At 43.3% G+C, this 57671-nt stretch carries 53 protein-coding genes and 1 pseudogene (1 of these 54 cut by a window edge); 18 read left to right on the top strand and 36 right to left on the bottom strand.

The genetic code is table 11. The features are described from left to right. Window positions 1–119, top strand: partial view of a hypothetical protein gene (locus L0992_17025; GenBank protein XGB69745.1) — the 3' portion only. It extends 106 nt beyond the left edge of the window; 119 of the gene's 225 nt are visible here — the last part of the coding sequence; its start codon lies beyond the left edge, outside the window; its stop codon occupies window positions 117–119. Here the strand turns inward: L0992_17025 and L0992_17020 are convergent. From L0992_17020 to L0992_16980, 9 genes are all read right to left on the bottom strand, one after another. Next, window positions 106–1473, bottom strand: coding sequence for a toxin (locus tag L0992_17020; protein XGB69744.1), 1368 nt, complete (start codon window positions 1471–1473; stop codon window positions 106–108). The two genes, L0992_17025 and L0992_17020, sit on opposite strands and share 14 nt — an antisense overlap. Continuing rightward, on the bottom strand, window positions 1473–1814 hold the full coding sequence (locus L0992_17015; GenBank protein XGB69743.1) for a DUF2523 domain-containing protein: 342 nt from the start codon (window positions 1812–1814) through the stop codon (window positions 1473–1475). Before L0992_17015 ends, L0992_17020 begins: the two co-directional genes overlap by 1 nt. Before the next feature lie 2 nt (window positions 1815–1816). Beyond that, window positions 1817–3589 (bottom strand): hypothetical protein, encoded by a 1773-nt coding sequence (locus L0992_17010; GenBank protein XGB69742.1) that lies wholly within the window; start codon window positions 3587–3589, stop codon window positions 1817–1819. 130 nt (window positions 3590–3719) lie between these two features. Further along, window positions 3720–3920, bottom strand: coding sequence for a hypothetical protein (locus tag L0992_17005; GenBank protein ID XGB69741.1), 201 nt, complete (start codon window positions 3918–3920; stop codon window positions 3720–3722). A 41-nt stretch (window positions 3921–3961) separates the two neighbouring features. Next, window positions 3962–4186 carry a hypothetical protein gene (locus L0992_17000; GenBank protein XGB69740.1) on the bottom strand — a complete coding sequence of 75 codons (225 nt, stop codon included), beginning with the start codon at window positions 4184–4186 and terminating at the stop codon, window positions 3962–3964. Between the two features lie 3 nt (window positions 4187–4189). Beyond that, window positions 4190–4537, bottom strand: coding sequence for a DUF1293 family protein (locus L0992_16995; GenBank protein XGB69739.1), 348 nt, complete (start codon window positions 4535–4537; stop codon window positions 4190–4192). Further along, window positions 4525–5637, bottom strand: coding sequence for a replication initiation factor domain-containing protein (locus L0992_16990; GenBank protein ID XGB69738.1), 1113 nt, complete (start codon window positions 5635–5637; stop codon window positions 4525–4527). Before L0992_16990 ends, L0992_16995 begins: the two co-directional genes overlap by 13 nt. Beyond that, window positions 5627–5827 (bottom strand): hypothetical protein, encoded by a 201-nt coding sequence (locus tag L0992_16985; protein ID XGB69737.1) that lies wholly within the window; start codon window positions 5825–5827, stop codon window positions 5627–5629. The genes L0992_16990 and L0992_16985 overlap by 11 nt, the downstream gene beginning before the upstream one ends. 2 nt (window positions 5828–5829) lie before the next feature. After that, window positions 5830–6126, bottom strand: coding sequence for a hypothetical protein (locus L0992_16980; GenBank protein ID XGB69736.1), 297 nt, complete (start codon window positions 6124–6126; stop codon window positions 5830–5832). Between the two features lie 130 nt (window positions 6127–6256). On the opposite strand from L0992_16980, the gene L0992_16975 reads away from it, so the two are divergent. Then, window positions 6257–6625 carry a DUF3693 domain-containing protein gene (locus L0992_16975; protein ID XGB69735.1) on the top strand — a complete coding sequence of 123 codons (369 nt, stop codon included), beginning with the start codon at window positions 6257–6259 and terminating at the stop codon, window positions 6623–6625. A 170-nt stretch (window positions 6626–6795) separates the two neighbouring features. Here L0992_16975 and yciH read toward each other — a convergent pair whose 3' ends face one another. Both yciH and L0992_16965 read right to left on the bottom strand, forming a co-directional pair. Next, window positions 6796–7107 (bottom strand): stress response translation initiation inhibitor YciH, encoded by a 312-nt coding sequence (gene yciH / locus L0992_16970; protein XGB69734.1) that lies wholly within the window; start codon window positions 7105–7107, stop codon window positions 6796–6798. A 3-nt stretch (window positions 7108–7110) separates the two neighbouring features. Then, window positions 7111–7479, bottom strand: a complete 369-nt coding sequence (locus tag L0992_16965; GenBank protein XGB69733.1) for a DUF3319 domain-containing protein — start codon at window positions 7477–7479, stop codon at window positions 7111–7113. A 100-nt stretch (window positions 7480–7579) separates the two neighbouring features. On the opposite strand from L0992_16965, the gene L0992_16960 reads away from it, so the two are divergent. Then, complete coding sequence (locus tag L0992_16960) at window positions 7580–8548, top strand: tyrosine-type recombinase/integrase (protein XGB69732.1); 969 nt, start codon at window positions 7580–7582, stop codon at window positions 8546–8548. Window positions 8549–8699: 151 nt separating this feature from the next. Here L0992_16960 and L0992_16955 read toward each other — a convergent pair whose 3' ends face one another. Both L0992_16955 and L0992_16950 read right to left on the bottom strand, forming a co-directional pair. After that, on the bottom strand, window positions 8700–9695 hold the full coding sequence (locus L0992_16955) for a D-alanine--D-alanine ligase (GenBank protein ID XGB69731.1): 996 nt from the start codon (window positions 9693–9695) through the stop codon (window positions 8700–8702). 180 nt (window positions 9696–9875) lie between these two features. Continuing rightward, window positions 9876–10439, bottom strand: coding sequence for an SPOR domain-containing protein (locus tag L0992_16950; protein ID XGB69730.1), 564 nt, complete (start codon window positions 10437–10439; stop codon window positions 9876–9878). A 216-nt stretch (window positions 10440–10655) separates the two neighbouring features. On the opposite strand from L0992_16950, the gene L0992_16945 reads away from it, so the two are divergent. Beyond that, window positions 10656–13340: a bifunctional acetate--CoA ligase family protein/GNAT family N-acetyltransferase gene (locus L0992_16945; GenBank protein ID XGB69729.1), complete on the top strand. Its 2685-nt coding sequence runs from the start codon at window positions 10656–10658 to the stop codon at window positions 13338–13340. On the opposite strand, the gene L0992_16940 is transcribed toward L0992_16945, so the two are convergent. Beyond that, entirely contained in the window at window positions 13329–14216 is an 888-nt protein-coding gene (locus tag L0992_16940; protein XGB69728.1) for a LysR family transcriptional regulator, read from the bottom strand. The genes L0992_16945 and L0992_16940 overlap by 12 nt on opposite strands. 226 nt (window positions 14217–14442) lie before the next feature. Here L0992_16940 and L0992_16935 point away from each other — a divergent pair, with 226 nt between their 5' ends. Beyond that, window positions 14443–16575 carry a TonB-dependent hemoglobin/transferrin/lactoferrin family receptor gene (locus L0992_16935; GenBank protein ID XGB69727.1) on the top strand — a complete coding sequence of 711 codons (2133 nt, stop codon included), beginning with the start codon at window positions 14443–14445 and terminating at the stop codon, window positions 16573–16575. A 340-nt stretch (window positions 16576–16915) separates the two neighbouring features. On the opposite strand, the gene galE is transcribed toward L0992_16935, so the two are convergent. From galE to L0992_16910, 5 genes and pseudogenes are all read right to left on the bottom strand, one after another. Beyond that, on the bottom strand, window positions 16916–17929 hold the full coding sequence (gene galE, locus L0992_16930; GenBank protein XGB69726.1) for a UDP-glucose 4-epimerase GalE: 1014 nt from the start codon (window positions 17927–17929) through the stop codon (window positions 16916–16918). An 81-nt stretch (window positions 17930–18010) separates the two neighbouring features. Next, window positions 18011–19987, bottom strand: a pseudogene (locus L0992_16925) (diguanylate cyclase). Next, window positions 19987–20514, bottom strand: coding sequence for a YfiR family protein (locus L0992_16920; GenBank protein XGB69725.1), 528 nt, complete (start codon window positions 20512–20514; stop codon window positions 19987–19989). The pseudogene L0992_16925 and the gene L0992_16920 overlap by 1 nt, the downstream one beginning before the upstream one ends. Continuing rightward, entirely contained in the window at window positions 20504–21088 is a 585-nt protein-coding gene (locus L0992_16915) for a hypothetical protein (GenBank protein ID XGB69724.1), read from the bottom strand. Before L0992_16915 ends, L0992_16920 begins: the two co-directional genes overlap by 11 nt. 102 nt (window positions 21089–21190) lie before the next feature. Further along, the gene (locus L0992_16910; GenBank protein XGB70427.1) at window positions 21191–21376 is read right to left on the bottom strand and encodes a hypothetical protein; all 186 of its coding nucleotides are present in this window, start codon (window positions 21374–21376) and stop codon (window positions 21191–21193) included. Here L0992_16910 and L0992_16905 point away from each other — a divergent pair. The 3 genes from L0992_16905 (at window position 21287) to L0992_16895 (ending at window position 23813) form a co-directional block, all read left to right on the top strand. Continuing rightward, window positions 21287–22000 carry a LamB/YcsF family protein gene (locus tag L0992_16905; protein ID XGB69723.1) on the top strand — a complete coding sequence of 238 codons (714 nt, stop codon included), beginning with the start codon at window positions 21287–21289 and terminating at the stop codon, window positions 21998–22000. The genes L0992_16910 and L0992_16905 overlap by 90 nt on opposite strands. Window positions 22001–22108: 108 nt before the next feature. Continuing rightward, entirely contained in the window at window positions 22109–22870 is a 762-nt protein-coding gene (locus L0992_16900) for an allophanate hydrolase subunit 1 (GenBank protein XGB69722.1), read from the top strand. Further along, window positions 22863–23813 carry a biotin-dependent carboxyltransferase family protein gene (locus tag L0992_16895; protein ID XGB69721.1) on the top strand — a complete coding sequence of 317 codons (951 nt, stop codon included), beginning with the start codon at window positions 22863–22865 and terminating at the stop codon, window positions 23811–23813. The genes L0992_16900 and L0992_16895 overlap by 8 nt, the downstream gene beginning before the upstream one ends. Before the next feature lie 145 nt (window positions 23814–23958). Here L0992_16895 and L0992_16890 read toward each other — a convergent pair whose 3' ends face one another. The 3 genes from L0992_16890 to L0992_16880 all read right to left on the bottom strand — a co-directional run bounded on the left by L0992_16890 (window position 23959) and on the right by L0992_16880 (window position 29061). Then, window positions 23959–25413 (bottom strand): FAD-binding oxidoreductase, encoded by a 1455-nt coding sequence (locus L0992_16890; GenBank protein ID XGB69720.1) that lies wholly within the window; start codon window positions 25411–25413, stop codon window positions 23959–23961. Window positions 25414–25946: 533 nt separating this feature from the next. Further along, entirely contained in the window at window positions 25947–28385 is a 2439-nt protein-coding gene (locus L0992_16885; GenBank protein ID XGB69719.1) for an ABC transporter permease, read from the bottom strand. 1 nt (window position 28386) lies between these two features. After that, entirely contained in the window at window positions 28387–29061 is a 675-nt protein-coding gene (locus L0992_16880) for an ABC transporter ATP-binding protein (protein ID XGB69718.1), read from the bottom strand. On the opposite strand from L0992_16880, the gene L0992_16875 reads away from it, so the two are divergent. The 5 genes from L0992_16875 (at window position 29060) to mrdA (ending at window position 37032) form a co-directional block, all read left to right on the top strand. Continuing rightward, window positions 29060–29683: an arylesterase gene (locus L0992_16875; GenBank protein ID XGB69717.1), complete on the top strand. Its 624-nt coding sequence runs from the start codon at window positions 29060–29062 to the stop codon at window positions 29681–29683. The two genes, L0992_16880 and L0992_16875, sit on opposite strands and share 2 nt — an antisense overlap. An 81-nt stretch (window positions 29684–29764) precedes the next feature. Then, a complete protein-coding gene (locus tag L0992_16870) occupies window positions 29765–30964 on the top strand; it encodes a trans-2-enoyl-CoA reductase family protein (protein XGB69716.1) in 1200 nt (399 codons plus the stop codon). A gap of 179 nt (window positions 30965–31143) precedes the next feature. Then, window positions 31144–33051, top strand: a complete 1908-nt coding sequence (locus tag L0992_16865) for a GGDEF and EAL domain-containing protein (protein XGB69715.1) — start codon at window positions 31144–31146, stop codon at window positions 33049–33051. Window positions 33052–33171: 120 nt separating this feature from the next. Continuing rightward, a complete protein-coding gene (locus tag L0992_16860; GenBank protein ID XGB69714.1) occupies window positions 33172–34827 on the top strand; it encodes an ABC-ATPase domain-containing protein in 1656 nt (551 codons plus the stop codon). A 306-nt stretch (window positions 34828–35133) separates the two neighbouring features. Continuing rightward, the gene (gene mrdA, locus L0992_16855; protein XGB69713.1) at window positions 35134–37032 is read left to right on the top strand and encodes a penicillin-binding protein 2; all 1899 of its coding nucleotides are present in this window, start codon (window positions 35134–35136) and stop codon (window positions 37030–37032) included. 122 nt (window positions 37033–37154) lie between these two features. Here mrdA and L0992_16850 read toward each other — a convergent pair whose 3' ends face one another. Together L0992_16850 and L0992_16845 are read right to left on the bottom strand one after the other, a co-directional pair. After that, complete coding sequence (locus tag L0992_16850; GenBank protein ID XGB69712.1) at window positions 37155–37790, bottom strand: DnaJ domain-containing protein; 636 nt, start codon at window positions 37788–37790, stop codon at window positions 37155–37157. Window positions 37791–37954: 164 nt separating this feature from the next. Next, window positions 37955–38794 (bottom strand): isopenicillin N synthase family oxygenase, encoded by an 840-nt coding sequence (locus L0992_16845; GenBank protein ID XGB69711.1) that lies wholly within the window; start codon window positions 38792–38794, stop codon window positions 37955–37957. Between the two features lie 199 nt (window positions 38795–38993). On the opposite strand from L0992_16845, the gene L0992_16840 reads away from it, so the two are divergent. Then, window positions 38994–39602 (top strand): DUF2238 domain-containing protein, encoded by a 609-nt coding sequence (locus L0992_16840; GenBank protein XGB69710.1) that lies wholly within the window; start codon window positions 38994–38996, stop codon window positions 39600–39602. 88 nt (window positions 39603–39690) lie between these two features. On the opposite strand, the gene L0992_16835 is transcribed toward L0992_16840, so the two are convergent. The 5 genes from L0992_16835 to L0992_16815 form a co-directional block, all read right to left on the bottom strand. Continuing rightward, window positions 39691–39942 carry a hypothetical protein gene (locus L0992_16835; GenBank protein XGB69709.1) on the bottom strand — a complete coding sequence of 84 codons (252 nt, stop codon included), beginning with the start codon at window positions 39940–39942 and terminating at the stop codon, window positions 39691–39693. Window positions 39943–39963: 21 nt separating this feature from the next. After that, window positions 39964–40872 (bottom strand): DMT family transporter, encoded by a 909-nt coding sequence (locus L0992_16830; GenBank protein XGB69708.1) that lies wholly within the window; start codon window positions 40870–40872, stop codon window positions 39964–39966. Window positions 40873–40902: 30 nt separating this feature from the next. Further along, the gene (locus L0992_16825; GenBank protein XGB69707.1) at window positions 40903–42597 is read right to left on the bottom strand and encodes an SgrR family transcriptional regulator; all 1695 of its coding nucleotides are present in this window, start codon (window positions 42595–42597) and stop codon (window positions 40903–40905) included. 164 nt (window positions 42598–42761) lie between these two features. Beyond that, entirely contained in the window at window positions 42762–42995 is a 234-nt protein-coding gene (locus tag L0992_16820) for a DUF3389 domain-containing protein (GenBank protein ID XGB69706.1), read from the bottom strand. A gap of 89 nt (window positions 42996–43084) precedes the next feature. Then, complete coding sequence (locus L0992_16815; GenBank protein ID XGB69705.1) at window positions 43085–43510, bottom strand: hotdog fold thioesterase; 426 nt, start codon at window positions 43508–43510, stop codon at window positions 43085–43087. A 139-nt stretch (window positions 43511–43649) separates the two neighbouring features. On the opposite strand from L0992_16815, the gene L0992_16810 reads away from it, so the two are divergent. After that, window positions 43650–44438: a M48 family metallopeptidase gene (locus L0992_16810; GenBank protein ID XGB69704.1), complete on the top strand. Its 789-nt coding sequence runs from the start codon at window positions 43650–43652 to the stop codon at window positions 44436–44438. A gap of 129 nt (window positions 44439–44567) precedes the next feature. Here the strand turns inward: L0992_16810 and L0992_16805 are convergent, their stop codons facing one another. After that, window positions 44568–45650, bottom strand: coding sequence for a site-2 protease family protein (locus tag L0992_16805; GenBank protein XGB69703.1), 1083 nt, complete (start codon window positions 45648–45650; stop codon window positions 44568–44570). Window positions 45651–46008: 358 nt separating this feature from the next. Between L0992_16805 and L0992_16800 the strand changes: the two genes are divergently transcribed. The 3 genes from L0992_16800 (at window position 46009) to L0992_16790 (ending at window position 50497) form a co-directional block, all read left to right on the top strand. Beyond that, window positions 46009–47268, top strand: coding sequence for an outer membrane protein transport protein (locus L0992_16800; protein XGB69702.1), 1260 nt, complete (start codon window positions 46009–46011; stop codon window positions 47266–47268). A gap of 13 nt (window positions 47269–47281) precedes the next feature. Further along, window positions 47282–49714 carry a lipase gene (locus L0992_16795; GenBank protein ID XGB69701.1) on the top strand — a complete coding sequence of 811 codons (2433 nt, stop codon included), beginning with the start codon at window positions 47282–47284 and terminating at the stop codon, window positions 49712–49714. Window positions 49715–49939: 225 nt separating this feature from the next. Further along, on the top strand, window positions 49940–50497 hold the full coding sequence (locus L0992_16790; GenBank protein ID XGB69700.1) for a PhnA domain-containing protein: 558 nt from the start codon (window positions 49940–49942) through the stop codon (window positions 50495–50497). Window positions 50498–50579: 82 nt separating this feature from the next. Here the strand turns inward: L0992_16790 and L0992_16785 are convergent, their stop codons facing one another. The 6 genes from L0992_16785 to L0992_16760 form a co-directional block, all read right to left on the bottom strand. Continuing rightward, the gene (locus L0992_16785; protein XGB69699.1) at window positions 50580–51731 is read right to left on the bottom strand and encodes a BamA/TamA family outer membrane protein; all 1152 of its coding nucleotides are present in this window, start codon (window positions 51729–51731) and stop codon (window positions 50580–50582) included. Between the two features lie 330 nt (window positions 51732–52061). After that, entirely contained in the window at window positions 52062–52976 is a 915-nt protein-coding gene (locus L0992_16780; GenBank protein XGB69698.1) for a LysR family transcriptional regulator, read from the bottom strand. A 158-nt stretch (window positions 52977–53134) separates the two neighbouring features. Continuing rightward, window positions 53135–53560, bottom strand: coding sequence for a hypothetical protein (locus L0992_16775; GenBank protein ID XGB69697.1), 426 nt, complete (start codon window positions 53558–53560; stop codon window positions 53135–53137). 16 nt (window positions 53561–53576) lie between these two features. Further along, a complete protein-coding gene (locus L0992_16770) occupies window positions 53577–54749 on the bottom strand; it encodes a patatin-like phospholipase family protein (GenBank protein XGB70367.1) in 1173 nt (390 codons plus the stop codon). A 225-nt stretch (window positions 54750–54974) separates the two neighbouring features. Beyond that, entirely contained in the window at window positions 54975–55832 is an 858-nt protein-coding gene (gene pdxY / locus L0992_16765) for a pyridoxal kinase PdxY (protein ID XGB69696.1), read from the bottom strand. 201 nt (window positions 55833–56033) lie between these two features. Further along, on the bottom strand, window positions 56034–57632 hold the full coding sequence (locus tag L0992_16760) for a bifunctional aspartate transaminase/aspartate 4-decarboxylase (GenBank protein XGB69695.1): 1599 nt from the start codon (window positions 57630–57632) through the stop codon (window positions 56034–56036). Window positions 57633–57671: the final 39 nt, after the last annotated feature.

Below are 57671 nucleotides of genomic sequence, written 5' to 3'. Positions count from 1 at the left end.
GGCAGTTAGAAACACTCACCAGTCGAGACATACGGACTAATAACCTCTACGGTGTGGCTCGGTGCCTCGTTCGCGCTTCGCACTCTCTTATCCCTGCGGGGCTAGTTAAAACAGACTGACATCTGCTCGACTCACTTCTGGCAAAGAGGCCGCCGCAGCTGCGTAGGGTTTGCATGTTATCAACTTTGACAGCTGGCCTCTGTTCAGCTTCAACAAGCAATCATCAATTCGGTCGTACGTAATGTCGTAAGCTTTTAGGAAGTTTTCGTTTACAGAATAGAAACCATCGAGCGCTTCCACCTCGATGCTAACTTGTCGCTCTATAGTGCCGTTTTTGATAGCGAAGTTCACACCCGTAACAAACGCTTTCTTGATTCCTTCAAAGGGAAGTACCTCAGCTATAGGAACATGAGAAAGGCTATCTTCGTCAGTGCTTTTACTGCTATCCCCACTAGAAGATACATCCCCAGAAGTTTCACTATTTTTGCTAGGTAGTGTTTCATTTTGCTTAGGAACGGGAGCTGAAGGCGTTGCTTGTCCCGCTTCCTCCACCGTCTCAGTAGTTTCAAAATAACGATTGGATAAGTCATAGATTATGTACCCGAAACAGAATATGGATAAAAGGAAAACCAAAATAGCTTTAGGGTTACGAAAAAGCGTATTCATGGCGAGTTGTTGTTTGGCGCTGCCTGTCCCCGTAGATTTGTAGAGCAGGAAAGAGTCTAAAGGGATTTTTTGATTGGTTAAGTTGACGTCCTTTTTCTTAGGAATGGCTGGCGTTGTTACTGCTTTGTCATGCTTCCATATATAAGGATTTCGCTTTGTCCAAAAGAACTGGTCACGCCCTTTATGAAAGAAGTTCTGGTTAGCACATGCCTTGATTCCTGAATCGATTTGCTTCCAATCTGGTGAAAGCAATTCGATATCCCAATCATACTTTCGGTGCCTCATGAATCCTTCATTAAAGCTATGAGGATAGATAATTCTTCCTTCAGAATCGTACTCAGCGATTCCACGATCATCTATCTCTGAATCTTGTAATGCGTCCATGTTCGCAGGTGTGTAACGAGAGTTGAAAAAGCGCTCATAATCTTTCGGCAATAAACCGTCTTGTGGTGATTGCGTGATGAAGTCAGAGAGCGGTTTATACTTAACTTTGCGTATATCAAAACCCACGTTTTTAGAGAATATGTCCTGACACTCATCGATTACAATTAGCGCACCAATAGGGCACCAACAGAAAAAGTGAGTCCAAAGGTGAACGCCTGATTCATCCCTAGAGCTAACGCGGAAGAGTTTAGCGGTACTAGGAAACTTAATATCAAACCGTTCTTCAATGACGGATAAAGGCTGCATACCTTCGATGTTAGTCACAACTGTTCTACCTGCCTTTAAAGCTTGGTAGATAGAAAAGTAAGCCGTATATGCTGACTTGTAAGAGCCGTTAGCGCCTGTTCTTATAGTGATAGCCATTATCTAGATAACCTCATCACTAAAGCGGTCGTGAAGAAGTTAGCCCAGACAGCAAGGCCTTGAGGGACGCCAAACTTAAACGCATAAAACCTCAACTCGTCAGGCAAAGCATTAAAAGCTTTAGACAGAATGTCGTTAAAGCCGATCTCTTTTAAGAGGATTTGAGCCGAGTTATAAGAGAGCTTGATAAACTCCAATTCAGCTTTCAATTTCATCTTAATCATGAAAATCTGAATGTATGAAAAGAGGTCTAGCGTCATTTGGGGAATAGCTTTAAAGAAGTCAGTAATGAATGACATCTGTAAGCTAATCCAATCAATAAAAGAGTAGATGTAATCCATAACTAATCCTTACCTAACATTCTGATTCCAGACAAAACAAACAAGAACATCACAACGGCTGAGATGAGCGTGGCGTTATCGAGTAGGGCAGAGAGCACGCCCGATTTGAAAGAGCGTTCAGCGTGGTTAACGTTTAGATTTAAGGAGTGCTCTTTATAGGTGCCGTTATTGAAAGAGCTGGTATCGATAGAGAATAACGCTTTGAACTTCTCGAATTCATCGGTCATTTCTTGTTTGATTTCTATGACTTCGTTTTGAACTTGAGCGATATCAGTTGGAGTGACAATAAACCCTTCACCATTAAAAATAGAGCTAGGCTCAACGAAGTTATTGTTGTTAGTGATGCCGTTGATTAGTTCGTCAATCTTACCTTCAACCCCAGACATATCAGTCGTTTCAAGGCCGTCGATTTTGTCTGATAGGCCAGAAATACTGGACTCAACTCCAGATAAATCAGGAGAGCCCAAGGAATCTATTTTTGAATTAACATCTTCAAATTCGTAGTAAAGGCCGTCAATCATAGCGTTGTTGCTTGAAACCTTTTCTTCGATATTTGAAAGGCGGGCAACATCAGAGGACATGGCCTTTAAGAGTTTATTGTTAAGGTTTGCTTTTGCTGCGTTTCTTAGTTGAGTTTTTTGTTGGTCAGTAAGGCCACCGCCAGAAACCTCCAAAGCTTGAATTTTACTAACTAAATCACGATTCAAAGTGACCATCAAATCACGCTCGGTTTCCTGTCCGGCAATGAGTTGGTCATTTTTAGTCATATTGCTCACACTGTTTCGAACAGAGTCTAAGAGCCAATTACTTTGAGCATCAGTGAGAGCACCGCCACCGCCAGCAGGAAAATCAGAAATAGAATGGATTATGGATTGAGTGTTGCGTTTAACAATCGCGACTTCCTCATCTAGATCATCGAACCTATTAAAAGTTTGATTGTAACGGTCGTCCAAACGATTTTTTATATCTTGCCTTGCTGCCCAAACACTGTCTCTAACGGTGTTTTCCAAACCACCTTGAGCAGCAGTCAAAGAATCTATTTTGTGAGCAAAAGATAAGTCGTTAGTCTTTTGAGTATTAATCAACTCGGCAACCGCTTGATTAAAAGCATCTTTAGTTAAGTTCTGTTTACTTAAATCAGAAATGATATGAATTAACTTACTATTGTTAGTATTCAGTTTATTCATAATGTATCGGTAATTGGCGCAGTCCTCAGATTCAACATTACAATTTAGAATTTCTTTAGATTCGGCTAACCAATCGTAGTATTCATCGAGGTTGTCGGGAACGTTGTTACCATCAGCGTCCGTAACCTGGTTGTCATTGCTATAAGGGTTTGGGTCTTCACCGTTTTTAATGCCATCACCATCCCAATCTTCTAAATCATCTTGAACGCCATTTTGGTTAACATCACCCTCAAATGGAAAGAGCTCAGGAACGTCACCTGAATAGCGGTTGATTTGGTCAAAGCTACAAGTAGAGCCCGTATAATAAAACTTGTTAGTCCAGCGTCCCGCCTCAACAGAAATCGAAACGGAACTAGGCTCCATGTTACAAGCAGCGCCAGTAGAACGATCGCCTATACAGTAAGAGCGAGGATTATCACCCCAAACGTAAGAGTCCCACGTTAAGTTTTTTCCGCTTCCCTTAAGTATCTTACAAGAACTAACGCAAACGCCATCAACCTCGACTTCACCCGCGCCGCACTGCAAAGCATGGGAATTGAACGCGACAAGAACTAAAGGAAGTGCGAGGTATTTTTGATATCGTTTCACTGTAAAACCCCAGATAAGAAAACGCCTCCAAACTAGGAGGCATTGATACCCGTATATACGCCATATACGAATGACATAGCCATAACCACCCCAAACAGGACGGTTACGACTTGAGAGACAATGTCTCCCATTAGTTCCCCATAGAGTTCATGATGGCGCGAAGACCAAAGCCAATCGCAGCAAGACCGATGAGACCAACCACAACCAAACCATAGTTAGATTGACCAGTCGTCACAGCTTCGTTGATAGCCGTTGTGATTGCAGTGTTATCAGCGAATGAAGAAGCCGATACAAATGCAGTAGAACCTAGAACCAATAGACGTTTTTTCATGATATTTCCTTTTTTAAGAGTGTGTTACTAAAAGTTGACCCTTAGCCTTTGCCAAGAGTTTTTAAGATTCGTCCTAGCACATGGCCAGAAACGAAAGATAATAAAATCCAACCTGAAACAGCGGTATAGAGTTCACTGTCGATGTTCAAAGACTGAGACGCAGTGACTAAATTGTTGTATTCAGTATCAGTGAGCATTACGAGCTGACAATCAAAGTCAGTTGACGTTCTCAAGTAACCTTGTTGAGTGGTCGTAATGCAGTTCATTGATTAAGCCTTGTTAGCTTTCATAAAGTTATCGAAGTGCTTTTTAATTTCTTCATCGACAGGAACAAGCTTGTTTACCAAGATATCGAGTGGATCATTTGGGTTAGCACCAAAGCTCAGTTCGTATTCGCGGTTAGCAACAAAAGCACGGGTTTGGATAAGCTGACGAGCGTAGGCCACATCAATTTTCAGAGCTTGCTTGTTGTAAGGGATGTCAGTTGAGAAACCGATACCCGTTTGTTGAAACTTCTCGTTATCGACTTCTTCAACAGCACGTAGGACAGACAGCTCCGCGAACTCCATATTAGATTTCGGGAAACGCTTGATAGAGATACCAGTTATTGTAGGCATATTCTTGACTCCAAAATTTCGATTTTCTGTTTAGTGTATTCGTCAGGAATGCCTAACGAGGTTTCAAAGTTTGCGCGTCTATGGTGCGTAGGAATGAGCAATCCGAATGCTTCACCCAAGTCACCCTCAGTCATTGCAACAACTTCAGAAAGTGCTTTACCACATTGGCGGCGAACCCAAGCAATACGAGCAAAGAACTCAAGACCGGCTTTCTTTTTGTTAAGCTCAATCTTCATCGGTTCAGCAGGGTCGATACTTGCTGAGAAGTCACACAGACCAGCAAAGGCCGAAGCAGGCGAGGCGAGTAATGCCAAATCACACTTCTTCAATTCCACTTCATTGCGGTACCAAATTACTTCAGGGTCAGCGATGTTTTGCTCGAACTTCTTGTTGTACACACGCCAGTAAATTGCAGAGGTACGAGAGCCAACAAGAACGGCTTCCTCTGATAATTCACCGGATTGTGAAACGCGCTTATGAGGAACCATTGTCGGACCACGACCACGAGAAGCAGTGCGAAATGCTCCCTCATAAAAACATTTCTCAGCATACTTACAGTCAAAGATTCCGGTGTAGTCATCCACGCAGAGATCTAAACGGGCTAGGCGAGTGATACCCAAAAGTGACAACCACCAATGCACCTTTTTGTGTGTGGTGAAGTCGAACAACTTAGCGCAACCCGTACCATTGATTTGTACGTAGACCGTATCGTTGTTACCACCAACACCCACCAAACCGCATTCCACCGTTCCTGTAGAATCGTAAATCACCATTGAATCTTCATAGCCATGCAAACCACGGCCACGCATAGGAGACAGACGGAAGTTAAAGACTTTAAACATGAACTCATCAAATCTATCGCCTAAAACCTTACGGCACTTGTTACGGTGTAACTCGATTGATTTCTCTATCGCTTCTGGTGAGTTAAAGCGACCTTTAACGCTTTGCTTTTTAAACTCAGGAAACTGCATGTTGATAAAGTCTTGCTCGTTCGAGTTATCCAAGTGTCTAAGCGAACCGTACGAAAACGAAAAGGCTAGGTGATCCACTTGAACCGGACGAATTTCATCATGGAACTTATGAGGCTTTTTAGATGGCATGGAACACACCCTTAACCAAAAGCTCTTGGTAGTTCTCATCGGTGATTTCAACAACCTGAAAAGAAACCATGCCGTAGTGAGCTTCCATGAATTGGAAGAACTCGCGCGGAGTCTTAAAGAAATTATGACCCCAAGGAAAATAGGCGTTGATACCGTGATTGGGTTCGTTGTCGAAGTAGATTGAGTCCATGATTAACGTTCCAAACCGTAGAACGCGCAGAACTGTTCAAGCTCTTGGTCGTTATCAAACGTAAAAGTGAAAGAGTCTTCAGAGTTATAAAGCGGATTCTTATAGCTAACAGTGTGAAAAAGTTCTTCACCAATTGTGCGCTTGCCAAACTCAAGTTCGCTAACAAGGAACTCAAAGCAGATTTCTAGTGGCGAGTTATGAAGAGACACGGATGCGTGTGTAAAATCTGGGTAGCTAGAGAAGCTAACGTGTTCAGATTTCAAAACAGAGCCGTATTGAATAGATTCAATTTGGAACATAGAAGCCACCAGAAGTAGTAAGTACGATGATTTCCGTACAGTAAATACGATAAATCTCGTAGTGGCAATACGATAAAATTCGTGTTTATGAGCTAGAATCGAGCTAGAGGAAACAAACGAGGTTTTCAAAATGTACACAAAGAAACTCATAGATGCTTATAAAGAGCACATGAACTATGTCCAATATAAGCAAGTCGCATCTGATTTAGGTATTAGCACTCAAATGCTAACGGATATTCGAAAAGACCGAGCGTTTTTAAAAGAGAATCAAGTACTTATGCTTGCTGACATTGTTGGTGAGGATAAAGAAAAGGCATTGGTTGGTCTTGCGTTAGATAAAGCAAAAACGTACGAAGCACAGACGCTGTGGAACAGCATTGCAAAAAAGTATAACGGGCTTGGTTTAAGAAGCATTTCAATGGCTTGCGGTGGATTAGCACTGATGGTTGCTACCCCAAATGAAGCCCTAGCTCAGTGCGTATTATGTACGTTATGTTAAATTGCTTTTGGTGTTTATAAGGCAGGTATCTTTATGTGATGCCCTGCCTCTGTTTGTGGTCGATATTCTCTGATTTATACTGTGTATTTAACCATAATGGTTATTTACCATAAAATACCTAATATCCAGTGATAATAATCTTCGATTTTAACCCTGGTATTAGTTAGAGATTAACCGCCAGCGAATTTAACTTTGTAGCCTTTCTTTTCAAGATGCGCTTTGATCTTGTCGCGCGCGTCGCCTTGAATTTCGATGTTGCCATCTTTTACTGAGCCACCACAGCCGCAAACTTTCTTAAGTTCTGCTGCCATGAGTTTTAATGGTGCGTCATCTAGGTCTAAGCCAGTTACGACAGAAACGCCTTTGCCTTTACGGCCTTTGGTTTCTTTTTGGATTCGAACAATCCCATCGCCTTTAGGACGTTGGACTTTCTCTTCTTCAGGCTTAATACGACCTGTTTCTGTTGAATATACTAGGCTCATAATTTACTTCTTTTGTTGCTCTGCTTTTTGTTTTGCGAGTAAGTAAGCTTCTATATGACGTTGGATAGCAGTCTTGCCGCCTTTAATTAGGCGACCGTTAAACATACAATACCACGCATTGGGCTCACCGGTGTCATTCTTGATTTGGTAGCCGTTGAAGTTTTCCGTCGAACCACCAGTTCCTCTCGACTTATTTAACGCAGTGAATTCTTTTGGATCAATAATAGATGCGGTTTCAATCCACCAATCAATACTCTTCTTAACGGCAGCTAGGTTGCCTTGAATAACATTATTTTTTAACTTCGCACGCCAAACTGTGTTAGTGGCATCCGTCGATTGAAGATGGATGCTTCGGTAAATTGAATTAGCCATATCTATTAATCATCTTTTTGTTTTCGCTGCATTAATCATAAGTATACTTTTAATGATATCAAGCATAATATGGCAAAAACACCTGCTAAGGTACGGTAATTTGAGAAAAAAAGTCCCTATTTTATCTGACTCTGTGATAATTAATTCATTTGTTGAAAAATTGAACAGTACTGCGTCAATTGAAATTATAGATGAGTTAACAGGATACCAGTATTCTCGCAATTCACTGTTAGGCATCTACAGTGATTGGAATCGCTACCACGCGTTCTGTCATAAAAACCGTATCAATACGCTCCCTGCATCTGTGACCGCTATCCGTCGTTTCCTAGAAACTGAATCCAATGACAGAAAATATGCATCGCTAAAACGTTACACTGCAACGCTTAGCTTGTTACACACTGTGCTTGGCTTCGCTAATCCTATCAAACATCGACAAGTTCGCTTTACCCTACTTCACTTGCAAGCTCGAATGGCGGGTGATTCAAAACAAACTAACGCTATGACATCTTCACATCTCACTGAGTTGAACACATTGCTCTCGCATGACAAGGCCAACTTAAAAGAGATTCGTGACATCGCTATTTACAATGTGATGTTCGAGTGTGCTCTGAAGCGTTCAGAACTTAAGTTGTTATCGACGAACGACATCGAGAGTACTGATAGCGATTACCAAATCACAATTAAGGATTCTGTGTATGAGCTTTCGCAAGTGGCGAGTTTCGCTCTAGGTCGTTGGCTTTCGTTTATTGGAACGCAAGAGGATTTGCCCGTGTTCCGTGCAATAGATAAGCATGAAAACATCGGGCTTCAACCTTTGGACGATTCGTCTATCTATCGAATTTTACGCAGAGCGAGTGATTTACTTCAGCTTGCAGAAAACCACCATTTCTCAGGTAACTCGATTCGGGTTGGTGCTGCACAAGAGCTTTCGAAACAAGGTCTTAAGGTAAAAGAAATTCAGGATTTTGGTCGTTGGCTCAGCCCTGCTATGCCAGCTCAATATGTGGGTTATTCTGGGACTGCTGAGAATGAGAAAATGAAATTCAAAGCGCTAATACCTTGGCAATAAGCTTTGGTCGTCAGGTCACTAAACTCCTCAAGGAAATTACTAATATCATCATCGGCGTTAAAAATTGGCCTCTAAAAACGAATAATGCCTTGGCGGAAAGCTCAAGGCATTATGTTGTTTGGTTCAGATGAACAAAGATTTGTTAGATGAACTAAGTAAGGCTCGTTCTAACGCAGTTCTCTAGGAACTGGCTGAACTTATGACCATCATGTTCCACCATTTTAGGGAACATAGAAATTGGCGTCATACCTGGGAAGGTGTTTACTTCGTTTAGGTAGATCTCGTTGTCTTGTGTTAAGAAGAAGTCGATACGAGATAGATGACGAAGCTTCATCTGTGTAAAAACTTTACGCGCGCTGTCTGCGATCAAATCACGCTGTTCGTCAGTCAGGTTACTTGCTTCAACTTCAGTGATTGAGTGGCTGTCTGCACTGTACTTCTCTTCATAAGAGTAAAACGCGCCATTCGGTGCAATCACCTCGCCCGGCTTACTAATGTGTAGCTCGCCGTCGATTTCATATGCTGCGACTTCTAGCTCTCTTGGTACTACTGATTTCTCAACAAGTACTTGATCTGAGAAGGTAAATGCTTTGTTGATCGCTTCGCTTAAATCTTCGATTTTGTTGACTTGATAACAACCAACAGAAGAACCTTGACGTGCAGCTTTTACAAACACTTTCCCCCAAGTTTCAAAAGCTTGAGTTGTTTGTGAGTGAGCTTGTTCCGTGTTGTCTGATAAGAACAGGTATGGTGTGTTTGGAATGCCTAGTGCGTCATACCAAAGCTTTGATGTGATTTTATTGAAGCTGTTGTTGCTCGCCTCAGAACCACAGCCTAGGTATGGAATCTTAGCCATTTCGAATAGTGATTGGATATCACCCGTTTCACCTGGGAAACCGTGAATACAAGGTACGATGAAATCGACTTTCGATTCTAGATTGTCGCCACGTAGGGTTTGATCGTTAATATCAAGGTAAACCAATTCACCTGAATCAAGACACCAGCCTTCGTTCTTTATCTCAACTCTCACAACGTTGAAATCGGCAACGCTATTGAGTTGTTCAAAAAGGTAATTGGCTGAAACTAAAGACACTTCATGCTCTGAAGATCCACCGCCGCAAAGTAGAAGAATGTTTGTGGTGTTCATGGGTAAAATCGGTCCTTGAAACTAGGAATACTGACTTCAATGATAAACAAAAGTCGAGATAGGTACAGTGTTTTGATTGTCAAAATTGCGTTCGAAAGATTGAGCGATTAACTATTAAACAAAAAAACGAGTCTTAAAACAAAAGAAGGAGCATTTGCTCCCTCTTTTATGAATCAAAACTTAGTTTAACTTGTTAAGCGTTGGGTATTCAGAGTTCTTGATGTCATCAATACTCTTAACGAACGGCTTCAAGTTTTGGAAAGTGGTTGGCAGTGTTGAAATCGCCTTTTTCGCTTCTAAGCGTGTTGCGTAGTCACCGTAAAGTACTGTGAACCACTTAGTGCCGTTAACCATTTTGTAGTTTTCCCAAACTGGTTGAGAAGTCGTTGGTAGCATTTTCACGAAAGAGTCGACTTTACTTTGGCTGCCAACAGCAACAACTTGAACCGTGTAACCAAAGCGCTGGTTCATGTCCTGTTGTTTCTTCGTCGGACCTGTCACGGTTGCAACTGGTTTAGCCCGAGTTGTTTGAGTGACTTTCTGTTGTACAGGTTCAGTCTTGATAACGTTAACGACGTTCTCTTCAACAACGCCTGTTTGCTCAGATTGAGATACAACTGGAGCTTCAACTTTGGCAGTTTTGTACTCTTCTTGATAACTGTCTGAAGTCACATCCGTGATGTAGTTGTCAGATACACATGCAGCCAAGAGCAGAGGCAAAGTCGCAATTGCAATTTTTTTCATGGAAAGCTCTATGTCCTTAATAATAATTACTATAAATCATGCCGATACGTCGGTTTAGAATCAAGTTAACTTTGAGATTATACACCATTAGTGGGTGACCTATTTCACAAACTTTATGCAGTGTTTGCTTATTCATCTTAATTCGGTGAATTTGCCATCAACCTGTCATCGAAAAGTAAGTTACGATGAACTTACGTGCATTGCTAGGATATGTCTATGAATCATCTTGATCCCCTACTTAAACCCCGCTCTATCGCTGTTGTTGGCGCTTCGCAACGAGAAACGCGCGCGGGTTATATCGTTATGAATAATTTATTGCACGGGGATTTTAAAGGTGCAGTGATGCCGGTTACACCGAAATATGATTCTGTGGCGGGTGTACTCTCTTATAAGAACATTTTGTCACTGCCTATCGTTCCCGATCTTGCCATTTTATGTACCAACGCAACACGCAATATCGCCATTTTTGAAGAGTTGGCCGAGAAAGGCATTGCGTCTGTTATTGTCCTTTCTTCAGACATGCAACAGCTGAGCGATAATGGTGAGACGTTTGATGAAAGATGCCTAGCGATTGCCAAAAAACACAATATTCGCGTGCTCGGTTCAAATAGCTTAGGGGTTATTGTCCCTTGGCTAAACCTAAACGCTTCTTTCTCTCCTGTCACTGCACTTCCCGGAAAAATCGCGTTTGTTTCTCAATCGGCAGCGGTTTGCACTACCATACTTGATTGGGCCAATGACAAAGAGATTGGCTTCTCTGCGTTTATATCAATCGGTAATGGCAGTGACATTGAGTTTTCTGAACTATTGGATTACTTGAGTACCGATTCTCATACCGAAGCAATCTTGCTCTATGTCGATAGCATTACTGATGCGAGGCGTTTTATCTCTGCAGCTCGAGCAGCATCACGTAACCGACGAATCCTCGTGTTAAAAGGCGGCCGCACGGCGAAAGGAAGAGCTGCTGCTATGGCACACACAGGCGGCGCTGACACCCTAGATATTATCTATGACTCCGCAATCCGACGTAGCGGTATGTTGCGAGTAAAGAACTTACATGAGCTATTTGCTGCGGTAGAAACCCTAACTCACTCTGTGCCACTTCGTGGTGAACGTCTTGCCATTGTCACTAACGGCGGTGGCCCAGCAATTATGGCAGTGGATACACTGTTTGATCGTGGTGGTAAATTAGCAGAACTCTCAGATGAGACACTTGATAAGCTCAGCAAGGTGTTACCATCAAGCTGGTCTCACAGCAATCCTATCGACATTGTTGGTGATGCTGGCGATCAGCGTTATATCGATACGATTAATACTCTGCTTGATGGTGACGAAGCCGATGCCATTCTTATCATGCACAGTCCTTCGGCCGTCGCTCATTCAGCTCAAACCGCTGAACGAATCATCGAAGCGATTAAGAAACACCCTCGTCATAAACGATTCAATATCTTAACCAATTGGTCTGGTGAGTTAACCGCAAGGCCTGCGAGAAAGCTGTTTACTGAAGCCGGAATTCCAACCTATCGAACGCCAGAAAGTTCGGTGGTTGCCTTCATGCACTTGGTCGAGTACCGACGTAACCAACGGCAATTAATGGAAACGCCAACCACGGCTGAAAAAGTACACATTGAAGACTTGGCTGATGCGAAAAATTGGATTGAACGCCAACTACTGGATAAAGATACAGTCAGCCTTGATACCCACCAAAACAGCCAGTTTTTCAAACACTTCAACTTGGATGTTCTACCGACTTGGATCGCTTCTGACCCAAGCGAGGCAGTACATATTGCTGAAACGATTGGTTATCCCGTTGCGGTAAAACTCCGTTCTCCAGACATCGCGCATAAGTCAGATGTACAAGGTGTGATGCTCAACTTGAGAAATAGTAGCGAGGTTGCTAATGCTGCTCAAGCGATTCTCGACCGATCGCAATTGTCATTCCCTACTGCTCATATTCATGGTTTGTTGATTCAAGGAATGGCTAAGCTTGCCGGCGGCCAAGAACTTAGAGTGAAAGTAACTACCGATGAAACCTTCGGTCCAATTATCCTTCTTGGTCAAGGAGGCTCTGAATGGGACGAATCGATTGACGCGGCAGCGGCATTTCCACCGCTCAACATGACACTGGCTCGTTACTTGATCATTCGAGCGATAAAGAGTGGCAAGATCCGTTTGCAGAAATTACCTAACCCGATCGATATCGAGGGGCTTTCTGAATTGCTGGTTCGTATATCTCAAATGGTGGTTGATTGCCCTGAAATACACGATTTGGATATCCATCCAGTACTTGCCAATGGAGACAAATTCACTATATTGGATGCCGATATCATATTGAAAGCGTATGAAGGCGATCCCCAGGAGCGACTCGCGATTCGCCCGTATCCCGTCGAGCTTGAAGAGACGATACAGTTGAAAGACGGCACTGAAGTACTGCTGCGCCCTATTCTTCCTGAAGATGAACCGCTTCATGCTGATTTTATCAACCGAGTATCAAAAGAGGACCTCTATAAACGCTTCTTTAGTGATGTCGGTGAGTTCAATCACGAAGCATTAGCGAACTTTACTCAGATCGATTTTGATAGAGAGATTGCTTTTGTTGTGGTGCGTAAGGAACAAGGCGTTCCGGCGATCATCGGCGTATCCCGAGCGTTGATTAACCCAGAGAACAGTGATGCTGAGTTTGCGATACTGATTCGTTCAGATCTGAAAGGTGTTGGCTTAGGTCGTATTCTGATGACTAAAGTTATCGATTACTGCCGTGCGAAACAGACCAAGCAGATGTCTGGAATGACGATGCCAACTAATAGAGGAATGCTGACACTAGCTCAAAAACTCGGTTTTAAGCTAGATATCAGTTTTGAAGATGGCACGGCAGATATGGTGTTACCGTTACTTGAGTGACCACGTCTTTTTAAGGTGTTGAATACACCAAGACTTGGCGTCACCCATTTTGTTACGTCGCCAAGCCATCACTATATCAATCGGCTGCGGTTCGGTACCGGCAATCTGTGTTAAAACACCCGATTCGATCAACGGCTTAGCAACACTACAAGGCAAGGTTCCAATACCTAGTCCAGTCGTTAGCGCTTCTACTTTTGCGGAGAAGCTTGTTACTGTTAACCGCGGCTGCTTCTCTAGAATATTACGACTTAAAGCAGGCTGATCTCGGGCTGTATCCGCAATTGCGATTACCCTGTAACTTTCTCTTGCTGCTTGGTCAAACTCACCAGAACGTTTGTGAACATAGTGGCTTGATGCCGCAACCCAAACCATTTCCATTTTACCAATTACGTCACTTTTCATATCGTTTGGAATCGTGTCGACCTTCGGGCACACCAGTAAATCTGCGCGGCCATCGGTCAGTGATTCCCAACAACCTGCTAGGATCTCTTCTTGCAATCGAACACGTGTCTTGCTGATTTTTCCTAGTTCATCGACAAGTGGAAAGAAGTTGGCAATTGGGATGATGCCATCAAAGGCGATGGTCAAATCCAGCTCCCAACCATTGGCTAGAATGCTCGCCTCGTTTACCAATCTCTCTGTCGCACCAAGAATTACTCTGCCTTGCTCAAGTATCAATTGCCCTGCTTCCGTGAAGTTTGCACGGTGGCCTGAACGGTCAAAAATCATGATATCTAGGTCTTGCTCGAGTTTTTGAATCTGATAGCTAAGTGATGAGGGGGCTCTATCCATTTCATTTGCCGCAGCGGCGAAACTTCCACGTCGATCAATGGCATCTAGGATGTGTAACGCTTCAAGTGTTATTGGGCTATGCATCAGTTTCCTACTTTATAAATGAGAGGTTAATCACAAAAATGGAAGCATTCACCAGATAAATGGAACCATTAAAGGTCTTTTAATACAATGAGTTATACGGTTTAAGCATGCTTTTAATGACAAAAGTACAAATAAATTGAAATGCAAATAATAGTAATTATCATTTAGATCCAATATTATCTTTCGCGAAATCAAGATAATACTATGGAATTAAGGTAACTATCAGATGTATAAGCAATCCCTACTCTCTGCTTCAATCGTTTTAGCGCTTTCATCAACATCAGCCTTTGCTGAAGATTATGCCCTATTTGACGAGGTTGTTGTATCTTCAACTCGTACGAATCAACAACTTGAAGATGTTGCTGCGTCGGTAACTGTGATTAACGATAAAGATATCGAAAAGAACATGGTAACGGATGTAGAAGACTTATTTAAGTACACGCCAGGAGTCACGGTAACTACGAATTCTCGTCAAGGGATTCAAGGTATTAATATCCGAGGCATGGAAGGTAATCGAGTTAAGGTTATCGTTGATGGCGTCTCACAAACTAGCCAGTTCACTCCAAGCGGTACTCAGTCATATAACTTCATCAACTCTTCACGTATTGATGTTGATACGGACATGTTGAAGTCTGTAGAAATTGTTAAGGGTGCGGCATCTTCTTTATACGGTTCAGATGCAATTGGTGGTATCGCTGCGTTCGAAACAAAAGATCCAAGTGACTTCTTGAAAGGTAGAGATTTCGGTGGCCATGCTAAATTCAACTACTCTTCTTCTGATAATACATTTAGTGAGTCTGTTGCCTTAGCTAATCGTATTGGCGATCTTGAAACTCTAGTTGCTTATACTCGCAGAGATGGTGAACAAATTGACAACTTCGGTATACCTGACGAGCAAGAAACTCAGAACAATAATTTGTTGGTTAAGCTTCAATATCAATTGAACGAACAACACCGTTTAGAGTTCACCGGTAACTTCATTGAGAATTCTGGTGATACTGATTTAAATAGTGCAAGTTACACCGACTACACTGGTGAAGACTCAACTAGCCAACAGCAAATTGGTATCAAACATATTTGGGATGCCAACCTAGCGTTTGCTGATCGCGTTACTTGGCAGGCTGACTGGTTGAGTAAAGAAGAAAACGGTATAACGAATCGTACATCTAACGGTGGTATGTTCTTACCGCCAGCAGGTAACGTTCAGAAAAAAGACTATATTTACGAAGATGAAGGTTATCAGTTTGACGTGCAATTCGATAAGTTCTTCATGACGGGTAACGTAGAAAACTACTTTATTTACGGTGCTTCATACTCTGACAAAGATATTAAAAACGTTAATAATGAATATAACTCTATCAGTGCAGACCAAGTTATTTTTTATATCCCAGCCGCATCTGAAAGAAAGTACGGATTCTTTGCACAAAATGAAATGACGATCGGAAATTGGATGATTACTCCGGGCGTTCGCTTTGATGGTTTTGAAACGGATCCAGGTGATACAAGCCAAAACCCAAGTGGTAACCCTGCAGAAGACTATACAAAATACTCTGATTCAGCAATAACGGGACGTCTGGGCACTACTTACACTCTAAACGATGAGAACAAAATCTTCGGTCAAATTAGCCAAGGCTTTAGAGCACCAGATTTCCAAGAACTTTACTATTCATTTGGTAACCCAGCGCACGGCTATCTGAATGCCCCTAACCCAGACTTAGAAGCTGAAGAAAGTATTTCATACGAGCTAGGTTGGCGTCATAACACAAATTATTCATCAAGCGAAATCGCTATCTTCTACAGCGATTATGATAACTTTATTGATAACGTAGCTGTTAGTGGCTCAGCTACTCCTATGGATCCAACAATATATAAGAATGTTAATATTGATGAAGCTGTGATCAAAGGTATCGAGGCTTCAAACACATTGTCTTGGAATAGCTTCATGCCTGTACAAGGTGTGAGTACTCGTGTTGCAGCTACGTACACAGAAGGTGAAGACGGTGAAGGCAATCCTCTTAACAGTGTGAACCCTTGGAACGCAGTAGTTGGATTTAACTATGATGCTCCTTCAGCAATTTGGGGTACATCCCTGAACATTAGTTACACTGCTGGTAAGAAGTCTAGTGATATCAATAGTGTTGGTTTGTCTGATGAAATTTTACCAACTGATTCAGCAACAGTGGTCGACCTAACTGCATACTACTTGCCGATGAAGGATCTTACGCTTAGAGCTGGTCTTTTCAATGTTACGGATGAAGAGTACTACTCGTGGAATGACGTTCGTGGATTCTCGCAAGAAGATAAGGATTACACACAAGCTGGTCGTAACTGGTCTATTACAGCTAAGTACGAATTCTAATTCGTTACAAACCTGAATTGCATGAACTAAAAAGCCAGCTTTGAGCTGGCTTTTTTCTATTTCACTAAAAATTGTATAAAAAAGGTATAAAGTGAAATTACTTCTCTGCCATTTCTTTCTTAACCATTACTGCAGCAGCAACGATGAAAGTGATGATTAGGCCTAGTTCCATGATTAACTCCAAAGAAAATTAACATTAAACATATAATTCGCGTGCATAGTAACACAACGAATACAGAATGATACTTTTTAACCACTAATTTACTTTTTATTCGATTTAGATCAAAAAAGATGCCCTAAAGCATCTTTTTATAAGTTAATCATTCACGAAACGACTAGATTAACTAGGGAAACCATCAGGGTTAGTTGACTGCCAGCGCCATGTATCTTCGGTCATTTCTGTCAGTGTACGTGTCGCGTTCCACCCAAGCTCCTTCTGTGCTTTAGCCGGATCTGCCCAGCATTCTGCGATATCGCCAGGACGACGCTCAACAAGTTTATATGGTATTTCCTTGCCACTCGCTTGTTCAAACGCCTTAACCATGTCTAAAACACTTGAACCATTGCCCGTACCAAGGTTGTAGATATGAAGACCGTCTTTACGCCCTACTTTCTCAAGTGCTGCAATGTGTCCATCAGAAAGATCCATAACGTGGATGTAATCACGAACGCCAGTGCCATCTTTAGTTGGATAATCGCTACCAAATACCGATAAGAATTCACGGCGGCCTACGGCTACTTGAGAAACAAACGGCATTAGGTTGTTTGGAATGCCTTGTGGATCTTCACCTAGCTCACCACTTGGATGTGAACCAACAGGGTTAAAGTAGCGAAGTAGCGTGATGCTCCAGTCTGGATTCGCTTTTTGGAAGTCGCTAAGACACTCTTCAACCATTAACTTACTACGACCGTATGGGTTAGTCGCGCTTGTTGGGAAGTCTTCTGTAATAGGTACACTAGCGGGATCGCCATATACCGTTGCTGATGAGCTGAATACCAGTGTTTTTACACCAGATTCGCGCATCGCATCAACAAGAACCAAAGTGCCGTTCACATTGTTGTCGTAGTATTCAAGAGGCTTCTCAACGGACTCCCCTACAGCCTTTAGGCCTGCAAAGTGGATAACCGCTTCGATATTATGTTGCTTCATTGTTTCAGCTAAAAGTGCCTTATCGCGAATATCGCCTTCAATGAAATTAGGGCGAACACCAGACACCTTCTCGATACGATCAAGAACGCTTGGCTTACTGTTGTACAAGTTATCGAAAAGAACAGGTGTCATGCCTGCGTTAATCATCTGGATACTTGTATGGCTGCCAATGTAGCCCATGCCACCTGTAACTAAAACATTCATGTTTAGTAGACCTTTAATTAAAAATACTCAACCTAACACTTATGATACAACAACTTAGGTGCTGGTCACAAACCTATAGAGTTATTCGCTCTCATCAGAGAACACAAACTGACCTTTCCCTTTATGTTTCGCTTGATACATAGCCTCGTCGGCAAGTTTCAATATCCGATCAATGTCTCGCTCTGCCCCGTCAACCAAGTGAATGCCTAGACTTGCTCCAACATGCAGTGAGCGCTGCTTATAACTCACTTCTTGCTCAATAAGCCCCAACAAGCGTTCAGCTAATTTGGCTAATAAGACCTTGTTTGTCTGTTTAATAATAAGAACAAATTCGTCGCCCGACAAACGAGCCACTAAATCACCCGCTCGTACCTGGGATAAGAGGCGGCTAGAGACATCTTTGAGTATCTCATCGCCTGCATCATGACCATAAGTGTCATTGACGTGCTTGAATCCACCTAGATCTAAGTAGATCACAGCGAAGTGTTGATTTGAATAATGGCTAGACGTGACAACATCATCTAAAAACTTGTACAGTTGCGCCCTATTGGCTAAGCCCGTTAATGCATCGTGATGAGCCAAATGTTCGAGCCTTTCCATCTCTTTGACATTAGATAAGTCAGATAAAGTAAGTACCATATCAAACTCGCCTTTTTTACTGTCAGATAGAACTCGGTTCACTTTGACGAACATCGGAACCACAGTGCCGGATACATTTTTCTCCCACACCTCTCCTTGCCATTGACCATAATTTTCTAATGAGCTTCGAATTGTTGGCATTAACGATGAAAACTGCTGCCACGAGAAGACTTCAAACGGTGTTTGGCCCACCAGCAGATCTGCGTGATAGCCAAGTAGTTGTGTGATTGCTGGGTTAACCATGGTGATCACGTTTGACGAGTTCAGCACGATCAATCCATCTTTACTGTTCTCAAAAACACCGGCCGCAATACGTTGACGGCTCATGGCGTTTTCTATTTCGGTTACGTCTTGTATAGCAAACAACGTATTCCCGTTTTTGGATAACGATCGGCTGCTCATCTGAAGCCACTGTTTGTTTTGAAAGAGATCGGTAGCTTCGATTAACTCATCGTTTAGCTCTATGTGAGAGTCGATGATTCCTTGTAAGAAGCCGGCCTGCTTAGTTTGGATTAACTCTTGAATGGTTAGGTTTTCAAGAAACGCCTCCGTGCATTTGAATATGTCACGCGTGGCCATGTTGGCATGTACAATCACTCCCTTGTTATCGGCAACGAGGAGTGAATGCTGAACTGTTTCGATTACTTCGTTAGCAAAAGCTTTCTCTTCTTGCAGCTTATCAAGCGTAAAATTGATTTGGCTGTCGCGATGCTTTAACCGCTCTTACATGGTGTTGAACGCGCGAACCAATTCGCCTATCTCGTCATTGTTAGATGTAACCAGTCTAGGTTGCTCTGCACGACGTTCAACAAACGCCTGCATTGCTTCGTTAAGTTCGAACATCGGTTCAATGATAAAACGTTGAATGAGCTTAACTAACACACCTCCTAGCACGACCAAAAGCACAAGGTAGATCCCTGCGACTTTAAATATATTGGTGAAGATCTTAGTAAAGGTCTGTTTTGAAATGGTCACACGTAGATTTGCGATGTTTTCATTATCGAGAATCACGGGCACCAACAGATAGATATAGTTCTCTGAAATCGCAAATTGTTGGGAGCCAATATCTTTGCGCTCCTCGGCAGTTGGCCTTGGAAGTTCGATATCGCTGACTTGATAGCTAGCGAATAGCTCGCCTTGCTTATCAAACAGTTTGACTCGAACAATGTCTCCATCAGCTACGAATGCCGATAGAATCTCGTTAGCCGATGTTTTATCTTCAAATAAGATGGCTGCTTGCAAGTTATAAGCAACGCCCTGCGCCAAGACTTTCACTCGTTGTATTAGGTTATCTTTCTCTCGCTCAAAAGTGACAGTGTAATTTAGTGATTGAATCGTAATAAAAGCAATCGAGATAAACAGAATGATCGGCAGAATAAGCTTGTTCTTTATAGATATATTATTGATGAAGGACAACATTATTTACCCTCCACAGTTGAGATGCGTAAAAGGTTTGAGCCGATAATGTAGTTGCCTCTTTTAGCGTTGGTTAAGTTGATCTTAGGCTTGATTTTATTGTTGATGCGAGTGAGTTCTATGACTCCCCCGAGCTCAGTAAAATTTAATGTATCGCTAATGGTAACCATATTGGGCGATACGTCATTACTATTGAGTTCTGTCTCAATCGAACCGTGTTCGACATCAGATAGATAAGTGATGTTACATTCCGTAGAAATAGTTTCTTGAACGTAAATCGGCAATGAGCGAATCGACTTTCCATTTGTAATAGAAATTAAAGTATCGGCGACTTTCTGATTCCCCATCACGCAGAACTGAACAGAGTCCATCGAACTTTCATTGTGCCATTGAATAAAATTGGCAATCCTAAACAGGTAAACCGCTTTAACTTCATAAGGTTTAAAGCCCTCGGCGCTAACAATTGGCGAGAACGTTATTGCAAAAGCCAAACAATAAAAAAGTCGGTTTAGTAACCGTCTAAAACTCATGAGATACCCTTACATAGACAGACTCTTGATTGACACTTTCATCGGAGGTCATTTCAGCCTGATAGCCATTATCTTTACCAATGTTCTCGACGACCAATTCAATTAGAGGAGCAGCTTGTGATTTTTTCCAAGCCAATCGAGCATCAAAGGTCAGCTCATGCGGGTAAGATTGCCATTCATATTGAGTTCCATCTCCAGCGAACCAGTAATCAGGGTAATTCACATTGATGTATTGTCCAATCACATCAAATTGCCAGCTATCAGTAATGTTCCACATCAGCTGCGCCGTCGCTAAGTGCTCATTATCTATGTCATAGTACACGCTATTCTGTGGATTGGACTTAGGATCGTTTCCTTTGCTCTCGCTCTCTAACGTCGAGTAGGCGTAACTAAAATAGCTAGTAATGTCTTTTGTCAACTTTTGTGTAACTTTAGATGCCGTTTCCATTTCAACATCGAGCATCGACAGCTCTTCAAGGCTCATAGAGATGAGCTGATCTAAGGAGTTTTCCTGAGCCATTACACAAGCTGGTGTGGTTAATGCCAATCCTAAGCAAACTGGTCGGGAAATCATGCGCTCACCTAATCTACAAATAAATAGTATTCTTTTTTGATATGCGAACTATATATGAAATGACGTACTAATAAATTATCAATAACAAAACTTTGAATCTGGTCACTGTTTAATTCTGTCATTTATACGAACGTCTTTAGATACCACAACGTAAAGGATTAGCACCAAGTGACAACGAAGATTTTGCTTAATTGCGATATGGGAGAAAGTTTCGGCAACTGGAAGATGGGAGATGATGAATCTGTCATGGAATGGGTCGATATGGCTAACATCGCTTGTGGTTTTCATGCGTCCGATCCTCACGTCATGTCCAAGACCATAAAGCTTGCGCAGCACTACAACACGCAAATTGGAGCTCACCCGGGTTATCAAGATCTTATTGGGTTTGGACGTCGCTCAATCCCCCACACCATGGACGAGATCAGTGAGTTAGTGTGTTATCAGATTGGTGCACTACAAGCCCTTTGTCGTTATCACCATACTACGGTCGGATATGTGAAGCCTCATGGTGCCCTTTACAACGATATGATGGCGAATACAGATGTATTTAATGCCGTTGCTCAAGCCGTGGCCGAATTCAATATTCCGTTGATGATCCTGTCATCGTCTGACAATCAACAGTATCTGGATATTGCTGATGATCATGATTTACCGCTTCTATTTGAAGCCTTCGCCGACAGAGCCTATTTAAACACTGGTCATCTCGCACCACGAACACAAAAAGGCTCGGTGTACGTCAATCAAGACGATATCTACAACCAAGTCATGCAAATCATTAACTATGGCTCTGTCACAACCATTGAGGGCGAACGGCTACCTATTGAAGCTGACACTATTTGTGTTCACGGAGACAACCCTCAATCCATCGTATTAATAAGAAAAATCCGACAAGACCTCAACGCTTTTAATTAATATCAGTGCTTCAATTCATACCAGTGCGACTCTGCTCGTTGGCTAAGAACACTTTGCAAGCTGATACTGCGCTCAACATGGAAGTTGAAATAAATGTATGGAAAGGAAATGACGAAAAATCAGATTGAATTCAATATAGAACCTGTCGCTGAATGCAGCGTTCTCGTTACGCTAATGCCTTCAAAACCTCACTCTAGTGCTATCGATGCGCAGTATATGGCGCATTTTTCCAATGTTATTCGCCAAGACCTAGCGTCAGTCTTAATGAATGTGACACCGGCTTACCACACTATACTGGTTGACTACCTACCTTATAGAATTTCAGAACAGCTGTTTATTACACAGCTAAATTCACTGTTAACTCAGGCCTTGTCTTCATTTACAAATACCACCGATACGGTGAACATTATTGAACTTCCCGCCTATTATTCGCCTGAAACAGCGCTCGATTTAGATAGATATCAAGAGAAAGGATTATCGCTGGACGATATCATTCAACATCACACCTCACAAACATACAGTGTCAGCGCGATAGGATTCATTCCCGGCTTTGCTTTTATGTCGGATGTCGTCAGTGAGCTGGCTTTGCCTCGTCACTCAACGCCACGTCTCAGTGTTCCTAAAGGCAGCATCGCGATTGCAGACTCGAAAACTGCGGTTTACCCATCTGATTCACCAGGTGGTTGGAACATTATTGGTAACTGCCCTTTATCGCTGTTTGACCATAGCCAATTGAGTAAAGCAGATATCACACAAGGTCCATTATCCCTGCTTAATGTCGGCGACAGTGTGCGTTTCAAATCGATATCAAAACATGAGTTTATGGAGATTAGGTCTGCGGAGATTAGTGGAGGTGACGCTCATGGGTAAGTTAAAGGCTAATCCGACCCTCACCGTAATCAAATCCGGACCATTGAGTCTGATTCAAGACTTTGGCCGTTTTGGCGTTGCTCATCTCGGGCTTACACAAGGTGGCCCTGTTGATGACTATTCTTATAGTTGGGCGAATCATTTACTTGGAAACCCAGTCAATCAAGCGGTTTTAGAGATCACACTTGGGCAATGTGCATTAAAAGTCGACTCGGATTGCGAAATGGCGTTGTGCGGCGGCGATCTACAAGCTTCGCTGGATGGAAAGTTATTAGATAATTGGAGTACCTTCCAAGCCTATAAAGGACAAGTTCTCTCATTTGGACTCCCTAAAAATGGCTTGCGAGCGTATCTGGCGATTAAAGGCGGCTTTAACGTTCTCAATACTCTCAATAGCAGCTCGACTGTGACGCGAGAAAAGATTGGAGGCTTGACTCAAGATGGGCAGCCTTGCCAAAAAGACCAAAAGATAAGTTTTACTCAACATGATCTATCTAAACCTTTTAAGGCTCTGAGCGTTACCTTCCGGTATAAACCCAATTACAATTTGCCAGTCAATTTACGCGTGATTGAAGGCTATCAGAGTGAGCTATTCTCGGAGTCCGCAAAAGAGACCTTCTACAACTCTCAATACATCGTTGACCAAAACTCGAATCGAATGGGTTACCGACTTAATGGCGATGTGGTTGAGTCTCCAGATATTTCCTTACTGTCGGAAGGCATTGCGCTTGGGGCGATTCAAATCCCACAAGATGGGCAGCCTATTGTGTTACTCAACGACCGACAAACCATTGGTGGTTACCCGAAGATTGGTTGTGTAGCTAGAATTGACTTGCCGCGATTAGCACAAGCCAAACCTGGGCACGAAATATCGTTTAGTAAAGGCGACCGATTGGGCTTACAAGATGTGTGGTGTCAGTGGGCGCAATTTTTCGGTTATTGATGCACCGTCTCTGTAAATGAATACCAATCGATTAAAAGCACGAACTGAGACGTATACAAAAAAATCCCGCTTACTGTTTCAGCAAGCGGGATTTTGTTTTTGGTGAGCCAGTCATAATTAAAACGCTAGGCAATTTAGCGTAGTTTTAACCGTGATCTTGGCCTGATACCTTAGCAAGCGCATCTGGGTAACCGCGCTCCTTAGTCAAACCTATCGCTCTGTTTTCAATATCATTTAACGTAAGTGACATTGTCACTGAGTGAGTATCTTCAATAGAAACCGCTTCAGTAATATTAAACCATTGTTCCGCCACTTTTTGTGCCGCCTCTAACGTTGAAGACGCTTTAACTACTTCAAGTCGAGCGTAACGGTCTTCACAAAATGAAACGTCAGAAGCCCTTAAGCTAGGGTCAGTTCCAGGAATTTGCTGCGCCCCAAACAGAGGCTTACCACCAACTTGTGCAGAACGAAAACTTGGGATGAACTGAGACATGTGCGTAATAGCAGCGCGAGTTCTTAGCTCAAGTTGCTCTTCGCTCCAACCTGATACGATCTTCTTGAGAAGCTTGGATGGCAGCTGAGGTTGTGATGAATCCATTGATGATGAAACAAGCCCACCCTCAAACAGAGTTATCCCTTCTGTCATACCATGAAGCTGGAATACACCATCAGCATACGGTGTTAGTTGAGCCATGCCTTGCGGTGTGCCTCTAGGGCCATGAAAGATAACTTCGGGCCACTCTTCCTTACACTCTTGCGAGAATGGCCACTCTGTCACGTACGCGGCTTTAAATTCGACTAATCGCTGCTGCTTAGAGCCTACAAAGTCATCAACAATGCCCGTTTCGAAACCACTGGCATTAATCAGATAATCAGTTGTTAGGTTGCAGCTTTGGTTTTCCCTATTGGTGTAAGTCAAAGACCAACCTTCACCTGTCGACTCAACAGACTGTAAACGGCTGTTGGTTAACACGGTGCAATTAGCTTGCTGACCTAGAGACAGTTGAGCCGTGGCAGAGAGTCGGAATACGCTCCAACCATACTCTTGAACCATAGCAACTGGGTATTTCAGCGTGTCTAAATCTGTGTGCTTAGCAAAAGGAATGCACCAATCATCGAGCGACATTGGTTTTAGGGGTTGAGTTCGTTCCGCTATCTCTAACAACTCTTCTTTGCTGTAGAGCTTGTAATACTCTTCAGGGTCACCAAGCACTTGGTTGCTTTTATCTTGTTTAACAAGCTCAGCATAAGCGCTTTTGATTATCTTAAGACGAGGAAGTAGATCCATCGGTTCACCGCCATCACTATGTGGTACAGCGATGATTGTCGGGCGAATATTGATGGTATGAGGGAATAAGCGGACGGTATCAATTGACTGTGTGAGCAATTGAAGACACTGCTCTACAGAAATATCTCGATACAAATTGCCGCCAGCGTGCAGGTGGCAAATTGGTGGACCATTAACCAAACTCGGCCCTTTTTCCAAGATCGTGACCTTAAAACCCAACTCACTAAAGTGAATCGCGCTTGTGGTTCCGGCAATACCACCACCAACAATGGCAATAGAAGGTTGATTTGTATCCGTTTTGTTGTGGTTCATCGTGTTCTGTAGAATAAGATTAACTAACGCTATTCTACTTTTGTTCGGCGACGAATTAAAACACATTTTTATCAAGGTCTTAGCTTGGTGCTAATTAATATCTATGTAAAAAACATAAATAATCTCTTGACTCAATAACTCCATATGAAGTTTTAAAGGTTATTCTAACAGTCAAATTTGTCCTAAGTGACGCCACATAAAGGCTGTCTCAATACTCTTAAAACACAGATGTTAACTTATCCCTAAAGTTATCCACCGTTTTTGTGGATAACTGTTGATAACGTTCTTGCTAAGTTGCGCAAACCCTTTGTTTACAGGGACTAACCGCTGTTCATTAAATCGGCATTATTAAACAATGAGTTTTAATTTATGCTGAAAACCGATGAAATTAGGGTGTGATATCTCTTACTTATGCTACCAGTTGGCGAAATAAAAAACGGCCTATCGCTTGGTTTTATAAATAGCTTGCTACTACCCATAAAATATTCGCGATTAGGCCGTTTCATTCAGTTAATTGACGTTTTTGCGATTAGTTAACCGAAATCCTTGTTTACTGGCGCCAATAAGCGCTTAATCAAGCTGTTTACGACGGCAGCTAATGTCATAAACGTGAGTACAGGTAAAGTAATCCAAAGCATCGGGTGAAGTGATGGTTCTAGCTCAAAACCAAAGTTCATCACTCCTGCAACACTGAGCTCAGAACCCAGCGCTGCAATCGAACCTGCCACAAGCGCCATCAACCCATATTCACACCAAATGGTATTGAGGATGCGCTTCTTACTCGCTCCTAAGGTTCGATACAAGCGAATCTCTTGTTGCCTTTGAGACAAACTAAGACGCAACAGAGTAAAGATAAGCAATAACCCAGCAACGACACCAAGCGCAGCGAGCACCGTGATTGACCAAACAATTTGCTTGAGCAGTTCTTGGATCTTGCTGCCCATCACACGGATATCCATCAAACTCACTGTTGGGTGATTTCGAGAGAGCTCGTTGAGCATTTGGTCGTGTTTATCTTCGAGTCTGAAGCTCACCAACCAAGTTGATGGAATCGAACTCAATACGTCCGGAGTAAAGATGAAGTAGAAGTTTGGCTTCATTTCGCGCCACTCTACTTTTCGGATGCTATTTACCTTGGCTGCAACATTTTGGCTGTTAATCGTGAATGAAAGTTCATCACCAATTTTCAAACCAAGTTGCTCAGCGACATCCGATTCAACAGACACGCCCTGCTCTTGCGTCCAACTGCCTTCAAGCACTTCATTGTACTCAGGTAACTGGTCACCCCATGTGAAGTTGATTTCACGGCTTAATGCGTCAGTTTGTTCAGATGTATCACTGTATTCCGCCGCTTCTATACCGTTGATAGTCGTCAGTCTTCCGCGGATGATTGGGAAGGCTTGAGTACGCTCCACTTCATTTGAGTCGATGGTTGCTAAATAACTGTCTTTCTCGTAGCTCGCAATGTTAAGCGCAAACGCATTCGGTGCGTTCTCTGGTAAGGTTTGTTGCCAATCGGATAGCAGATCACTTCTCACCAACCAGATGATCGACAACAACATCAACGAAAGCGCCAACGAACCGAACTGAATACCAGTTGCTAGCGGAGTACGATTGATTCTACTTAACGCCAAGCGCATTGATGTCGACGTCGGTAACTTGCCGAACAAGCGCAGAACAATCGTGCTGACAGCCGCTAACACCAAGAACAGACATGCAATACCGGCTAGAACAATCCATACCAATAGGTTATCACCGTACATGAGCATCATCGGGATGATAGGTACTAGTAACAACGCGAACTTTTTGTAGCTGTCGTGCGATTGATGGTTTGATTGAATCACGCTGATAGCCGATGTATTAACTAAGCCAATCAATGGGATCCCTAAGGCTGGTACACCAATCAGAATGCTCGATAAAATCGCCAAGATAGCGGGCTCAATGCCATAACTTGGAAGTGGCGATGGCAACAAGTCACCCAGTGGGATTCGAAGCAAAAATTCTAAGCCGATACCAATCGTGATACCTAACACAGCACCAATAACGACCAATAGAGACACCTGAACCGACAGCCACTTAATGATCCACTGCTTGCTTGCGCCCAAACTTTTCAGCATGGCGATGGTTTTACGACGGCTTGCCACATAGTGTTGGCACGTGAGTACCAAAGTGGTCGCCGCCATGATCACAACGATTGCAACGGTTAACGATAAGTATTGAGTCGTGCTTTCGAACATATCATTAGTACGACTTGCTGAATCTTGTGTACGCCAGCGATCACTCGGTGTTAGCTCGATACTGTCTTGTGCCACTTTGAGCTTTGCATCATCACCGTTCAAGAACAGTCTGAAGCTCACACGGCTTCCCGGCTGGATTGCACCCGTCGCATCGATATCGCTTTTGTGTATCAACACGGCGGGCATTTGTTGGAATGGGTTAAAGCTCAAGCCCGGCTCTTGAGTGATGCGCCCTGTTATTGTTAAATCGGCATCGCCAATAGTGACATTGTCACCGACTTCAACTTCAAGCTGTGCAAATATACGTTCATCTAGCCAAAGCTCACCCGGTTCCACGTGATTACTCGACGCATTATTAGCGCCTTCTAGTATCATTTCACCGCGCAGTGGATAGTTACTTTCAACCGCTTTCACCGTTACCAATTGCATTGAGTTGTCACTGAATGCCATGGTGGAGAAACGAGTCAACTCGGAGCTTTCTAGCTGCTCAACTTGAGTGAGGTCGAGCAAAGGTTGTGGAATTGGATTTGCAGAGATAAACACACTATCCGCTGTCAGTGCGTCTTTACCCTGCTTAACAATCACCTGCTCCATACGCTCGGCCAGTGCCGACAATGCGAAAACACAAGCGATGATCAAGGTTAACGCAATGGATACAGGCCACAGCTGGCCATGTCGAATTTCTTCGATGCTCCATGAAAACAGGCGTTTGTTCAGTCCGTTTGATGAATTCAATTTAGACTTCCTCTATTTGACCGACATGCATCTTAAGCGTTCGTTGGCAGCGTTGCGCAAGCTTAGGATCGTGTGTGACCAATACTAGAGTTGTGCCGTGTGAAGAGTTCAATTCAAACAACAACTCCACAATTTTGGCTGCAGTTTGTTGGTCTAGGTTGCCTGTTGGTTCGTCTGCAAATAGGATTTTTGGCTTGATCATAAAGGCACGAGCTAGAGCGACCCTTTGTTGTTCACCACCTGATAGCTGAGACGGCAAGTGATCAAGTCTGTCTTTTAAACCAACCGATTCAAGCAGAGCAGTCGCTCGTTCAATGTCTTCGTCTTCGCCCTTCAATAGACAAGGAAGTGTGACGTTTTGTAGTGCAGACAGGCTTGGGATTAACAAGAAGCTTTGAAATACGAAACCAACGGATTCGCTACGGATTTTAGCCCTTGCTTCATCATCAAGTTGCGAAAGTGGTTGCCCTAATAAGCTAATCTCACCTTTGGTTGGTACGTCAAGCCCTGCTAATAGAGTCATTAGGGTTGATTTACCTGCACCAGACGTACCTACGATCGCGACCGTTTCGCCCTCACGAATATCGATATCAACGTGCTCTAGGATTGTTAAATGTTCTTGATTAGTAGACACTGTCTTGGAAACAGCTTCTGCTTTAATGATGGATGTATGCATGACTCGACTAATTTCCTTTTTATTCTTTATTTTATTTTCAACCGCTTCTTTAGCTCAAGGCTCTGCGTCAGCTCAAGATTCAAAGTTATTGGTACTTGGCGATAGTTTGAGTGCTGGTTACAACATGGATATCAAACAGAGCTGGCCAAGTTTGTTGCCAGACGCGCTAGCAAAACATGATAAAGCGGTTACCGTGGTTAACGGGAGTATCTCTGGTGACACAACGGGCAACGGTTTAGCTCGTTTGCCTCAACTACTTGAAGAACATGCTCCAGACACCGTTCTTATTGAACTAGGAGCGAATGATGGCCTTCGTGGCTTTCCGCCTAAACTAATGTCTGCGAACCTAGATCAAATCATTGAGCAGATAAAAGCCGCAGGCGCAAAACCGATTATGATGCAGATTAAAATTCCGCCAAATTACGGTAAGCGTTATAACCAACAGTTTGAGTACGTTTTCGCGGCTTTAGCTGATCAACAAAATGTGCCGCTTCTGCCTTTCTTTCTGGAACATATCATTCTTAAACCTGAGTGGATGATGAACGATGGCTTGCATCCTAAACCAGAAGCTCAACCTTGGATCGCTGAATTTGTCGCCGAAGAATTATATCAGTATCTTTAGGTTTTAATGGTCTAGCTCAATAAATTTTACACAGCTTTACGTTAGCCTGAGTGCATATCACCGTGAACTGTAAGGTTATTTATGCTGATCGAACCTGTTATCAAGGGTGTGGTAGCTAAAAGCGCTCACCCTATTGGCTGTCAAGAAGCCGTAAAGCAACAAATCAAGTTTGTTAAGAGTGCGCCGCAAATCAAAGATGGCCCTAAACGAGTACTGATCATCGGCGCTTCCTCTGGCTTCGGCCTTGCCGCTCGTATCGCCCTTACCTTTGGCGGTGCAAAAGCTGACACCATCGGCGTCTCATTCGAACGCGGTCCCAACGAAAAATCCCTCGGTAGTGCCGGTTGGTACAACAACATCTATTTCAAGAAAGAAGCCGAACGAGAGCAGCGCACTGCTATCAACATCGTTGGCGACGCATTTTCTAAAGAAACACGCTCCCAAGTTGTCGAAGCCATCGAAACCTACTTCGAAGGTGAAGTCGATCTGATCATCTACAGCTTAGCCGCAGGTGTGAGACCAAAACCAGACTCCGATGAATTTTGGCGCTCTGCTATCAAGCCGATTGGTGAAAGCGTTACTGGCGCGACGATTTCCCTTGAGCACGACAATTGGGTGACCAACACGCTCGACGCTGCAACAGAAGAAGAAGCTGAAAGCACACTCAAAGTGATGGGTGGTGAAGATTGGGAAAACTGGATAGATGAACTGATCAACGCGGAGTCTATTGCTCCGGGTTGTAAGACGATCGCGTTCTCCTACGTTGGTCCTGAAGTAACGCACCCTATCTACTTAGACGGTACTTTAGGTCGCGCTAAGATCGACCTTCATCAAACCAGTCATGCATTAAACCTTGAGCTAGCTAACTTCGACGGCAATGCTTACGCGACCGTGTGTAAGGCTTTGGTAACCAAAGCAAGTGTGTTCATCCCAGGGTTAAGCCCTTACTTGCTTGCTTTGTACAAAGTGATGAAAGAGAAAGAAACCCACGAAGGTTGTATCGAACAAATGCAGCGCTTGTTTAGCAGCAAGCTGTATGGACAAACCAAAGTTCCGCTTGATGGTGAACGCCTGATTCGTATGGACGATTGGGAGTTAGATCCTGAAACCCAAGCACATGTGACCGAACTGCTAGAGAAGATGGACGAAAACAACTTCCAAACTTTAGGTGATTACCAAGGGTTCAAAGACGAGTTCTTGCAGCTCAACGGGTTCGCGCAGCCATCAGTAGATTACAGTAAGAAACTGAATAGTGAAGACTTTATAAAATTAAAGCCCTAATCGAAATTTATCTCATTACTGAGACCCGTATTCACATTTGAAAACCTCTGCAAAATTGCCGAGGTTTTTTTGTGCAACATTTCTTATACTTACTTAACGTAAGATTCACAGTTTTCTTTGGTTCATCATAATTAACACAGGATGTGTTGATGCATTTAGCATAATTGACTCGGAGTCATATGAAGAAAATAAAAACTCTCGATTTAGATATCCCAGACGATATGGAGCACGGTTGGCAGAATATTGTCGACCTCTTAGCTCAAATTACTCAAGTGCCCGCAGCACTGATCATGCGTGTTCACGCTAATTACATTGAAGTTTTCTCAACCAGCCGCAGTGAGAACAACCCATACAACAAAGGCGATTCTGAAACGTTGGGGAATGGGCTGTACTGCGAAACAGTGATGGAGACCCAACAACAGCTTCTTGTGCCTAACGCGCTTGCCGATCCTAAGTGGGAAAACAACCCAGACATCAAACTCGGCTTAGTCTCCTATTGTGGTATTCCATTACTTTGGCCTAACGGTGAACTGTTTGGCACCATCTGTATCTTGGACTCGAAAGAGAACCACTACACCTCTACTTATATCAAACTGTTAGAGAGCTTTCGTACTTCGATTGAATCTCAGCTTAAAACCCTATTCCAGCACGCCAAACTAACCCAAATGAATCGCGACCTAAAAAACCGCGTTTACAATCGCACTAAAGATCTCGCGAGCCTTAATTACTCGTTGAATCAAGAAATTGATAAGCGAAAAGCGGCTGAACAGAAGATTAACTTCCAAAAGAATCATGACTTCGGCACGGGATTTTTAAACAGAAGTGCCTTTGAATCTCGCTTAAATCACAAGCTGATCGCACAACGAAGGCTAACTGAGGGTTCGTTCGCCGTTATTCATATTGGATTTACCAATGGCAGGAGAATTCAAGCACGTTACGGTTACAGCGCGTTAGACCAAGTGCTGGTAGAATATCGACAACGTATTGATAGCATTACTGACATCGAGGTATTAACGGCGCGCCCTACTTCTGTCGACCTTGTTTTGGCATTCAGTGTGAAGGATCTTCACCACCGCCTCGAAGAGCTCAGTCAAACGTTAGTGCAAGTTGGACATTCCGAGTTTGATATTGAAAGTGATAAAGTCCATTTGCACGCCTATATTGGGATTGCGATTACGGACAGTGAAGATGATGCAGAAAGCATTCTTCAAAAATCATCAGAAGCAATGCTTGCCTGTAAAGATTCTGGTCAAAAATACGCTTACTACTCTCAGTCTCATACTGAAGAACAAAGCCACATCAATAAGATTGAAGGCTATTTGCTACAAGCCGTTCGTAATGATGACTTGATGCTCTACTTCCAACCAAAAGTAAGCCCAGTGACTCATCGCTGGGTTGGCGCAGAAGCATTGCTCCGCTGGCGACATCCCGTGTTAGGCGATATCTCCAATGAAACCCTGATACATATGGCCGAACAAAACGGCTTGATTTTCGAAGTGGGCAGCTTTGTTCTACGCAATGCGATTGAAAAAGCTAAAGAGTGGTCTGAATACGTTGAAGACTTCAAAATGGCGGTCAACGTTTCTGCCGTGCAACTCAAAAACGCGCATTTTGCAGAGCAAGTAATTCACCTGTTAGAGACCTATCACCTCGAGCCCCGCTTCTTAGAGCTTGAAGTTACCGAAAGCGGTTTAATCGCCGATGAAGTTGTCGCCAAGAACACGTTGGAATCTTTGCATGATATAGGCGTTACATTGTCACTCGATGACTTCGGTACAGGCTACGCCTCTTTCAGTTACCTGAAGAAATTCCCATTCGATACGATTAAGATTGATAAGAGCTTTATTGATCAAATGCTCAACTCCGACGGAGACTCGGAAATTGTTCGATCGATTGTCCAAATCGCGAAAAAACTCGACCTCAATGTCACGATTGAAGGCATAGAATCAGAAGCTCAAGAGAAGTTTATTATCGATGAAGGCTGCGATGTTGGCCAAGGTTACCTCTACGGCAGACCAATGCCGAGCCAAGAATTCGAACACAGCTTAATCAATCAAAACTATTTGGGGACAACTCGTTACGCTTAAAGCGAAAAAGAGCAGTTAGTTTTGGATTTAGGCCTACTTTCTCTTTACTCTAAAGGTGGTGATTTTTATAATCGCCGCCTTTCTGTTTTTATCTTTCCCCTTATATAGGCATTCCTCGTTATGGATCAGTTGACTGCAAAGCTTAAAAAGCTCGAAAAACAAAACTACCGTGCATATCAACAAATTAAAGGTCAATACGACTTTGCTGATTTTGAATTACACATCGACCACATTCAAGGTGACCCGTACGCGTCAGCTTCTCGTTTTCGCGCAACACGCGCGTGGTCGTTAACTGGGTTAGATTGGCTGAAAGAAAAGTCTTACGAATACCAAGTTGCTGCACGTGACTTTATTGCGCGCAGCTTTTCTGAATTCGCTAAGCAAGAATCGACTGTTTCAATCGCTCTTACTGGTCAAACGGTTTTAGACAGCACATCGGTTGTGTTCACTGAGCACGGTATCGAACTTCGCTTCCGTATCAATCTACCTGCCGATGGCCGTAGCATTCTTGCTAAGAAAGCAATCAACATCATCACTTTCTACTTACCGAAGTTTATTCGTCGCGCAACGCTTGAACGTGAACTGAACATCGATGCGATGATCAAACATTGTGAAACGATTGAAGACCAAGAAGCGCTTCGTGCTCAATTAGACGAGCACAACCTAGCTTCATTCGTTGCTAATGGTAGCGTGCTACCGCGTATTGCAGGTAACTGTGACCTTCCAATGAAAGATGCAGTGCCTTTTGCTGCGCCAGAATCATTGAGCGTAACACTAAACACACCAAACCAAGGTGATGTGACTGGCTTAGGTATTCCTAAAGGCATCACACTAATCGTTGGTGGTGGTTTCCATGGTAAATCGACACTGTTGAACGCTGTTGAACGCTCTATCTACAACCATATCCCTGGTGATGGTCGTGAAGGTATTGTGACTGCGATCGATACAATGAAGATTCGCGCGGAAGATGGTCGATGTGTGCACAGCTTGAACCTGTCAAACTACATCAACCATTTACCGATGAAGAAAGATACGTCTGATTTCAGCACTCAAGATGCTTCGGGTTCAACCTCGCAAGCGGCTTGGTTACAAGAATCGATCGAAGCTGGTGTACAAACGCTCCTTATCGATGAAGATACGTCAGCGACTAACTTCATGATTCGTGATGAGCGTATGCAGGCACTTGTGTCTAAAGGCGACGAGCCAATCACACCGCTTGTCGACCGTATCGGCCAACTACGTGAAGAGATGGACATCTCAACCATCGTGGTTATGGGCGGTTCTGGTGATTACCTAGACGTAGCAAACACTGTGATTCAAATGCACGACTACCAAGCGGTAGACGTAACTGAAAAAGCAAAAGAAGTGATTGCTCAGCACCCTACTCAACGTACGAACGAATGTGAAACGGCATTAGAGATGTTTGTGCCACGTTCATTGAACCGCGCTTCACTGATGAACATTCTTATGGATGGCAAGTTCCGTGTTAGCGCGAAAGGCAAAGAATCACTACGCTTTGGTAAAGAGTTCGCTGACCTTTCTGCATTAGAGCAACTTGAGTCAACATCAGAGGTCAATGCGATCGGTTGGGCTTGGTTCCAGTTTGCACAAACTCCAGGCTGGTCAAACAATCCAGCGAAAGAGTTCAACACTATTTTCGAAAACGAATGGCACGCTAACATGCCAAAATATGGTGACCTAGCGAGACCAAGAACGTTGGATATCATGGCTGCCTTGAACCGTATGCGTAAATCTCAGTTCAAACCTTCGAACTAAGATTTAGCTAAACACAGTAATCCCTATCAACGGCTCTCATTTTTGAGGGCCGTTTTTTCTTCATTTATCTAGTAGCCCCATTTACCTTCTATCCCTTCTGAAATGCTTCTCTCATAAACCAATCCACAACTTGGTTTTCAAAACAGTGCAGTAGGTACGTTATTAATTATCACTCCTAGGCTAGCTACAACGCTACTTATCTTGGAAATACCAAGAATCATGACACAGCTTTTACAAAGCCATGGTGATATTCGGATAAAGTCCCGACTCTACAAATGTAACTAAATGTAAAAGCCTGAGGTTTTGATGAACCACCAACGCGTCAAAATGCGTGATCATAAAAGCGAAGTGAACCTGTTTCGAAACCGAGTAATCGTCGCGTTTGCAGGGATTCTAGTCTTCACCCTCGTTCTGATTGGAAACCTCTACAGGCTCCAAGTACAAGATTTCAAAAGTTACCAAACCCGTGCTGACGGAAACCGAATTAAGGTACTTCCCATCGCCCCTACGCGCGGTTTGATTTACGATCGCAATGGTGTGTTATTAGCCGAGAACCAACTCGTCTTCGATTTAACCATGATCCCTGAAAAGACCGATGATGTTGATGTTATGCTGAGCAAGCTCAATAAATTCATTCCTCTCAATGATGAACAAATCGAGCGATTCAAACAGCGTTATCACAATACCCGTCGTTTTAAGCCCGTCACGATATTAGAAGGTCTTAACGAAGAAGAGATCGCTAAGTTCTCTGTTCAACAATATCAATTCCCCGGCTTATCGATCGATACCAGCCTTAAGCGCTTCTACCCAAATGGTGAAATACTCACCCATGTCTTGGGGTATGTGGCACACATCAACGACAGCGATTTAAGAAAGCTTGATGAGCAAGGTAAAGAATCCAATTACCAAGCGACAACCGTGATCGGCAAGCTCGGCGTAGAGCGATACTACGAAGACCTACTACATGGCACTAAGGGTTATCAAGAAGTTGAAGTGAACAGCCGTGGACGGATTGTTAGAACGATTCAGTATGTTCCTCCAGTCGCAGGCAAAGACATTGTCCTTAACATCGACATCGAGCTACAAAAATACGTGTTCGACCAACTCGATAACCGAACTGGCAGTGCTGTTATCCTAGATCCTAAAGACAACAGCGTATTGGCAATGGCGTCTAGCCCTAGTTATGACCCAAATTTATTCGTGGATGGCATTTCGAGTAAAAACTATCGAACATTACTTAACGATCCTGCACACCCATTGGTGAATCGCACAACATTAGGTGTTTACCCACCTGCTTCGACCGTAAAACCTTTTATGGCGGTTGCTGGTTTACAAGAACATGTTATCTCGGAACACACAATTCGTGATGACCACGGTTCATGGCGTATCCCCGGTTCTAAACCTAACTCAAAAGCGTGGCGAGATTGGAAACGTTGGGGTCATGGCCCAGTTGATGTGACACAAGCAATTGAGGAGTCAGTGGATTCATTCTTCTACCAAACGGCCTTTGATTTGGGTATCGACCGCATTTCAACGTGGATGAACCGTTTCGGATTTGGTAAACCGACAGGTATCGACATCTATGAAGAAAGTACCGCCAACATGCCGACTCGTGATTGGAAGATGATGCGCTATCGTACGCCTTGGTATCAAGGTGATACCGTGCCGATTGGTATCGGACAAGGCTATTGGACTTCTACTCCACTGCAATTAGCCAAAGCCACTTCTGTGCTAGTGAATCACGGTAAGGTAATGCCTCCGCACATTCTAAGAGCGACGTTAGATCATGGTGAAGACTTTGATACGCAAACGCCTGTTGTCCCAAAACAGATGGCATCAATTGACGAAGTTCCTGATGAAATTTGGGATGTCCCTATTAATGCAATGAGGCTGGTAAACAATGGAAGCCGAGGCAGTGGTCGAAGAGCCTTCGAGGGCGCTGACTACGTTAGCGGTGGTAAATCAGGTACGGCACAAGTTTTCGACTTGGCAAAAGATCAGGTCTATAACTCGAAGAAGTTAGCCCGTCACCTACTCGACCACGCGCTTTATACCGCGTTTGCACCTTATGATAATCCTGAATACGTTGCGACAGTGGTTATCGAGCACGGTAACGGTGGTTCAAAAGTTGGCGCGCCATACATTCGTAAGGTACTTGATTACGCATTTGAGCATAAGAGCGGAGTGAGTAAAGACCACTCATAGGTCACGACTTATAGCTAGCAAAAAACATAAAGCCCCACTAATCGCATGTGGGGCTTTCTTTTGTCTTCTGTCTTCTGTCTTCTGGCATCTTAGTAAATCAAGTCGACCAAGCTTGAGTATTTTTAGCCACGCAATACATTCCACGCTTCGCATAGCGTTTGAAACTTAGCCGTGTTGCCTTCGTCTCTATCGGGGTGCCAACGTAACGCAAGGCGTCTCCATCGTTTTCGAATATCTTGTTGAGTCGCGTCCAGAGGTAACTCGAATAGATTGAGTGCATGGGTTCTGTCCATATCCGTTTCACTGCCACCGACAAACTTCTTGTAGCGCGTCCAAAACTCATTCAACAGCCGCTTTACTTCACCTTCATCAGCTTCATAGTTCAGCCAATTGATATAGTAATCACGCAGTGGGTCTTCCAGATCGATTGTATGAGTGCTGCCATGATAACGCCCGTTCATCAATTCAATGTCCATAGCTTGGACCTGAAGCCAGCTATCTGGGTATAAGGTCTCTTGTAGCTGATAGAGCGCATTCATGATTAAGAAGTTCTTTTTAAACAGTTCTTTCTCAGGCACGGGATCTAACACAGGAATCAAACCGAGTTCGTTGAGGTGCGCAGCCAAAGTATGCACCTTCCATCCACTCGGCTGCTGTTTGAACACTTCCATGATCGGCCAAAGCAACGGGTTTTCCATATGAGCCTGAAACTGAGGACTAATATCTTGGTGACTCGATGATTCGGTGTTGTCTAACATGATTACTTGAGTCCATTGGCATATGCATTTGTTGTATCTTATTAATTGAAAGCGATCTGGTGCTGTTTGTCGAGTTTCAAACTAAATAAATTTCAATCAGTTATGCTCTTATCAAACAAAAAGGCCAGCAATATGCTGGCCTTTAGAGAATGAAATCTGACTACTTAGATAACGCCAAGCTCTCTTAGACGTTCCATTAGGTATTCATTTGCTGTGTACTTTTTAGACAGAACCACTTCTGGTTTCGGGTGCAAGAACAGAGGTAAAGAAATACGAGATTTCTCTTGGCGAGCACCAGATGGATTGATTACACGGTGAGTCGTTGATGGGAAGTAACCACCAGACGCTTCTTGCAGCATGTCACCAATGTTGATGATCATGTTACCGAAATCACACGGCACGTCTAACCACTCATCATTCTGAGCTTTTACCTGAAGACCAGGCTCGTTTGCAGCAGGAAGAACCGTTAAAAGGTTGATGTCTTCGTGTGCAGCAGCACGGATTGCGCCCGGCTCTTCATCACCCTGCATTGGTGGGTAGTGAAGTACGCGAAGCAGAGTTTGCTCGCTGCCATTAATCATTTCAGAAAGTGCGATTGAGAACTTCTCTTGTACTTCTTGAGGCGCGTGTGCTTCAACCCAACCTAATAGCTCTTGAGCAAAAGCATTAGCGCGTTGGTAGTAATCTAGAATCTGTTCTTTCAGCTGTTCAGGAATCTGACCCCAAGGGTATACATGAAAGTACTCTTTAATATCTTTTACAGTGTGGCCCTTTGCAACTTCCGACACTGAAGGTGGAAAATATCCATCTTGTGTTTCAACATTAAAGTGGAAGTTCTCTTTCTCTTCAGAAATGAAGAATTGGTACCAGTTTTCGTAAATTGACTCAACAAGCTCTTTCGGGATTGGGTGATTTTTTAGTACGCCAAATCCAGTTTCACGTAGAGAGCGAACAAATTGTTCTGCTGCGTCGTCAGCAAGATAATCGACAGTTTCCAGTTTCATGACTTTCTTTCTTGTTATGTAGTGATAGAGGGATTTTATGGTTCGCTTTGTTGTAAATCAAACTTTTGTGAAACTCTCGCAACCGTTTGTCTAGATACTGGGCGATAACGCTACTTTTCAACAAATTTGGTGATAAAACCTCAATTGAACAGCGTTCATTATTGTGTAACTATGGATGAAACTTATATAGGATCTGATGATGACCATTACGCCACTTGCTCAAAATAGACCTCTACTTTCACTGACTGCAGTCTATCTTGTTATCTTTCTTTTTTCAGCGTTTGCCCCCTCTTCACGTGCCGTTTGGATTGCTGAGATCATTCCTGCGCTCGGTATTCTTGTCGGAATATGGTGGCTCTCTAGCAAACTTACTTTTTCAAAAACCGCTTACGTTTTGATGTTCATATGGTTAGTTCTTCATACAATTGGCGCTAAGTACACCTTCGCCGAAGTGCCCTTTGATTGGTTTAATAACCTGATTGGGTCAGAACGCAATAACTTTGACCGCGTGGCGCACTTTTCGATTGGTCTTTACGCTTACCCGCTCGCTGAGTATTTGATTCGTAAGAAATTGGCTCAACCTGTGTTGGCGTGTTTCTTTGCTCTGTTTGCCATCATGAGTGTTGCAGCAGGTTATGAGATTATTGAGTGGTGGTATGCGGAGATTGCAGGTGGCGACGAAGGTATCGCATTCTTGGGATCACAAGGTGATATTTGGGATGCTCAGAAAGACATGCTTTGCGATACAACAGGAGCGATAGTCTCGTTGTTACTTATCAAACTTCAAGGGCGAGTCAGAGCTCATTGATACTCGACTCTGATTCTTAATATCAAGATCAGTTCTTAACTTCAATAACAGCTCTTAAATGCCACACACAACCTGTGCTGTGGCATTTTTATTTCATCGTTACTTTGCCGCCAACAAACTTGTAGGCAGGTGTGCCTCTAACTAAGGTATCACGTGCGAACTCTGTGCCACATTCAGGGCAAATGCAGGGCTCTGTCGTGAAATCTTCAACAATACGTTCTTTAAAACACTTCACGAGTGCACCTTTACCTCCTTTCCGATACTTGAAAAGTTGTGTCTTACATTTCGCACAGAAGATCTGAACCGTCTTGGTCGGTTGTTTCTTGTTTGGTTTAGCCATAGCAGTTAATGATTTAACTCTTTATTTCTTAAGTTTAGGGGCGACAAGAACCAAGCTTATTCCCAGTAAAATGACGGTCGAAGAGATAACAAATTGCATTGTGACCGGCTCGGATAACAGCAATACACCACCAAGCGTCGCGATAACTGGAACTGAGAGTTGCGCGATAGATGCAACCACGGTATTGAGTTTCTTCACCACGTAATACCACAAGCTATAACCCACTCCAGAAGCTACCGCTCCCGACAATATTGCGTAAATCAGACCTTGCTCGGTGATGGATATTTGTGCCGTGACGCTGGGAATGAAGGCTAGAAGACTTAACAACGTAAGAATGACTAACGAACTAAAGCCAAAATTGGCCGTAGTCGATTGAAGTGCGTTCGTCGATTTCTTGCCTGCCAGCGTGTAAACGCCCCACCCAACTCCGGCTAATACCATCAATATGATGGAGATTAGATCTGGTGAGTTTGTTGTGCCCGTCGGCATGAGCAAATAAACAAGTCCCGCAACAGACAATAAACAGCCACCCCATTCAAGCGATGACATTCTGTTGCCAGCGAATAAGTGCGCGGCAATCATGGTGAACTGAACTGCAACAAACAGTACCAGAGCTCCAAGCCCTGCCCCTAATGTTAGGTAAGCAAACGAGAAGCCGAACATGTAAACCAATAGAGCCAATATCGCGGTTAAATCGAGCTCAGAGCGAATTTTGGTATACATAGAAGTGCTGTTTTCTACCTTGTCTTGTTTGCGTTTAGCGCTTGAAGATAAGGTCAATAAAATCAACAGCGTGAGTGCACCCGATAAGATGCGCACGATCGCAAAACTCAAAGGATCAATCGTTTGATCCATTAAAGCCCAACGACACAATACTGAATTGGCAGCAAATGCCACCAGCGTAATGAGTGTGATAATCACGGTTTGCATTGTGTTGTCCTAATCGAGTTATCTGTGGTTTCAATCAACTTCTGGTTTTACCCAAACTTGGCTAAAGTCGAACCATCCGAGTGCATTACACTTAGCGTTTTGCAACGTACCGCATTGGTCTTTGTTTACGCCTAGCCAACAGTGGAACATTGGGATCAATTGGTTGCTTTGGACCAGTTGTTTACCGAGTTGCCTTGCTGGAAATTGTTCAAACTCGCCGGAGCGCCAACGATCAATCATGTGACACCATTGATCAAAGTCTTCTGCTGGGCTCGATTCATCCAGAAAGCTGTAATCCATCAACCATCCGGCCAATGCATCGTCTCTATTGTTAGCAATCCCCATTGGGTTAATCCAAATATCGACATCATCAGCGTGCGGCGGATCGGTTTCGTAACCGAATAGCTCAACATCGACATTGTATTGCTTCAACACTGTGACAATCGCTTTGGCAAGGGTTGGAAACATTGGGTGCTGGCATTGATACGCCAATTTAATACTTGGTTTAACACTTGCTGGTGGACAAACAGGCAGCTTTAACTTGATGTCATACCAACCGGGTTTGATTCCGTAAGCATGGAGAACACCCAAGTCGATAACGGTCTCTTTAGGGATATGTACAAACAAATCAGACGCATTTAACGCATTCGATAGAAACTCAGCCCAAGCTGGATCTTGTGCTATGCCCTTCTTTCTATTCAATAGTAAATACGTACAGCCCGGATCAAGCTCTACTTCATCATCACTATCACCACGGTCTGCCATTATCGGCTTAGAAAGGCTTGGGTAAACCATCGACGAATAAGCTTCGTCAACCACCCAAACTTCAACACGATCGATCAACGGCCTAAAACCAAAGTATCCATTGAAAGCGGTTAACACGAGCTGTTTTTCGTCGTTTTTTTCAATGCGATAAGGGCCAGTACCAATTGGTCGAATATCGTAATCTTCCCCACGTAAAATCATAGGCAGAGTTACTTTTGCGACGGATTCAGTTAATGCTAGTGGGAAGTATTTATCTGGACGCGTTAGAAAGACATCAACCACGCAATTTGCCGGTGAAGATACGTCTTTAATATGCGAGAACATGTTAAGCGGTTCGAGTAAAAGCAGCGTATCCACAACGTGACTCGTTAACAACGGTTCACCATTATGGAAACAGACACCCGGCCTTAAGAAAAATCGCCATTGGTGGTCGTTTATCTTTTGCCATGAATGCGCGAGATCAGGCTGCAGTTGATCATTCTCATCTAAGCGAGTTAACCCACTGAATACCTGACAAGCGATATGTTGCTCAGAACGTCGCATCGATTTGGTTGGATTAAGCATGGAGAGCGGACGGTAGTAAGGTAAACGAATAACTTGTTCACCTTCTTGATACTGCACGCCCAAGTAGTTTTGAATTACTTGAGTAAGTTTTGCAGCATTTTGGTCAAGTACCGATAGGGCTTGCCCGATTTTACCTTCTTCTAAATAGCGACGTGCTAGGTTTTCACTAACATCGCAACGATTCTGCTTAAAGATAAGTTGAGATAACTTACCGCGACCCGCTGCAGGTAACCACTCTACCCAGCCTTCTTCTTCGAGCTTGTTCAGTACCATTCTGGCATTACGACGTGTACAACAGAGCACATCTGTTATGTCATCAAGCTGAACATCAGAATCTTTGCCATCGAAGTATTCAAAAAGGGTTTCAAATTGAACGCGAAGTCTTGGGCTACTCATAAAGAGGAAAACTCATTCAAAGGATATTGAATTCAGTTTCCCTATTTTATGAGTCAAAATCAATCGAACTTAATACTATTTAACGAAGGGATTGCAAATGTGAACAGATTTAGTGCCTCTAACAGAGAGTTAAAAGCCGAAATAAACGCAGTGATAACCGCTAATTACATCACATCGCAGCCGATTTCATTGGCGATATCACGAAGTTGTTGTTCGTTGTCTAATTTAATCGACCATTTGCACTCAGAGCCATTAGCCGAAATTACATTTGCCCCTTTTCCGATCAGCTGAATTGCATCAACTTGAGCTTGTAATGTGACTCTATGTTCACCATCTAAACGAACAACCAATTCATGTGCGGTTGCAATGACTTTTCCACTTTTAAACGTTATGACCATGGATTTCTCTAACTAAAATAAACACTTTGTAAATGAGGTTTAATAAGGTGTGGCTAGGATGATTACTGTGCCTCACCTCGACTAATGAACTAACGTTTGTGCTTCTTCACTGCAATGGTTAAACGGCTTGTGCAAACCAAGCGTTGACGTTCATCAGTGATGTTTATCTGCCATACTTGAGTAGATACCCCAAGGTGAATAGGCTCGGCGGTGCCAATAACGTGCCCTTCACGCATTGAACGAACGTGATTAGCGTTGATGTCTAGCCCTACGCAATAGTAACCATCGGGTACGCAAAAGTTTGCGCCGAGTGAACCAAGAGTTTCTGCTAAAACCACGGATGCACCACCGTGAAGCATGCCCAATGGTTGATGCGTGAAATGACAAACTGGCATGGTTGCCACCAAGGAATTATCGTTAACCTCGGTGTAAACAATGTTGAGGTGCTCAATCAAGGTATTTTTTGAGGTCGCGTTGAAGATGTCTAGGTCAACGGGCTTTTTCCAAATACTCATGTGGGTTCCTTAATTATTGATCTTGTTATCGCGTGCATAGCTTTTTCTATATTACTGGCTGTTAGTTATCTTACAGCCCTTAGTTATTACGCAAGTTGATGTTAACATGCATAAAAACCGAATACACAGAGGATATTGTATGACGTCATGGACGAAGTTTGCCTCGCTTCTCACTCTTGCAGGCCTAACCGCGTGTAGCGCTTCACCGACAGGAAGAAACCAACTGCTGCTGTTTTCAGATCAAGATATGTCTCAGCTTGGGGCACAGTCTTTCGAACAAATGAAGAAAGAGCAACCCATCAGTAAAGATGCAAAAACCAACGCTTATGTTCAGTGCGTAGCGAACAGTATTACTCAACACATTCCTAAGCAAGGCTTTAGTGAATGGGAAGTTGTGGTTTTTGATAGCGACCAAGTGAATGCGTTCGCTCTACCAGGCGGAAAAATCGGCGTCTACACGGGTTTACTCAATGTTGCGGTAAACCAAGACCAACTGGCAACGGTTATCGGACATGAAGTGGCGCACGTTCTTGCTGACCACAGTAACGAACGCCTATCACAATCACAACTCGCCAATACAGGTTTGTCGATCACCAGTGTTGCTCTAGGCTCATCAGAATACAAACAGTATCAAGGCATGACCATGGCCGCATTAGGCTTGGGGGTTCAATATGGTGTGATTCTGCCTTATGGTCGAACTCAAGAATCTGAAGCTGACATTGTTGGCCTAGAGTACATGGCTAAAGCCGGGTTTGATCCAAACCAGAGTGTTGATTTATGGAAGAACATGGCGAAAGCATCAGGCGGCAGTCAACCACCAGAATTGCTTTCGACGCACCCTTCTCACAGTACCCGAATTAAAGATCTACAAACTAAGATCACGACACTGCCTCAATCGAACGTAGCTAAACCAAATTGCAAAGTTTGATTGACGAATGTACAAGTTAGAATCGCAGATATTAAAACGCCCTATCCAAATGGTTAGGGCGTTTTTCATTTTGTTTGTGTTGGGTGACTCTACGCTTTTATGAACAAGTCACTCAGTTATAGATATGCGTTAAGTGCCTAGAATCTGTAACGGTAGGCTCAGTAATTGATCGCCAGTTGAAGCGAAGTACCAGATAACACCAATTAAGCCCGTAACTAAGCCTACATACCAAAGGAACGATACGATTTGGCCGTATCTGTCTAATGGCAGCAAATGGCTGTGATGACGGCCTCTCCATTCGAACAGTATCTCAACACTACCCATGATCAATAAGAAACCAAACAGGGTTAAGTTCAATTGGTAACTTAACACGACACCTGCAATGGCTGCTGCGACACACAGTACAATGCCCAATACGCTGTTCATCGAAAAGCTGATACTTTTCAACACGTGGCCACCATCGAGTGGCAAAATTGGCAGTAAATTGAATAGATTTAACAAAGCGTTAAACACGGCAAGACCAGCGAAGAACATCTCGCCAGTTGCCCAGTACAAGACCGTAAATATCAACGACAGTATCAGACCAAACAGTGGTCCCATGATCGAGATAACCACATCTTGCCATCGAGTATTAATCTTTTCGTCTGAAAGCGCTAATCCGCCAAGGAATGGGATTAAGTAGATCCCTTTTGTCTTCATCCCAAAGTACTTCATCGCTCTGATATGGCCGTACTCATGGAACATAAGACAAGCGATCAGGGCCAGTGCGAACTGAATAGAAAACAGCCATGAATATGCCGCTAAACTGGCAGAAGCAAGTACAACTTTAATCAACTTAGCACTCTTCAGCGCTTTCATTCCGAGCGACACCAAACCAATCAAGCTAAAACGTTTTTCAGGCTTAGGTGCCACAACCGGAGTTTGCTGTTCGATATCTTTGGTGCTGCGATTTCCCTCGGTAATGGTTTGCCCATTAACCGATGCTTTATACGTCATCTCAAAGGGTTGCCATTGAACCGAAGATTCAACGTGACACTGCAACGTTTCTTCACCAGAACGAAGCATAAATGTGTGTGTTCTCACATCGTCGTCTTCTGAAGTCGCATCCAGTTGAGACACTAACGTGTTGTCCCAAAACAACTGTTGCCACCCTGCCATTGATCCTTCTAAACGAAGCGGTTTACCAAGAAACTCTATCGCGAGTAATTCCAAACTAAAAATTCCAATTTAATGACTATCAAAATGAGTCGATATTATGCCGATTTAGCGAATGGCGGTAAACAGAAACAAAGTTGTTACATATTGAGCTATTGAACACTATTTATACCGTAACAATGCATAAACACTCTGGTCACACCTCCAACCACAAATAAATCATTGATTATATTTATATTATTGATGTTAAAGTGCCGCCCCTTTAAAACATAACCTCACAAAATAACAACTCTTTCTTTGACTTTATATAAAACATGAATTTAACATGCCATTTACATTAGAGCTTCAACACCAAAAATGCTCAGTGTGTTTTCAAACCATAATAACGAAATTCGATGCCCTAGGAGGGTCAAGGATGAAAACAATACAACGCTCTCTCGTTTCACTTTCAGTACTATTTGCATGTAACTCACTTGCGGCTGGTTTCCAAGTTGCTGAGCATTCTGCCTCAGGTCTTGGTCGCGCCTTTTCAGGTGAAGGTGCAGTAGCTGATAACGCGAGTGTACTAGCGAGAAACCCCGCCGCAATGACCCTATTTGATACAGCACAGTTTTCAGGCGCGGTTTCTATCGTTGATCCCGAGGTAGATATCACTCAAAACAATGTCCCAGGTTCTGGCGGTCAAAGCCAAGTCTCGAAAGATGTTGCACCTTTGCAAGTGGTTCCGGCTGCTTACTACATCAGCCCAATCAATGACAAATGGGCATGGGGCATTGGTATGTTCTCTAACTATGGAGTTGCTACCGATTACCCAGACGATATTTATGCGGGTGATCTTGCCGGTGATACTTCACTTGTGTCAGTGAACCTGAACCCGAATGTGGCGTATCGAATTAATGACCAATTCAGTGTTGGTGCTGGTGCAAACCTTGTTTACGCAGAGGCCGAACTTAATCGTCACCAGGGTTCTATATCGAACATCACTGGCGATCCTGCTTCTACAAAACTGATTAGCATGACAGGCGAAACCTTTGCATTTGGTTGGAACGTAGGCGCGTTATATGAGCTAAACGAAAACAATCGATTCTCTATCGCATATCGTTCAGAAGTGGACCTAGATTTTGATGATGGCGACTTCAGCGATTACACGGGTAGCATCGTCCAAGGGAGTGCAACGACCACAACCGGTCGTCTAAAAATTACATTACCTTCGATCATTGAGATTTCAGCTTTCCACCAACTCACCGATCAATGGGCTATCCATTACGGCTGGCAACAAACGGGTTGGAGTAGCTTTAAAGAACTCAAAGCGACGAGCTCAGATTGCGCAAGTGGTGAGTGTTTTAAAAAGACCGAAGATTACGACGACAATAACCGTTATTCACTGGGTGCTACTTACCAGTTGAACCAAGCATGGACATTAAGAGCAGGTCTTGCTTATGACGAGCAAGCAGGTGAAGCGACGTTGAGTATTCCTGATAGCGACCGTTTCTGGTACAGCGCAGGTTTAACTTACCAATACAGCCCTAACCTATCTATTGATGCCGGTTTTGCCCTTGTACAAAGCAAAGATGGTGATTTCACAGAAACGAACGAACTTGGCCAAGAGCTTGAGTTCTCTGGTGACGCAGTTGCCTACCTTTCTGCAATTCAAATGAACTACACCTTCAACTAAACGGACTTAAAACATGAAAAAGTTATTTAATGTTTCGCTGCTTGCGTCAGCTATGTTTCTTGCTGGTTGTGGTGATGACACATCTAGCTCGGGTGCTTCAACAACGATTCAATATGAGCAATATATTCAAGATTCACTTGCACAAGCAACGAGCATCAAGTTTCAACTAACCGGTGCTGATATTGCAGTTCCTCTTACTAGCTTCGCATTAATGGATGCTACCGATGGGACACTTGGTTTACCGACTGGCGGTGACGAGTCATTAACCAACCCTATTGCCGCAATGAATACAATGGATGGCTGGTCAACTTCAATGCCAATCATCATGGATTTTGAAGGTGCTGGATTAGCGGATGGTGCTGCGACTGGTGGCGTTTATCTTTTAAAACTTAGTGGTTCACTTACATCTGAGACCACGCCAAGTGTTACAAAGGTATTGACTCTAGGTAATGATTTTGAGGTCGAATCTAGTTCTGCAACCGACACGTTCACGATCGAATTTAAAGATTCACTTGATGCATCCAGTGAATACGTGTTGGCACTGTCAAATGAACTTACGGATGTGAATGGTGACCCTGTTGGTATGTCAGCAAGTTACGCAGCACTTAAATCGAGTGCAGTGATTTATACCGAAGGTAGCCTTGTGCAAGCTCAACAAGTCACTCAAGGGGTTGAGAAGATCTTCGCTGGCGCGACAGCAGCAGGTGCAATTAACCTAGATACAGAGAACATCATTTATTCAACTTGGTTTACCACTGAGTCTGTAGGAGACACGCTATTTGCTACTAAAGGTGCTACGGCAACAGGATTGGCAGCGACAAACCTAAATGGTGTCTGGAAAGGCAGCGCAAACCCTAACTCTGTCGATCTTACGGCAGCTTACACAATGCAATTCGGTTCTACAGAACTGTTCACTACAGCATTAGCAAACGATACAGACTTTGATAAATATGTTGCGGGTGGCGACGCGACAACTATCGCTACTCTAAAGGGGGCGATTAACGGGCTATACGGTGGTACTGACAACGTTGATGTTACTCAGGGTTTTGTTCAGTTACCTTATTACCTAGAAACCAATACTAGCGAATGGAATTCTCAGCCATTTGAATCAGGTATGCCTAGTTTAGCTAAAGTATCAAACGCTTTAAGCGATGCTAGCGAGCAAGCTAATATGGCTGCTCAATTAGTTGCTGCAGGTATCGACACTAGTGTATTAGCGACTGACCAAACAGAACAGCTTAAACTGGTTGGCCTAAACCTTACTCTAGCAGATGGCTCACCGCTTGATAGCGAAAGGGTTATTACGAAATACTCTCCAGTTCCTCAGGTAAAATCATTAGAATCTGTCGAATTCTTGTTATTTACACCTAATGGTGCAGATCCTACTGATGTGGTTATTTACCAACACGGTATAACCTCTGCTAAAGAAAATGCTTATGCGTTCGCTTACAACTTAGCGAGAGCTGGCGTTGCTATTATCGCAATTGACTTACCAATACATGGTACGCGCAGTCTAGATGATACCCGTTCAGCAAACGCAGATGTGTTAGCTTATTTGAATCTCGCTAACCTGCCTGTAGCTCGCGACAACGTTCGTCAAAGTGCGTTAGACGTCATGGGCTTAAGAGCATCGTTAACCGCTTCTTTGCAAGCAGGTTTACTTGCTAGTTCACCTTTGAAGGGATTTAACATCGCGACAGGCTCACAAGTTAAGTTTCTAGGTCATTCGTTAGGTGGAATTGTTGGAACAACTGCAGTTGCATCCTCTAACCGTACGTTAGGTAGCGCAACTGCGGATGCTCTCTATTCATTCAGTGCTGCCGCTATCGAAAACTCTGGCGGTCAAATATCTAACCTTCTACTAGGTTCAACTAACTTTGGCCCACAAGTTAAGCATAACGTAGCTTTGGGTGCTTCCACCGAATACGCAAGTTTCACCAGCGCAAACTGTACAGGTTTAACAGATCAAGCCTGTTATAAAACGTTTTATGATCAAGCGACTGCGGTACAAAAAGCAGCAATGACCGCAGCATTTCAAAAGTTTGCATATGCGGCACAAACCGTGTTAGATACTATTGACCCTTACACAAACGCTGATTACTTGCTAGAAGATCCTACTCAGATGCCAATTTACATGGGGCAAGTGCAAGGTGACGAAACGGTGCCAAACACCGTTGCGGATGCCCCGTTTGCAGGAACTACACCACTTGCTACAAAACTTGGCTTAACCGTTATAGATGCAAGCAACACAACGCCAAACGGGACCAACGACTTTGTTAAGTTTGGCAAAGAGGCTGACCATAGTACATTTGTTGCTCCGCAAGATGACACTACGCCTCTACCATTAGATTTAAACCATCACGTTAGCATGCAGACACAAGCTGTCGACTTCTTAATAGATAACGCTTTAACTGCAGCGTCTATTACCGATTCTGTATTGGAATAGTAACGAACTCTAAATGAAACCAAATGCCAGCCTAACCGCTGGCATTTTTTGTCTCTGTCGTTCGAACAAGTCCCCTAGTTAACCGTTTACATAAAACTTTAAAACACAAATGGTTGATCTCAGCTAAAATTAATCAAGACAGAATACCGTACGACCTCTTTCTTTATTGTAAATAAAGTGGATAATAGCCACGTAAATTTAATACCTAATAAATGTGAGTCCATTATGTCTTCTGAAGCTACTATGCTAGAACGCTGCCAATCTAAATGTGAACTATGTGGTTCTGATTCTTCTCTTACTGCATACGCAGTGCCGCCACACAGCCACGTAACAGTGGATCACGGCATCATGGTATGTGACAAATGTCTTGGTGAGATTGACGATCCTAAAGATATCAACCACTGGCGTTGTCTAACTGACAGCATGTGGAGTCAAGAAGCGCCAGTTCAAGTAACTGCATGGCGTCAACTTACTCGTCTGAACACAGAAAGCTGGGCTCAAGACGCGCTAGACATGATGTACCTTGAAGAAGAAACGTCAGTTTGGGCACAAATCGGTATGTCTGCTGATGACAAGCCTCTTGACGTGAACGGCGTTGAACTTAAGAAAGGTGACGACGTAACAGTAATCAAAGACCTGCCAATCAAAGGTACTAACCAAGTGATTAAGCAAGGTACTGTTATCCGTGGCATCAGCGTTGGTGACGATCCTAAGCTTGTTTCTGGTAAAACAAACGGCGGTCAATCAATGTACGTAATCGCTGAGTTCTGCCGTAAGAAGTAATCTTGCTACAAGAAAGTGATAGAAAACGAAAAGGCGCTGATTAGCGCCTTTTTCTTGGGAAAAATTCAAGTTTTGGGTTGTTCTAAAAGCCACTACCGATATTAAAGTAGATAGCGCGTTCTTCATGGCTTTGCGCGTAGTCCATTCCAAGGTGTAAACCGTAACGTCTTGCGATTTGGTATCGGAACCCCACACCTCCTGCATCCACGGTATTATCGTGACTTATACTACTATCTTGTTTTGCAGTTCCTGAACCGTAGAATCCAGAAACCTTCCAACGATGGTTAATGCTATACGTCAATTGACCTTGGATTGTTTCAATCTCATCACCTTGATAACGGTAAGACGACACACCACGCAAAGAAACATACGGTTTTGCAGTGGGCGATACAAACAGATCTTGCTGTTCGAAATTTTGATAGTTTGCGGCCAAGCCTAATGTCCATTTATTGGTAATTGGGATATAAGCTTCTCCATCAATATTCAAGTTACGGTAATTGTAATCACTACCGATAGCATCATCGTAAATCATGTAATCCGCAGACAACTTATAGCCTTTGGTTGGATAAAATAAGTTATCTCGCGTGTCATATTCAGCTTCTAGCCCTAAGCCTGAAGTGACCGATTCATTGCCCAAGATTTTATCTAAAAGAGTATTCTCAAATTCAATCTCAGACTTTGCTAATAATTGTTTTATACCCAACATCCAAGGTGTATTGCCGATTCTAAACTGTACCTTTTGAGACAGTACCGCAACGGAGGTCGATGTGCCTATTCTTATGTCTTGGTCAATCGGCGCCCAATCGATAGATGTGTACAAATCCAAATTCGCAACACCAAAGCCACCACCACCGATATAACGGATAGAGTCATTCATCCATGAACGTCTGTGACCACCAAAAACAAACCAAGTCTCGTTTTCTGTACCTACTGCGCCAACCACTGACATGGCAGAAGGAACAAGCTGCGCACCACCATCAATAGCAGATAGCGCTGCCTGCTTTCGTTGTCGCTTTTCTTCATCTGTCTCGTGTAAAAACAAGCCAGCTACACCGCCACCGTAACCCACCGCAGGTTCGGTAATCAAAATCGGAATAGGCAAAAAGCCATGGGCATTTTCTGCAAGGTGATGCCCCATATCAAATTGACCATCAACAGGATCATAAAACGATGCTAAAGAACAAGTTGTAAATAGAGAGCAGGAAAGAAGAACAAATCCGCCGCAGCGAGTCATAAGATTGGCCTCATAAAAAAGGCCGGGTAATGAAACCCGGCCGAAAGTCTGCGTCCTTGCAGTAAACATAGAAATTAAACACTTATTGCCAATAAAGGGGGTCCTTAATCAACAGGACTAGAATAGGTCAAACAGTGGTTTTGCCCTACTCTCATATAGAGGGTCAAACCCATCAAAATATGACCTTTCCTAACGAGGTGAGGCTCAGAACGCAGATACAAAAAAAGGCTCTAAGTGAGCCTTTTGGGGAAATAACTGTGTAAGTGACGGTTAAGAATTAATACATATAAACCTTTCAAATATAAAGAAACTATTGAAATAAATAAAAAGTTACGGCCGGTAACTACTGATTAATCGCTCTCGGTATTTTGAAATCACTGAAGTCAAAGAGCTCTTGATATCACTGACCTGTTTCGAATGAGGGCACCACAGGGCGAAACCAAATTTGAATCCTTCAAACAACTCTGCTGCTTGAATAGGTTCAATTTCGTATTGAGAAGACTCTGGATCAGAGAAAAATGATTTAGGTAAAAGTGCCCAACCCAAGCCTTCTTCCACCATTTTGATCACCAACGCAAGTTGATCGATCTCTTCGTGGTCTGAACTTACAACGATTTTTTCCGACATTCCTTCTTCAATCAGGGATCTCAGTACAAACTGTTTCGAGTTTCTTAAAGCAACCAGTACGTCTTCTTTGTCTAAATTGGTAAATTCACCGCCTTTTTGTACGAACGGATAGAATTCAATATGACCTAAAAAAGTGGCGTCTAAACTGTGCATTGCACGACTATCGTGAACATTAACCAAACCGAAGTGATACTCACCATCCTGTATCCCTTGTTTAATCGCTTTCTTATTACGAACGAGAAAGTTAACTCGCATCATTGGGAAATCACGTTTGAGTTGCTTTCGAATATCGACAAGGACACGTTGAGGAATCACGCTCGAATAAGCGATTGTGATGTTTTCTAATCCCCCATAAGAGAGGCTCAACGCAACCTTGTCAAATGTACGTGCTTGCTCAATGGTTTGCTTGGCATAGTGATAAAGAAGATGCCCGTCTTCTGTGGGTTCTACCGAGCGACCGACTCTTTCAAAAAGGTTTACTGCGAGTTGGTCTTCAAGGTTTGTAATCACCTGTCCGATTGTCGTTCTGTGCTTGTTGAGCTTAACGGCAGCTTTACTGAAAGAGAGCTGGTCATAAACGGTAACGAACGCGAGAAGTTGTTCAATGCTGAAATTCATTTTGTTGTGCTTACTTTTAGTCGTTATGTATTTAAATTATCACAGGTTGACGAAATATCTACTCTGTCAGAATAATAATAGTGAAATGAATTCGTCTGTTTGAAACAAAAAAACCTACTTAAGTCAGTAGGTTCTATCATTAATGTGTAACGAATAACTTAAATGTATTCGATAACTCGAGCTAGGTAGTTAAAGTCGCCTGAATCACCGTGGTAATTACGGTAAACATCGACACTGAAATATCTAGGTTGATCTGCTTGAATGTGTTCAGCAATACGCTGCTCGATCGACTCTAGAGTTTCACCCGTTTGCGAGTAAATGTATTTCTTGGTGCTCTTTTGAAGCTGACGTTGCTTGGCTTCTTTATGTGTGACGTAATTGTTCACCTCAACCCACTTTCCAATATAATCAATCGCCACGTAGTCTGAATTCTCTTCAACCATGATCAACGCCGATTCTTGCTGAACGTCGGCCAGTTGTAGCATGTCGTTATCGACTTTTTGCTGGTCCATTGAGGTTGCGTTTTGTGCCATTGAAGCGCTAGACGTTGCTAAGATAAGTAGCGTTAATGCTGTTCTTTTCATTTTTTAATATCCCTAATCAAGGTAATTCGGTTACCCAAGGTTTGCCTTGAGTTGCTTTGTGATAACCGTATTCATATATGGTTAATAGGTAATGTTCATCAAACATGTCTTTGGTTCGTTTGGCGTAACCAAAGTCGTGCTCGATGTAAGTAAATTGCATATCAATGTTGTTGATTTCACTGATGTATTTCATTCGATATAAGTCACCACGCGTTTGTGCAAGCGTCAGGCTTGAGACGCTATTTGCTACCAAATCGAGCCCCTTATCTCTCAGCGAGTGATACGGTGCTTTTAGCGCGCCATTTCGAATAACATCAAGCTGTGGTGGTGTTTCTAACCCAAGTGCATCTGAGATCTGTTGATAGTCGAAGTTAGATGGATTGAAGAACACTTGAGTCGCTAAACCGCCATCGACGTGCAGTTCTTCAAAGATTTCACCTTCATGCTCTACATCGATGAACTGCGGTGGGAATACACCAGGAATAGACGCGCTTGCGGCCAACACCTTATATATGAGTTCAGACTTATCTAGCATGTCGCTATTTGCTATTGCACCCACATTCCAAATGACAAGCTCACCAGAATCAAAATGAGTGCTACCAATAAACAGACGCTTACCGCTACGATGTTGTGCTGCGATTTGCTCAATCATCGGTTCTGGGAAAGCTTCAGCAATAAACTGATACAAGTTTTCGCCATCGGTAAACGCATCTTTAAAGACGGTGTTCAAAAAATTCTTTTTACCGAGTACGGATTTATCATTTATGTTCAACATCACGTCCTTCATCTTCGAAAACGCATCTCCTCCGATGAACACAAACGGTGCTATTAAAGCGCCTGCGCTGATCCCCGTTACTATCGAGTAATCTTTCAGCTGGCCTGATTCTTCAAGCCCTATCAAGATACCGGCACCAAAAGCTCCGTTGGCACCACCTCCTGACAAAGCCAAAATGTTCAATTGGTCACCTGACACGGTAATCGGCGTGGTTTGATCTGCTGGAGAGTATAAGAAGTCTGGCGACTCACTCGCCCAAATACGCAATGGCTCGGCGACTGATGATGCTTCTTCTACAGTGACTTCTTTGTAATTGTCTTTGTTTACGCGTACGTCTAGCGTGTGAGGTGAACTACAAGCCACTACCAAGAGTGACAAAGCAACGGTAAGACCCGAAGAGATTAGACGGTTCATATTTAGGCTCATTTAATGTTCTCTAAAGTGATTCAGAGACTCTGTTTAATAAATTAGAAAACTAAAAAACAGAGAGGTTAATAAATAGGGATAAAGTGAAGTCCATCTCTTTGTGGTCGTAATATAGACAGTATCCGGCTGAACTCGTAATCTCATTTGTAGGACGCTATCCATCGAATAGTCGCGCCCCTTAGCTGACCTTAACCACTGTTAGAGTTAATCGCTCTAGCCTATTTTGACCACGTTGAAATCGTGGGTAGGCTCTACAAATTCATACTGAGCATTAATGGTTTGCAACTCCCAAGTGCCATAGCTCTTAGTCAGCTCTAACACACCATAAACCGCGTTGTTTGCATGGCGGAATGCAGCCACTGGAGACATTCTCTTCATTAATCCCGCTGTAAATAAGCCTGAGATAAGGTCGCCAACACCAACTGGCTGTTTATCAAATTCGATATTCGGCCGTTGAGCTAAATAGCATGCCTTTTTCGTTGCGAGGATCATGCTGAACGCCTCATCGGGTAACGAATGCAGATGTTTCACGAGCACCATCTTTGGCCCAAGTTCCAGAGCTTTTTTACAGGCTGTAACCGCATCATAAAGCGAGTGAATTTTGGTTTCGGTCAATTCGCTCAGCTCAAATTGGTTTGGCACGATGACATCGGCTGTAGGCAGCAAATGTTTGGCGATAGCCGCTTTCACGCCATCATCAACAATACAACCTTTATCTGGGTAGCCCATTACAGGGTCACAAATGTAGAGTGCACTGTGGTTCTTTTCTTTTATGAGGTTAACCGCCTCGGCAACCGCTTTGCATTGGTCAGCACTTCCTTGATAACCCGAAAGGATTGCGCCACAGTCTTTCAATGCACTGATGTTGTCTAAGCCTCGAATTAAGCTTCGAATATCATCTGAACTAAATGTCTTTCCAGTCCAACCTTGCTCATATTGAGTGTGATTCGAGAACTGAACAGTATGAATTGGCCATACATCGAGTCCCATTCTTTGGATTGGAAAAACCACAGAGCTGTTGCCTGCATGCCCATAAACCACGTGAGATTGAATAGAAATAATACTTTTCATACGTCGCTCTTCTGATTTTGTCGGAATGAATTTCGCTTGGAGTTAGCGACTAAATAAACACAACGATTGCATCCAATAGATAGCTACTTGAACACTGTGCTTATTTGGTCGGAATAGCCTCGACATCGCCGAGGCTTATTCTTAGTGATTTGAACATCGTTGGCTTAAAATCATGAATTCGATTCTAAGCGTGATTAGAATTTATGCGCCTTGGAACTCAGCGAAGTGCTCGTCCAACACCTTGCGAGTTGCGCGGCCAATCAGTTCGTACTCATGGTGAGTCAGGTTAGCTAGCGATACACGTACAGAAGCGTGCACTACATCGAAGCCTTTGCCTGGAAGCAAGATAACGCCAGTTTCATGTGCAAGTCGGAACAAGAAGTCTTTGCCCTTCTCGTTCGCTTTGAACCATTCAACGAAAGCTGATCCGTACAATTTGCCACCCAAAGTGTCGAGCTCAAGCAGTGTGTAGTAGTCCACACGATCTTTGTTTTCTTCAATTTCGACACCCATGTTTTTGTACAACGTTTTGTAGCGTTCGCGAATAATGCGTTTGCACGCTTCTTTGTAGTTTTGCTCTGAATCCATTAGGCAGTTCAATGAGAAAAGAGCCATTTGAACTTGTTGTGGTAGTGAAAGACCTGCTGTGTGGTTTAGTGCAACACTGCGGCTGTCTGCAACAATACGGTCGATGAATTTAATACCGCGTGGTTCTGGGTCTAGCGTTTTGTATCGATCATCCAGTTCCAGTTGACGAGATTCTGATAGGCTGCGCATTGCATCATCGAACACGTTGTTGTGCTGAATCGCAATTGAACCAAGGCGCCAGCCTGTCGCACCGAAGTACTTAGAGAATGAGTAAACACAAAGCGTGTTGTATGGAAGTTTGGCAAACAGAGAAACGAAATCGTCTGCGAATGTGCCGTACACATCATCGGTGATAATAAACAGATCACTACGTTGTGTGTTGACGAAGTCTGATAGGTTATTCAGAGTCTCATCAGAGAACTTCACTGATGCAGGGTTTGCTGGGTTTACCACACACAGCAGTTTAATGTCTTTATCTTCAAGTTTTTCGATTTCAGACATAGGTAACTGCCATGTTGTCTCATCTAAACGAAGCTCTACAATCTCAAGTTCGTATTCTGAAAGCTCAGGGATTTCTAAGTAAGGTGTGAAGATTGGTGTGATCAACGCAACCTTATCGCCTTTCTTTAGTAGACCGTTGTGAAACATGGTTTGGAACGTGTACGTCATTGATGCCGTACCACCTTCCGTTGCAAACAGATCGAAATCTGTCGTCATTGGCATTGGGCCGTACATCTCTTCTGCAATGTATTGTTTTACAACGCTTTCGATATTGGTCAGCATGCGTGGCGGTACCGGGTAGTTACACGCTAAGTACGCATTCACAAGCTCATTTAAGAACACTTGCTTCTCGATACCTAGGCGATCTTTCGCGTAACTCAGAGCTTTTTCAATGAACCGAACACCTGGCTTCTGTTGATTGCTGTTTGCGTAAGAATCAAAACGCTCAACAATACCCACACCGTCCGGAATACCACCAAAGCTACCATCTAGATATGAGTATGTACGCTCCGCTTCCATTACTGCGAATTCACCTAAACGAATAAATGCTTTACGTGGCAGTGTTGCTAGGAAGTTTGGGTTACCACGACCTGCATCTAATAAAGCACGATCCGGCACTGTCTGCGCGACTTCAATTAATTTGTCTTTTAATTCAAACGGGCTTAAATCAGCGAATTTTGAAAAGTCGATAGTAGTATTTTGTGTAGTCATGATATTTACCTAATAATTTATTCTTAAACACTTCTAATT

This window comes from Vibrio pomeroyi (assembly GCA_041879425.1).
Taxonomy (GTDB): Bacteria; Pseudomonadota; Gammaproteobacteria; order Enterobacterales; family Vibrionaceae; genus Vibrio; species Vibrio pomeroyi_A.
The sequence above is the reverse complement of the archived record's forward strand: the minus strand, read 5'-3'. Positions and strand labels throughout refer to the sequence as shown.

Bases quoted from the DNA above. Each gene is read 5' to 3' on its own strand.
- L0992_17020 (XGB69744.1), bottom strand. From the start codon at position 1,473: ATGGCTATCACTATAAGAACAGGCGCTAACGGCTCTTACAAGTCAGCA.
- L0992_17015 (XGB69743.1), bottom strand. From the start codon at position 1,814: ATGGATTACATCTACTCTTTTATTGATTGGATTAGCTTACAGATGTCA.
- L0992_17005 (XGB69741.1), bottom strand. From the start codon at position 3,920: ATGAAAAAACGTCTATTGGTTCTAGGTTCTACTGCATTTGTATCGGCT.
- L0992_17000 (XGB69740.1), bottom strand. From the start codon at position 4,186: ATGAACTGCATTACGACCACTCAACAAGGTTACTTGAGAACGTCAACT.
- L0992_16995 (XGB69739.1), bottom strand. From the start codon at position 4,537: ATGCCTACAATAACTGGTATCTCTATCAAGCGTTTCCCGAAATCTAAT.
- L0992_16990 (XGB69738.1), bottom strand. From the start codon at position 5,637: ATGCCATCTAAAAAGCCTCATAAGTTCCATGATGAAATTCGTCCGGTT.
- L0992_16985 (XGB69737.1), bottom strand. From the start codon at position 5,827: ATGGACTCAATCTACTTCGACAACGAACCCAATCACGGTATCAACGCC.
- L0992_16980 (XGB69736.1), bottom strand. From the start codon at position 6,126: ATGTTCCAAATTGAATCTATTCAATACGGCTCTGTTTTGAAATCTGAA.
- L0992_16975 (XGB69735.1), top strand. From the start codon at position 6,257: ATGTACACAAAGAAACTCATAGATGCTTATAAAGAGCACATGAACTAT.
- yciH (XGB69734.1), bottom strand. From the start codon at position 7,107: ATGAGCCTAGTATATTCAACAGAAACAGGTCGTATTAAGCCTGAAGAA.
- L0992_16965 (XGB69733.1), bottom strand. From the start codon at position 7,479: ATGGCTAATTCAATTTACCGAAGCATCCATCTTCAATCGACGGATGCC.
- L0992_16955 (XGB69731.1), bottom strand. From the start codon at position 9,695: ATGAACACCACAAACATTCTTCTACTTTGCGGCGGTGGATCTTCAGAG.
- L0992_16950 (XGB69730.1), bottom strand. From the start codon at position 10,439: ATGAAAAAAATTGCAATTGCGACTTTGCCTCTGCTCTTGGCTGCATGT.
- L0992_16945 (XGB69729.1), top strand. From the start codon at position 10,656: ATGAATCATCTTGATCCCCTACTTAAACCCCGCTCTATCGCTGTTGTT.
- L0992_16940 (XGB69728.1), bottom strand. From the start codon at position 14,216: ATGCATAGCCCAATAACACTTGAAGCGTTACACATCCTAGATGCCATT.
- L0992_16935 (XGB69727.1), top strand. From the start codon at position 14,443: ATGTATAAGCAATCCCTACTCTCTGCTTCAATCGTTTTAGCGCTTTCA.
- galE (XGB69726.1), bottom strand. From the start codon at position 17,929: ATGAATGTTTTAGTTACAGGTGGCATGGGCTACATTGGCAGCCATACA.
- L0992_16920 (XGB69725.1), bottom strand. From the start codon at position 20,514: ATGAGTTTTAGACGGTTACTAAACCGACTTTTTTATTGTTTGGCTTTT.
- L0992_16915 (XGB69724.1), bottom strand. From the start codon at position 21,088: ATGATTTCCCGACCAGTTTGCTTAGGATTGGCATTAACCACACCAGCT.
- L0992_16905 (XGB69723.1), top strand. From the start codon at position 21,287: ATGGGAGAAAGTTTCGGCAACTGGAAGATGGGAGATGATGAATCTGTC.
- L0992_16910 (XGB70427.1), bottom strand. From the start codon at position 21,376: ATGAAAACCACAAGCGATGTTAGCCATATCGACCCATTCCATGACAGA.
- L0992_16900 (XGB69722.1), top strand. From the start codon at position 22,109: ATGACGAAAAATCAGATTGAATTCAATATAGAACCTGTCGCTGAATGC.
- L0992_16895 (XGB69721.1), top strand. From the start codon at position 22,863: ATGGGTAAGTTAAAGGCTAATCCGACCCTCACCGTAATCAAATCCGGA.
- L0992_16890 (XGB69720.1), bottom strand. From the start codon at position 25,413: ATGAACCACAACAAAACGGATACAAATCAACCTTCTATTGCCATTGTT.
- L0992_16875 (XGB69717.1), top strand. From the start codon at position 29,060: ATGACTCGACTAATTTCCTTTTTATTCTTTATTTTATTTTCAACCGCT.
- L0992_16880 (XGB69718.1), bottom strand. From the start codon at position 29,061: ATGCATACATCCATCATTAAAGCAGAAGCTGTTTCCAAGACAGTGTCT.
- L0992_16870 (XGB69716.1), top strand. From the start codon at position 29,765: ATGCTGATCGAACCTGTTATCAAGGGTGTGGTAGCTAAAAGCGCTCAC.
- L0992_16865 (XGB69715.1), top strand. From the start codon at position 31,144: ATGAAGAAAATAAAAACTCTCGATTTAGATATCCCAGACGATATGGAG.
- L0992_16860 (XGB69714.1), top strand. From the start codon at position 33,172: ATGGATCAGTTGACTGCAAAGCTTAAAAAGCTCGAAAAACAAAACTAC.
- mrdA (XGB69713.1), top strand. From the start codon at position 35,134: ATGAACCACCAACGCGTCAAAATGCGTGATCATAAAAGCGAAGTGAAC.
- L0992_16850 (XGB69712.1), bottom strand. From the start codon at position 37,790: ATGTTAGACAACACCGAATCATCGAGTCACCAAGATATTAGTCCTCAG.
- L0992_16845 (XGB69711.1), bottom strand. From the start codon at position 38,794: ATGAAACTGGAAACTGTCGATTATCTTGCTGACGACGCAGCAGAACAA.
- L0992_16840 (XGB69710.1), top strand. From the start codon at position 38,994: ATGACCATTACGCCACTTGCTCAAAATAGACCTCTACTTTCACTGACT.
- L0992_16835 (XGB69709.1), bottom strand. From the start codon at position 39,942: ATGGCTAAACCAAACAAGAAACAACCGACCAAGACGGTTCAGATCTTC.
- L0992_16830 (XGB69708.1), bottom strand. From the start codon at position 40,872: ATGCAAACCGTGATTATCACACTCATTACGCTGGTGGCATTTGCTGCC.
- L0992_16825 (XGB69707.1), bottom strand. From the start codon at position 42,597: ATGAGTAGCCCAAGACTTCGCGTTCAATTTGAAACCCTTTTTGAATAC.
- L0992_16820 (XGB69706.1), bottom strand. From the start codon at position 42,995: ATGGTCATAACGTTTAAAAGTGGAAAAGTCATTGCAACCGCACATGAA.
- L0992_16815 (XGB69705.1), bottom strand. From the start codon at position 43,510: ATGAGTATTTGGAAAAAGCCCGTTGACCTAGACATCTTCAACGCGACC.
- L0992_16810 (XGB69704.1), top strand. From the start codon at position 43,650: ATGACGTCATGGACGAAGTTTGCCTCGCTTCTCACTCTTGCAGGCCTA.
- L0992_16800 (XGB69702.1), top strand. From the start codon at position 46,009: ATGAAAACAATACAACGCTCTCTCGTTTCACTTTCAGTACTATTTGCA.
- L0992_16795 (XGB69701.1), top strand. From the start codon at position 47,282: ATGAAAAAGTTATTTAATGTTTCGCTGCTTGCGTCAGCTATGTTTCTT.
- L0992_16790 (XGB69700.1), top strand. From the start codon at position 49,940: ATGTCTTCTGAAGCTACTATGCTAGAACGCTGCCAATCTAAATGTGAA.
- L0992_16785 (XGB69699.1), bottom strand. From the start codon at position 51,731: ATGACTCGCTGCGGCGGATTTGTTCTTCTTTCCTGCTCTCTATTTACA.
- L0992_16780 (XGB69698.1), bottom strand. From the start codon at position 52,976: ATGAATTTCAGCATTGAACAACTTCTCGCGTTCGTTACCGTTTATGAC.
- L0992_16775 (XGB69697.1), bottom strand. From the start codon at position 53,560: ATGAAAAGAACAGCATTAACGCTACTTATCTTAGCAACGTCTAGCGCT.
- L0992_16770 (XGB70367.1), bottom strand. From the start codon at position 54,749: ATGAACCGTCTAATCTCTTCGGGTCTTACCGTTGCTTTGTCACTCTTG.
- pdxY (XGB69696.1), bottom strand. From the start codon at position 55,832: ATGAAAAGTATTATTTCTATTCAATCTCACGTGGTTTATGGGCATGCA.
- L0992_16760 (XGB69695.1), bottom strand. From the start codon at position 57,632: ATGACTACACAAAATACTACTATCGACTTTTCAAAATTCGCTGATTTA.